Genomic DNA, 57671 nt, shown 5'->3' with positions numbered 1-57671 from the left:
GTGAGCTGCTTCACCGAGAGCGGCAGCGTGGCTCGCGAGTTCGGGCGTCGCATCCAGGTCGGCATGGTCGGCATCAACGTGCCGATCCCGGTGCCCATGGCCTGGCACGGCTTCGGTGGCTGGAAGCGCTCGCTGTTCGGCGACACCCACGCCTATGGTGAGGAGGGCGTGCGCTTCTACACCAAGCAGAAGTCGATCATGCAGCGCTGGTCCGACTCCATCAATGCCGGCTCCGAGTTCGCCATGCCGACGCATAAATGATCAGGCCGGCGGGGAGCGTTCGTCATGACTGAACAAGCATTCGACTACATCATCGTGGGCGCCGGCACGGCCGGCTGCCTGCTCGCCAACCGCTTGAGCGCCGACCCGGCCAACCGGGTGCTGCTGATCGAGGCGGGGGGCCGCGACAACTACCACTGGATTCACATCCCGGTGGGTTACCTGTACTGCATCGACAATCCGCGCACCGACTGGTGCTTTCGCACCGAGGCTGATCCTGGCCTCAACGGGCGGTCACTGATCTATCCTCGCGGCAAGACGCTGGGCGGCTGTTCCAGCATCAACGGCATGCTCTATATACGCGGCCAGTCGCGCGACTACGACCGTTGGGCCGAGGCCACCGGCGACGACGCCTGGCGCTGGGAGAACTGCCTGCCCGCCTTCATGAAGCACGAGGACCATCATCGCCTGGATGCCGGCGGCGATGCCGACGGCGCTCACCGCGACTACCATGGCCACGGTGGTGAGTGGCGGGTAGAGAAGCAGCGCCTCAAGTGGCAAGTGCTTGACGACTTCGCCACTGCCGCGGTGGAGGCCGGCATTCCACGGACCCGCGACTTCAACCGTGGCGACAACGAGGGAGTCGACTACTTCGAGGTCAACCAGCGCTCGGGCTGGCGCTGGAACACCTCCAAGGCCTTCCTGCGCGGCGCCGAGAAGCGCGATAACCTGACCCTCTGGCACTCCACCCAGGTGCTGGGGCTCGTATTTGAAGGAAAGGGCGAGACCGCCCAGGGCGGCCAGCCACGCTGCTCCGGCGTGCGCATCGAGCGCGGCGGGAAAGCGATGACGGTGCAGGCCGGTCGCGAGGTGATCCTCTCCGCCGGGGCCATCGGCTCACCGCAGCTGCTGCAGCTCTCCGGGATCGGCCCGGCCGACCTGCTGCGCGAGCACGACATTCCGGTGGTCCATGAGCTGCCGGGGGTGGGCGAGAACCTCCAGGACCACCTTCAGATCCGCTCGGTGTATCGGGTCAAGGGCGCCAAGACCCTCAACACCATGGCCAACTCGCTGGTCGGCAAGGCGGGCATCGGGCTCGAGTACCTGCTCAAGCGCTCCGGCCCCATGAGCATGGCGCCCTCGCAGCTGTGCGCCTTCACGCGCAGCTCCGATGAATACCGGCACCCCAATATCGAGTACCACGTTCAACCGCTCAGTCTTCCCGCCTTCGGCCAGCCGTTGGATGACTTTCCGGCGATCACGGCGAGCGTATGCAATCTCAACCCGACCAGCCGCGGCACGGTGCGCATCAAGAGCGCCGACCCGCGCCAGGCGCCGGCGATCGCCACCAACTATCTGAGCACCCCCGAGGATCGCAAGGTGGCGGCGGACTCGCTGCGGGTCACGCGGCGCATCGCCGAGCAGCCGGCTTTCGCCAAATATTCTCCCGAGGAGGTCAAGCCGGGCCTGGAATATCAGAGCGACGATGACCTGGCGCGACTGGCGGGGGACATCGGCACCACTATCTTCCATCCGGTAGGCACCACCAAGATGGGCCGCGATGACGACCCCATGGCGGTGGTCGACGCTCGCCTGCGGGTGCGCGGGGTGGCGGGGTTGCGCGTGGTGGATGCGGGTGTGATGCCCACCATCACCAGCGGCAACACTAACTCGCCGACGTTGATGATCGCCGAGAAGGCCGCGGGCTGGATCCTCGAGAATCGCTGAACCTGCCGCCAGCTTCTTGCAGAGCATGCAGGAGAGAGAGTGGAGCAGGGCGAGTATGGCCTTCTGCCATGCCGCCGCGCCGGCCCGGGCGCAGCGGCAGGTAGGCAGCGGCTTGGTGTCTGGGAGACCGGAGGCAATATTCCTGTCATCTACTGCAAATAGTGTTTGACCTGCGTGCGGCATCGGCGCACTATTCGCGCAGTAGGTTAGCAACTGGAACATCGCAAGTGGTCATCGAAAGCTCATGGCGTCGATCTCCCGGTGAAAGTTTCTTGTTTTACCCACTGCAATTCGGGTATTTCCCGGCACTATCTAACGCTATTCGAGGAATTCGATAATGGCTACTGGCACCGTCAAGTGGTTCAACGACACCAAAGGCTTCGGCTTCATTTCTCCGGACGACAACGGTGACGACCTGTTCGCTCACTTCTCCGAGATCAAGGCTGAAGGCTTCAAGTCCCTGCAGGACGGTCAGAAGGTTTCCTTCGACGTCACCCAGGGCAAGAAAGGCCTCCAGGCTTCCAACATCCAGGTCATCGGCTGAACGTCGACCGACCTTGATGTGACTGCCTTACGGCAGTAAGGAAAGGCCCGCGAAAGCGGGCCTTTCTCGTTTTTGTAGCCTTCGGCCTTATTGTTCCAATAAGGTATAAATAGATTTCTAAAAATAACTTTTTAGAATAACCGGCGGCGGTCACAATGGGCTTTTCCCGATTGTTACCGGATCTCTCCATGTCGCTGGATGCCTGGCTCTCTCTCGCCGTCGTCATCGCCGTCTTCCCCTTGATGGCCTTCTCGCGTCTGGGCCCCGACATCGTACTGCTCGGTGCGGTGATCCTGCTGCTGACCCTGGGCGTCATCGAGCCCGGCCAGGCCCTGGCAGGCTTCTCCAGCACGGGCCTGTTCACCGTGGCCTTCATGTATGTGCTGGTCACGAGTATCCGCGAAACCGGGGGGATCGATCTGATCATCCGCCATGTGCTGGGGCGTCCCCGCAGCGAGGGGCGGGCGCTGGTTCGGTTGCTGCTGCCGGTGGCTTCGTTGAGCGGCTTTCTCAACAATACCCCCGTGGTGGCGACCTTTATTCCGGCCGTGCTGAGCTGGAGCCGGCGCGTCTCGGTACCGGCGCATCGTCTGCTGATGCCGCTCAGCTTTGCTTCTATCCTGGGGGGCACCATCACCCTGTTCGGTACCAGTACCAATCTGGTCGTGCATGGCCTGCTGATCGATCGTGACCCTGGCCTGGCCATGGGGCTGTTCGATATCGCCTGGGTGGGCGTGCCGGTAGCGCTGGTAGGGCTGGCCTATCTGGTCCTGCTGGGGCCGCGGCTGCTGCCCGCAAGGCGCGGGGCGGAGGCGGCCTTCGAGAATCCCCGCGAGTTCACCATCGAAATGGAGGTGGATCCCGGCGGCCCGCTGGTCGATCGCACGGTTGAGGAGGCCGGACTACGTCACCTCCAGGAGTTGTTCCTGGTGGAGATCGAGCGCGAGGGCAACATCGTCAGCGTGGTGGGACCCGGTGAGCAACTCAAGGGCGGCGACCGGCTGGTATTTGCCGGCACCAGCGAGGGGGCGGTGGAACTGCAGCAGATTCGTGGCCTGGTGCCGACCCGGCAGGGCGAGTCGAGCCTCGAGAAGGACTTCAAGGAGCGCCGCCTGGTGGAGGCGGTGGTCTCCGACCAGTGCCAGTTCATTGGCCGGCGGATTCGCGACGGCCACTTCCGAACCCTCTATGGTGCCGCCGTGCTGGCGGTCTGCCGAGGCGGCGAGCGGGTCGCCGGCAACCTTGGCCAGATCCGCCTGCAGCCCGCGGATGTGCTGCTGCTGGAGGCGCGTCCGCCCTTCATCGAGCGTCACCGCCAGTCGCGCGACTTCCTGCTGATCAGCAAGGTCAATGGCTCGGCCCGCCCGATCCACGAGAAGGCCGGGCTGGCCTGGTCGATCATGGCGGGGGTGGTGCTGCTGGCGACCCTGGGCGTGACCAGCATGATGAATGCCGCCATGCTGGGCGCAGCGCTGGCGCTGGCCACCGGCTGCTGCTCGGTCGGGGCGGCCAAGCGCGGGCTGGACACCCAGGTGCTGCTGACCATTGCCGCCTCCTTCGGGCTCGGGGCGGCACTGGAGAGCTCGGGGGCGGCTGCCGCCCTGGCCGACCTGGCCCTCGGCCTGGCGGGTGGTAACCCCTGGCTGTTGCTTGGCACGGTCTACGTGCTGGTGACCCTGCTGACCTCCCTGGTCACCAACAACGCGGCGGCAGTGATCACCTTTCCGGTGGTCTTGGCCAGTGCCGAGAGCCTTGGCGTGAGCCCCATGCCCTATGTGGTGGTGGTGATGTTCGCCGCCTCGGCCAGCTTTCTGACGCCCATTGGCTACCAGACCAACCTGATGGTCTTCGGCCCCGGAGGCTACCGCTTCAGTGACTTCCTGCGCCTCGGCGGGCTCTTGAACCTGCTGACCGCCGTGGTGGCGGTGACCCTGATCCCGCTGATCTGGCCCTTCTGAGCTCGCTCGCCGCCGGCCGTTGTTTGCGGTAGGGTGTCGACTTTTGAGCCACCCACCAAGCGCGGCCCTGGAGACCACCCCCCATGAAGCATCCCGGCGAACTGATCATCGAACCACGCAGCGGCAGACCCGCCGATGCTTGCGTTTTCATCCTCCATGGCCTGGGTGCCGACGGCAGCGATTTCGAACCCTTGGTGCCGGCCCTGCCCCTGCCCAACGATGATGCGGTGCGTTTCATCCTGCCCCACGCACCGCGGCTGCCGGTGACCATCAATGGCGGGATGGTCATGCCGGCCTGGTATGATATCAAGGAGATGAGTCTTGACCGGCAGGTCGACGAGCAGCAGCTCAGGGCCTCCGCCGAGCGTATTCAAGGCCTTGTACAGGGGCAGATCGACCAAGGTATCGACAGCCGTCGGATCATCCTGGCCGGTTTCTCCCAGGGTGGCGCGGTGGCCTACCAGGCGGCCCTCACCTTCGAGGCGCCGCTGGGCGGTCTGCTGGCCCTCTCGACCTACTTCGCCACGGCCGACGGCATCGAGCTCGCCGATGCCAACCGTGGCTTGCCCATCGAGGTGCATCACGGCAGCTTCGATCCCGTCGTGCCGGAGGAGCTGGGTAGATCCGCCTACGAGAGGCTCCTCGAGCTCGGCTATCCGGCCAACTACCGGCGCTATCCCATGGCCCATGCGGTCTGCCCCCAGCAGGTCGGAGATATCAGCAAGTGGCTCACCGAGCGCCTTGCCCACTGAGCCTGCCACGACAGTCAGCGCCTTCCCGGTCTCGGACTTGCGCGCCTGCTGTCGTAGTGCGCGTCCTCCTTTCCTGCTGCTCGCTAGCCTGGCGCTGCTCAACCTCGGTCTCTGGATGTCCAGCTGAGGGCTCTGGCTGGCGGCCTGAGGCTTCGTCGAAGGTCGCCTCGACAGCGTCGAGAGGGCGGGGCAGGATGGCATGTCGTTATTCCGCATGCCGTCAGGATCGAGATCATGAGTATTTCTCCCTTCGCCAACTTGCCCGATGCGCGAGGCTACTTCGGTCGCTTTGGCGGCCAGCATATCCCTGCCGAGCTCAAGGCGGTGATGGACGAGATCGACGCCGCTTACGAGGTGATTCGCGTTCGCGAGGATTTCCAGCAGGAACTGACCTGCCTGTTTGCCGATTACGTCGGGCGGCCCAGCCCAATCTTCCATGCCCGTCGCCTCTCCGAACGATTGGGCGGTGCCCAGATCCACCTCAAGCGTGAGGATCTGAATCATACCGGCGCCCACAAGATCAACCATTGCCTGGGGGAGGCGTTGCTCGCCAAGTTCATGGGCAAGACCAAGGTGATCGCCGAGACCGGTGCCGGTCAGCATGGCGTGGCCCTGGCCACCGCCTGCGCCCTGGTGGGCATACCCTGCGAGATCCACATGGGCCAGGTGGACATCGAGAAGGAGCATCCCAACGTCACCAAGATGAAGATTCTCGGCTGCACGCTGGTGCCGGTCACCCGTGGCACGGCCACCCTCAAGGACGCCGTGGATAGCGCCTTCGAGGAGTACCTCAAGGACCCGCAGCACTTCATCTATGCCATCGGCTCGGTGGTGGGGCCGCATCCCTTCCCGAAGATGGTACGTGACTTCCAGTCGATCATCGGCCGCGAGGCTCGCGAGCAGTTCCTCGAGCGCCACGCTCGGCTGCCCGACCATGTCACCGCCTGTGTGGGCGGCGGGTCGAATGCCATCGGCATGTTCACCGCCTTCCTCGACGACCCTGAGGTTCACCTGGTGGGGGTGGAACCGGCCGGGGAGGGGCTCGATACCCCGCGTCACTCCGCGACCCTGACGCTGGGCAAGCCCGGCGAGATCCACGGCATGGCCTGCTATGTGCTGGAGGACGAGGCGGGCAACCCCATGCCGGTTCACTCCATCGCCTCTGGCCTCGATTATCCAGGCGTCGGGCCTCAGCATAGCTACCTCAAGGAGCAGGGCCGAGTAGACTATCAGAGTGCCAGCGATGACGAGTGCCTGGACGCCTTCCTGACGCTGTCGCGCGTCGAAGGCATCATTCCGGCGCTGGAAAGCGCCCACGCCGTGGCCTGGGCCATGCGCGAGGCGCCCAACCTGCCGGCCGACCAGCATATTCTGGTCAATCTTTCCGGCCGTGGTGACAAGGATTCCGACTACGTGGCGGACCGGCTGAAACTCTAGCGGACGTCGGCAATGCTGCATGTGCCGCCGACGCCCTTCCGAAACCCAGGCGGGAAGCCCCCAAGGTGCGGTACATGGCGCGGATCAGGGACAGGTGGCGAAGATGGCGACTGCGCAGGAGCCATCAGCAACCGCTTGCCGATGCACTGTGGGACGGCTTCCCTGGCGTTGCCATGCTCACCGATGCGTACGGGGTGATTCTGAGCGTCAACCCGGGCGTCGAGCCGCATAGCGGTTATCCGCCCAAGGCCCTGATCGGCCGCCGCATCACCTGCCTGGACGTGGACCCGCTGCACGGCAACATTCGCCTTGCCGTGGCGCATTGCGTTGAGCGCCTTCGACCCTGGCGAGGCGTGTTGCTGTGCCGCCGGGCCGATGGCCGGCTGATCCACCAGGATGGTGTCTTCCAGCCGCTTGGCACCGGGCGGGACGAGCCGCTTCGGCTGCTGGTGACGCTCCACGACGTCACGGATCTGTGTCAGCAGGCGCAGTACGATCATGCCCTGCTGCAGCGCTTCCAGGGAACCCTCGCGCAGCTTCCCGGGGTCGTCTTCCAGCTTCGCGAGGATGTCCGTGGCGAGCTCGACTTTCTCTATCTCAGCGATGGCATGGGAGTGCTTGCTGGCCTGTCACCGTCCTTGGTGATGCAGCGCGCCGACGCGTTGCTGGAGCGGATGCATGCCGAGGACCGGGCGGCCCTGACCACGTCGCTTGCCCAGTCGTCGGTAAGCCTGGAACCGTGGATTCTGGAGTTTCGCGTCGAGACATTCGATGGTCTGCGTTGGTTCGAGGGCCGGGCACGCCCCTCGCGCCGCCGTGACGGTTCCACCCTGTGGGACGGCTTGATGCTGGATATCACCGCGCGCAAGCAGGAAGAGCAGCGCACCCAACAGCTGGTCAGCACCGACATGCTGACCGGGGCGCTCAATCGCCGAGCCTTCTTTGACTTCGGCGAGGCGCTTCGTGCTCGTGCCGCCCGCCAGGGCTACGCGGTGCCCCTGGCGATGCTCGACCTCGACCACTTCAAGCGCCTCAACGATACCTACGGCCATGCCGTCGGTGACCTGGCCCTTCAGGCCTTCGCCGCGACCTGTCGCGACTGCTTGCGCCCCTATGACCTGTTCGCTCGCATCGGTGGCGAGGAATTTGTCGTCATGCTGGTGGATACCCCGCTCGACGAGGCCTGGGGCGTGCTCGATCGTCTGCGCACGACGGTGGAGGCGATCGAGCTCGAGATGGCGGATACCACGCTGCGCATCACGGTGAGCCTGGGTCTGGCCGTATTGCCGCCGGAGGGAAGCTTGGACCTGGCGTTGTCCCAGGCCGACCAGGCGCTTTACCGCGCCAAGCATGAGGGGCGTAATCGTCTTGCCGGCGCACCGAACGTTCCCCGAGTCCGCCGCGATGCTCGACCGTAAGGGGGTGGCTGGAGAATTAAAGGCAATATCGGCAGGATAGGAGTGGTCCATTACACAAGATGAGGAGCACTGCCATGTCACTTTCAGAAGACTTTCGCCTGCCGGTGGCCTGTCCGAGCTGCGGTAGCCACCTGATGCGTGTCTCGCAGGTCAAGAATCCCGATGACCAGGTGCACTGCGCCTCCTGTCATCGCTATATCTGCCTTTGGCACGAGGCCCAGACGGTTTTGCAGAAGGGGCCCGGCAGCGAGAGCGAGGCGCTGATCGAGAAGGCGGTTAACCGCGGCGACCACTGAGTCGGCGGTGTCGCTGCTGGGCGAGCTGGTGGCCGCCGGCCTGCTGGTGATCCTGGCGACGGCCTGTCTCTTCGACCGACACCTGTTCCGTGCCTGCCTGGCCTTTCTTGCCTTTGCGCTGCTGATGGCGCTGGCCTGGTGGCGTCTCGAGGCGCCTTGGCTGGCGCTTGCCGAGATCGTGCTGGGCGCGCTGCTGACCGGCATGGCCCTGTTTCATGCGCTGGGCCGTCTGGGGGAGGGATGTCGCCTGCCCCCGCGCGACCATCAGGCGCGACCCCGCCATCAGTCGCCGGTTCGCTGGCTGGCCGCCCTCGTCTGGTTGGCATTGGCCGGCCTGGCGGTGTGGGAGCTTTCGGGAAATAGTCCGCTCGTGGCCTCTGGCGAGGTGTCGCGCCGGCCGCTGCTGGCCAGCGGGTTGGCCATCATGGCCCTGGGGCTGTGGGCCTTCGCCCATCATCTTCACCTGCTAAGACGCCTGCTGGCCTTCAACGTGCTGGGCTCGGGCGTCTTTCTGCTGCTGGCCGGCCTGGCCGGCCCGGTCGTCGAGGTTCAGGGGCTGATCCTGGTGGGGCTGGTGGTGGCTCTGGTCGGTTCGGTGCTCGGTGCCGCACTGCTGGGCCGGCTCTACGCCCTGGATGGCCGGGTGACGCTAGGCGCTGATAGGGACGCGGCACCATGAGCGTGTCATCAGCCGCGTCGCTATCCACCGAGGTGGTGGTGCTGTGGCTGACGCTGCTGGTCCCGGCGCTGCTGGGTGCGCTGGCGGGGTGCTTTCCACCGCGGCGGATGCTGCCGGTGCTGCTGATCGGAGCACCGCTGGTACTGGCGACCCTCTGGCTGCTGCATCGCGTCTCGGTCAGTGGCGAGTTTCAAGGCACGTGGTCTCCTGGTGGCCTGCTGCTCCACTGGCGCCTGAATGGCCTTGCGGGACTGTTGCTGCTGTTGACGCAACTGCTGCTGTTGGCCAGTGCGAGCTACGCGGTCGGCCATCGGCAGACCTTCGCGGTAGCCGAGCGCGCCTATGCCGGGTTCTGGCCGTTGCTGGGTGGGCTGGCGGTGGCCCTTGGCCTGATCTGGGTGGCCGACGACCTGCTGACCCTCTACGCGGCGCTGGAGCTGATGGGGCTTTGCGCCGTGGGCATGATGCTGCTGCCCGGCAAGCAGGAGGCGCTGGTGGCGGGCATGCGCTATCTGCTCTATGCCCTGGTGGGTTCGTTGGCCTGGCTGCTGGGTGTGGCGCTGCTGCTGGGCGCATCCGGGCGGCTGGATATGGCCGGCCTGGCGGCCAACGCCGCGCCGGGGCCGGTGACCGGCATTGCCATGGCGTTGCTGGCGGCCGGTCTGCTGCTCAAGGCGGCGGTCTTCCCGCTGCATGGCTGGCTGGTGCCGGTGCATGTTAGTGCCTGGGCGCCGGTGAGTGCCCTGCATGGCGCCCTGGTGGTCAAGGCCTCCTTCTTCATCCTGATGCAACTCTGGCAGCGCCTGGTGGCGGATGCGGTGGCGGCGGCCTGGCTGCTCGGGCTGCTGGGCAGCCTGGCGGTACTCTGGGGTGGGCTGCAGGCCTGGCGGGCCGATGCCCTCAAGCAGATGGTGGCCTGGTCCACGGTGGGGCAGCTGGGTTACTTGATGCTGGCTTTCCCGCTGCTGGCCGGCACCTCGGCGGCGGTCGCAAGCCTGGCGTGGCAGGCCACCTGGCTGCAGCTGGCTGGGCATGCCCTGGCCAAAGCGGCCATGTTCATGGCGGCCGGCAACCTGGTGCTGGCTACCGGCGAGCGTCATCTCAGCGGCCTGGCAGGAATCAGCCGGCAGTTGCCGCTTTCGCTGATGACCTTCGGCATCGCCGCTGTGACCTTGATGGGGCTTCCGCCGAGTGCCGGCTTTACCGCCAAGTGGCTACTACTGCAGGCGGCGATCCTCGCCGGACAGTGGCTGTGGGTCGCTGTGCTGGTGGCCGGGACCCTGTTGACCGCCGCTTACGTGTTCCGGGTCTTCCGCTTCGCCTTCGCCGAGGACGCGCCCCACCACGATGTCCGAGTGTTGCCCGCTGGCCTGGACCTCATCGCGCTGCTGTTGGCCCTGTCGGCTCTGGCGCTGGGGCTCGGGGCCGAGTGGCCGCTGGCCCTGCTGCGCGAGGGCGGGCGACCATGAACGGCGGACTGCTGCTGGCGGCCCTGGGTACTTCGCTGCTCGCCGCGGTGGTCATCTTCCTGCTGCCGGAGCGCGCCTTCCGGGCGCGCACGGGGGTTAACCTCGGCGCGGCCGTGATCAAGCTTAGCCTTGTCGCCTGGATGGTCTGGGGGCTGAGGCTGGGCCACGAGTATGCCGTGGCGTTTCCGGTACTGGAGGGGCTCCCCTTCGTGCTGCGTGCCGACGCCCTGGGGATCATGTTCGCGGGACTCTCCTCGCTGCTGTGGCTGTTCACCACCGTCTATGCCATCGGCTACCTGGAGGACTCCCCCAACCGTAAGCGTTTCTTCGGCTTCTTCAGCCTCTGCGTGGCCAGCACTCTGGGCATCAGTCTGGCCGGTAACCTCTTCACCTTCCTGATCTTCTACGAGTTGCTGACCCTCTCGACCTATCCCCTGGTGGTGCATCGGGGAACCGCGAAGGCGCTGGCCGCGGGCAAGGTCTACCTGCGCTTTACGCTGACCGCCGGGCTGGTGTTGATGATCGGCATGGTGGCGCTATATGCCCTGGCCGGGGATATCCGCTTCGGCCAGCGGGAGATCCTTGCCGGCCTGGAGCCCGAATACCAGCCGCTGCTGGTGGGCCTGTTCTGGCTGCTGGTCGCTGGTTTTGGCGTCAAGGCGGCGCTGGTTCCGCTACACGGCTGGCTGCCACGGGCCATGGTGGCGCCGGCGCCGGTCAGCGCCCTGCTGCATGCGGTGGCGGTGGTCAAGGCCGGGGCCTTCGGCATCGTGCGGCTGGTCTATGACATCTATGGCATTGAACTAAGTGCCGAACTGGGAGTGTTGCACGGCCTGGTGGCGGTGGCGGCGGTGACCATTGTGTTCGGTTCGCTGCGTGCCCTGGCCCAGCAGGAGCTCAAGCCGCGGCTGGCCTACTCCACGGTGAGCCAGGTCGCCTACATCGTGCTGGGTGTCGGCCTGTTCGGGCCGCTGGGGACCATCGCCGCGCTCTCGCACCTGCTGCACCAGGGGCTGATGAAGGTCACCCTGTTCTTCTGCGCCGGCAACTATGCCGAGGAGCTCGGCATCCACCGCATCGACGAACTCGACGGTGCCGGGCGGCGCATGCCACTGACCAGCCTGGCCTTCACGGTCGGAGCGCTGGGCATGATCGGTGTGCCACCGGTGGTGGGATTTCTGAGCAAGTGGTACCTGGGGATCGGGGCGATCCAGGCCGGCATGCCGTGGGTGATCGCGGTGCTGGTCACCAGCAGCCTGCTCAACGCCGCCTATTTCCTGCCGATCCTCGGTCGGCTGTGGTTCCGTCCCGGGCCCGATCACGGCGTGGGAGCGTGGCCCGGAGAGCGCCGTCTGGGTCGGTTCGAGACCCATGCCTGGTTGCTGGTGCCGACGATGGCCACGGCACTGTTCAGCCTGATGGCCGGGATGTTGGCAGGCATGCCCTTCAGCCCGCTGGAGTGGGCGACCCAGGTGACCAACGCGGAGTACCTGCGATGAGCGAGGGGCTTCTCTCCCTGGCGCTACCGGCCGCGCTGCTATGGCCGCTGCTGCTGATGCTGCGGGTGCCGCTGCTGGCCGCTCTGGCCGATCGGCGACGCCCCGCGCTGCAGATCGATGGGCTCTGGTGCAGCGCGCCGCTGCCCGCCCTGGGAATGGCACTGGTCCTCGACGAGGGTGCGCTGGCGCTGGACTGGTGGTTGCTTGGCGGACACTGGGTGTTGGAGGGTGCGCGGGGTCAGCTGCTGATCGTCACGGCATTGCTATGGCTGCTGGCGGGCGCCTATGCCAGGGGCTACATGGCCGGCGAGCAGGCCAGGGCGGTGGCTGGCGACCGTGCGGCGACCTCCCGGCTCACGCGCTTTGCGCTGCTCTGGCCGCTGACGCTTTCCGGCAACCTGCTGCTGCTGGTGGCCGAGGACATCGCCAGCTTCTATCTGGGCTTCGCGGTGATGACTTTCGCCGCCTATGGCCTGGTGGTGAACTCGGCGACACGCGATGCCCATACCGGGGGACGGGCCTACCTGGTAATGGCGGTACTGGGCGAGGGGCTGATCCTGGCCGGGCTGCTATGGGGGGCGGGTAGTGCCGAGACCACCACGCTGGGAGGACTGCGCGAGGGGATGCTCGAGGCGACAGGTGGGGCCTGGATAGGCCTGCTGCTGTGGCTCGGTTTCGGGGTCAAGGCAGGCGTCATCGGCCTGCATATCTGGTTGCCGCTGGCCCACCCGGTCGCACCGACACCGGCCAGCGCGGTGCTCAGCGGGGCCATGATCAAGGCGGGCCTGGTCGGCTGGCTTGCGACCCTGCCGCTGGGCGAGGCGGGCGCCGGCGAGGCCTTCGTCTGGCTGGGACGGGCCATGCTGGTGGCCGGCCTGGCGGCCGCCATCGGGGCCGCGCTTTACGGGGTCTGCCAACGTCACCCCAAGACGGTGCTCGCCTATTCCAGCGTCAGCCAGATGGGCTTGATCACGGCCCTGGTGGCCATGGGCCTGGTCGCTCCCGCGCTCTGGCCCGCGCTGTCGGTCGCGGTGGTGCTGTTCGCCGCCCACCATGGCCTGACCAAGGGAGGACTGTTCCTCGGGGTCGGCATCGGCGAGCACCCGCCCCGGCTGCCGGCCTGGCTGCTCTGGCTTCTGCTGGCACTGCCGGCGCTGTCGCTTACCGGGGCCCTGGCGTCGGGGCTGGTCAGCAAGTGGGCCGTCAAGTCGGTGCTCTACGAGGGCGGCTATTCGGCCGTGGTGACCTGGCTTTCCCTGGCGGCGGTGGGGACCACCGCACTGATGGCCCGTACCCTCTGGTGCCAGTGGCAGAGTGAGCGCCAGGCACGCACGGAGGGCCTCGAACCGCTGCTCTCGCCCATGCCGCTGGCTTGGCTGGGGACCCTGTTGGCTGCCTTGACCCTGCCCTGGTGGCTGGACGAAGCGCTGATTATCCATGGCTGGCCACCGCTGACCGACCGCCTTGGGCTGCTGTGGCCACTGGGCCTGGGGCTGACGGCCTCGATGGTTGCCTGGTTGGTGAGCCGTCATCGGCCGCTGCGGCTTGCCCCGCGACTGCCGCCCGGTGATCTCTGGTGGCTACTGGTAAGGGCTGCGCAGTGGCTGCATGCGCGGGGGCAGGTGAGCCTCGCCCGGCTGGCCACGGCGCAGGGACGCTGGGTGGCCTGGTGGGTAGCGCGCGAGCACAAGGCCATGCGGATGTTGGATGGAATGATTCACGTTGAGAGCTGGCTGCGCCGCCATGCGGCAGTGCTGATGATGGGAGTGGCCGCGGGGCTGGCTCTGCTGATGCTGATGTCCAACTGAACCAGCCGCGCGCCTTAACGCCTTCTCGGTGCGCTGGCGCTTACCGGACTTACAGAACCGAGACACCGCCAGGAGGCCTTTGGCCTCCGATCGCGCAGGCGAGCTGTGCTCCTACACTCGCCCTTAACCATTCACCAGCGCGAAGCGCGCTCGCCTCTTAAAGCAGCTCCTCGCCGGCCAGCGCCAGGCGCGAGCGCTCCACGCTCTTGAGGGTCACGTGACCGCCATGGGGCCAGTCGCGGAAGTGCTGGACCACCGCCGCCATGCCGCAGGTGTTGGCGGTCAGGTAGGGGGTGTCGATCTGGCCGACGTTGCCCAGGCAGACAATCTTGGTATTGCGTCCGGCCCGGGTGATCAGTGACTTGAGCTGCTTGGGGTTGAAGTTCTGCGCCTCGTCGATGATCAGGAAGGTGTCATTCAGGGTGCGCCCGCGCATGAAGCCCGGGGCGCGTATCTGCACCCGCGAGCCGAGCAGCTGGCGCGTGGCATCCTGGTTCCAGGCGCTGCTGCCGTCGTGCTCGTCGCGCAGCAGGTTGTCCATGTTGTCGTGGAAGGCCCCCATCCAGGGCGACATCTTCTCCTCTTCGGTGCCCGGCAGGAAGCCGATGTCCTCGCTCATGGTGATCGGTGCCCGGGTGAAGACGATGCGCTCGAAGCGCTTGCTGTCCAGGGTCTGCTGGAAGGCCGCGGCCAGGGTCATGAAGGTCTTGCCAGTGCCCGCGCTGCCGGCGATGGTCACCAGGTCGATGTCATCGTCCATCAGCAGGTTGAGGGTAAAGTTCTGGCGGCTGTCATGGGCGTGCACGCCCCAGACACTGGTGCCGTGACGGTAGTTGGTAAGCAGCTCGAGGTGGGCATGCTTGGGGCCTGCCTCGCGCACGATGGCCTCGAAGCTGGCGCCGTTGTCGCTGTCGGACACCAGCATGCCGAGATGCCATTCGCGGGGAATGTCGCCGGCCAGACGGTAGATGACCCGATGATCCTGGCGCTCGACCTTGACGTCCACCGCCAGGCTGTCCCAGAGTCCGCTGCCGTCCTGGCCGGCCTCGGGGTAGACGCGCGCGCCATCCAGCATGGCATCGCTGTCGTCGAAGGCGCGATCAGTGAGGTAATCCTCCACCGGCACGCCCAGCGCAGCGGCCTTGACCCGCAGGTTGATGTCCTTGGTCACCAGGATCACCGAGGCGTCCGGTCGCTCGTCGCGCAGCCGGCAGGCTTCGGCCAACAGGCGGTTGTCGGGGCTTTCCTCCAGCGGGTCCAGGGGCTTGAGGTCGGTGTAGCAGAGCAGGCGCAGGCGGCCTTCCGGGCCGACGAGCCGAGGGATGGGAATGCCGTCGCGGATCTGCTCGAGGTCGACGTTGGCGGTGAGGTCGGACAGGGTGCGGCTGACCTGGCGGGCGGTGCGGGCGATCTCGCGAATGCCGTTCTTGTGCTTGTCGAGCTCCTCGAGCACGGTCATCGGGATGACCACTTCGTGCTCGTCGAACTGGTAGAGGGCGGCAGGGTCATGGATCAGGACATTGGTGTCCAGCACGTAGAGACGGGTGGCCTTCTTGTCGATGCGTACCATCGGCGCAGTTCTCCTTGTCGTCATAGTGTCGACACTGCCGGCGCACGATGTCAGCGTTATGACAGGTGCCCATGGTGTCGTCCCGCTCGATACGACGTTCACCTCCTTTGCTGTGGCCCTGCCTGGTTGGAAACCTCTCGAATGGCAAAGTGCCATCCTGTCTCGAGCATGACCGGTGCCGGGTTATGCTGCCATGCCATATCTCGGCCTGTCGTCAACGCTGCCTCAGCGAGTCTGCTCGATCTCCTGGAAGATGCGTTCCACGTCCAGGGTAGAGCGCTCTCCCAGGTCGTCGAAGTGCTCCATGAGCCAGGCCTCGGTAGTCGCGCGCCCCAGGTCATGCAGGTGACAGAGAAAAGCCCACTCGGCATTGAGCTTGCTGGAAACGGAGAGGTGCGCCAGCGGCTCGTCGCCGCTAAGGTGATGAAGCCTGGCGTTTCGGTAGCAGCCAATATCGATATCATGCTCGCCGAGCAGTTTCTGGAGGATCACCACCGAGCGTACCTCCTTGATCAAGGCGCTATTGAAGGTGATCTCGTTGAGTCGGTTGAGGATGTCCGCGGCGCTGGTGGGGACCTCCTGGCGATACATGGGGGTGATCTGCACCAGCAGAATGTCCCCGGCCGTGCAGTCGTGCAGCAGGGGCGTCAGCGAAGGGTTACCCATGTAGCCGCCGTCCCAGTAGGCCTCGCCGTCGATCTCCACCGCCTGAAAGACGGTGGGCAGGCACGCCGAGGCCATTACCGCATCGAGGCTCATCTCTTCGCGGGAGAAGATCCGCTGCTTGCCGCTGCGCACGTTGGTGGCGGTAACGAAGAGCTTGAGGTTCTCGCAGGCCCGGACCCGCGCGAAGTCGACGCGTTCGGCGACGATGTTGCGCAGCGGATTGAAGTTGAAGGGATTGAAATGGTACGGCGATACCAGACGGCTCATCAGATCCAGGGCGATGTAGCCCGGCGAATGGTCGAGGCTCCAGTTCCCCGTCAGCATGTCCAGCGGTGTGCGGCGCACGGGACTCGCCATCCCTGCCCGACTGACGGCACGCCAGAAATCACGGAGCGCCACGCGAGCGGTGGCTTCGTCGCCGCGGGTCAGGGCATCGGCCATTACCACGCCGTTCATGGCGCCGGCGCTGGTCCCGCTGATGCCCTCGATCTCGATGCGCTCGTCCTCGAGCAATCGGTCCATTACGCCCCAGGTGAAGGCGCCATGGGCGCCGCCACCCTGCAGGGCCAGGTCGATCCGTCGTTTTTCGCTCATTTACGCTCCTTGGCTCGGGCAGCCTGGCCAGGCCGCCGCTGCAGTGCATCAATGCCAGCATAGCGGTCGAGTATGAGAACGACCATCGTCGAGGTGCCCGCTCGCCCGCTGGCTGGAGTGGGGCCCCCCGCTGGCGCGACGCGCCCGGGGGCGAGTCGCCTTGCCGCAGGCGCCACGCTTGGAGCGCTCCAACGGCCTGCGTTATGTTGGCAGACTATCGCCATGGATCCCTGCATTGGATAGGAGGTGCGGCATGAGCGAATCGGATCTAGGCACGCTAGATGCGCAACGCCTGGCGGCGCTTTTTGGATCACGCGACGCCTCGCCGCTGGAGGCCACACGCGCCGCCCTCGAACGCATCGAGCGCTTCAATGACACGGTGAATGCCTATGTCCACGTGGACCATGCGGGCGCTGAAGCGGCGGCGATGGCCTCGGCGCGGCGCTGGGGTCAAGGCAAGCCACTGAGCGCCATCGACGGGGTTCCCGTGTCGCTGAAGGACCTTACCGAGGTCGCCGGTATGCCGTGCCGCTCGGGGTCGCTGACGGTATCGGACACCCCTTGCGAGCGAGACGCCCCGCCGGCGCGGTTTTTGCGCGAGGCGGGCGCGGTCATTCTGGGCAAGACCAACACCTCCGAATTCGGCTGGAAAGCGGTCACCGATAATCGGGTGTTCGGCGCCACTCTTAACCCCTGGGATACGCGATTGACGCCGGGAGGATCTTCCGGCGGTGCCGCCGTGGCGGCGGCGCTTAACATGGGCGTGCTTCATCAGGGCGGCGATTCCGGCGGGTCCATCCGGATTCCCGCGGCCTTCACCGGTGTCTTTGGCTTCAAGCCCAGCTTCGGCTGGACCCCGCAGTGGCCACCGGCCACGGAGCCGACCCTGTCACACCTGGGGCCCCTGACCCGAACCGTGCGTGATGCCGTGAGCATGCTCAATGTGATAGGCCGTTATGACTATCGCGACCCCTATGCGTTGCGGGGTCAGCCGGAGGACTGGGGGCAAGATCTCGACCGGGGGTTGCACGGTCTGCGCATCGCCTATTCGCCTGCCCTGGGATATGCACAGGTCGATTGGCAAGTCGCCCACCGGGTCGCCGAGGCGGCGCGAAAACTGGAATCGCTGGGCGCCGAGGTGGTGGAAATCCACCCTGGCTTCAGCTCCCCCCTGGATACCTTCAAGAAGCTCTGGTTCACCGCCTCGCTGGAAAAGTGGTCGCAGCTCGACGACACGTTGCGGGCCAAGCTGGACCCCGGGCTGGTGGCCAATGCGCGAGAGGCCGAGCATTGGAGCGCATTGGAACTCTTTCGGGCGTTGCAGGAGCGCGCATGTCTTACCGAGGGCCTCGAGCACTTCAACCAGCGGTATCATCTGCTGATGACGCCGACCGTGCCGATCTCGCCGTTCGAGGCCAATCATCAGGTTCCTCCCGGAAGCGGCATGACGGACTGGGAAGAGTGGGCACCGTTTTCCTATCCTTTCAACCTCAGCCAGCAACCCGCGGCCTCTGTGCCCTGTGGTTTCACCGATGACGGTCTGCCGGTAGGCTTTCAACTCGCCGGCGGCAGGCATGATGACGCGCGGGTATTGCGCGTCTGTCATGCCTTCATGGAGGCATATCCGGCCCGCTTTCCCAGCATACCGGACCCCTCCCAGCAGGCCTGAGGAACTGCACCAGACCACATCTGCTGAGCATCGCAAGAGTCGACAATCAACATGATTATTCGTACCCGCGAAGACGCTGAAAGCAATGCCGTCCACGAGGAGTAATTCATCAGTCGTCGCTATACGCTTCGCGCCGACAAGATGGGCCACTCCGTGAACGAGACGTACATAAGGCCGGGACAGCAACTGCACATGTGTTATCGCCACCATGTGGAGACAGTGATCTGCCTGGCAGGCGAGGGTAGCATTGAGGACCTGACCGAGGGAGGCCGGTATACACTGACGCCGGGCGTGCTCTATGCCATGGACCAGCACCAGGAACATATCCTCAGCAGCGTCGGGGGGATGACCTTGCTGTGTGTCTTCACGCCGGCCCTGGTAGGCCCCGAAGATCATGACGAGCAGGGAAGCTACCCCCTTTATGACGATGATGGGTCCATCCTCAAATGCTAGTTGCGGTCTTTCGCCCAAGGCCGGAAGGCGCATGGTTGACACTGCGGAGTTTCCCGGGGTGATGTCGGCCGGGATGTCCGGCCGATATCACCACCCTTTCATCCTCGGACCGGCCGCCTGTTGCGCAGCTTCACGCCCACGTCCTCCAGGCACTGGACCACTCATACTCGAGGCTGCCGCCCATGGTATACACCTTGGCCTTGAGTTCCTCGCCGATGACCCGCCTATCCTCCGCGGCGATACCCATACGTTAGGTCAGGCTCACCTCAACGCTCTCGTACCACATCAAGCTGCGCTGTAGGTCGTGCAGTGCTCACGAACCAGACCGTGCTGCCGACGGAGCCGCGACGGGTTCTGTATCCGCATCATCCTGCTGCTGCGTCAGGCCGGGTCGGTGGTTCGCCTTCTACGACGCAGCGGCAAGGACCTATTCGGTGGCACGGGAAGGAAGCTGGTCGCGCCGCTCCCCGACGGGCCTGGGCTCGCAGTGGTCCTATGTGAACCGCTCAACGCGCTTGGGAGAACAGCGAGCCCGATTTGAGCCACACTGGACCGCCGGCAGGAGACCCTATGGTCTACCAGATCATCTTTGGCCTCGAGACGTTGAGGGTCTCGTCACTGGACGGCAGGTTTCTGGCCAGTCGGCCAATCATCGGATGAGTTTGTTTCGATACTTGACTGTAACGCCGGCGAGTCACTTCACGAGCTGTCGTTAGTCGCTTGTTTCTGAAGAGAATGCACTGTAGTTCAGGCTTTCTTGTCGATGCGGTGTTTCATGAATGAATCACTAACCATTCAGTTACAAAACGACATGACGATGTCTCTACCCTATGGTAAGTATCCGGCTTTTATAAATTTCCCTCTTTTACAGTCGATTACATCCAGTGGTTTCTCAACTGGCATGGATCGTGCTCATGGGTTGGTGACTGCGAGCAGGATGCGTCATTCAAGGGTCCCGAATAAATCCTTAGGACGATGGCGCGAGTTCGCAGGCTGCAGCAGACACAACAAATGGAGACATGATCATGAAAAAGTATCTCGTAATTGCGGGTACCCCGCTGCTGGCCCTCGTGATGGCTATCTCGACGGCGCATGCCAACCCGAGTGTTGGTGCAGCTGATAACGTTAATCAGAATGTGACGTCAAATGCCAATGCCACCGGAGGTAACAGCGGCCAGGCAAATGGCGGAGCCGGATTCGGGCTTGGGCTTGCCGGTGGAGGTACCGGTGGCAGTGCCAATGGCGGAGATGATGACTCTGATGACTTCTTCGGTGGCGGAGGTGGTGCCGGTGGTACCGGTGGCGCCGGCACCGGTGGTTATGCTACTGGGAGTGGCATGGGTGGTACCGGAGGCTCAACCGGCCGTGGCGGTGACGCCTGGGCCATGAGCGAGTCCTACAACACCTCTACCAGTGTGGTTTCCATTCAGGAGCTCAACTCCACCGTCAATGGGGCCGGCATCCGCATCAACGGCGCACAGGGTGCTGCTGGTGCTAGTGGTGGCACCGGAGGTAGCTCCATTGCCGCTAACGTCGGCATTGGTGTCGGCGGTAATGGCGGCACCGGAAACGGTGGCAATGGTGGTGGTGCTGGTGCCTCAACCGGTACCGATGCATCAGGTGGCAATGCTGGTGGCACTGGCATGGGACTTGGTCTTGGCCTGGGTTCCGGCGAGGGTGGTGACGCTGGTGCAGCCGCTGGCTCCAGCTCGGGTGCCATTGCGGATAATGACGATGCCGGTGACGGTGGCTTCCTGGCCTCTGGCGGTTCGCAGGATGCTGCCTCCGATTCAGGTGCTGGCGCTACCGCAACTTCCGGTACCGGTGGAGCAGGGAACGGTTCAGGCAGTGCCTCTGGCACTGGTAGTGGCACGGCCACGGCAGGAGCCGGTGGTGCCGGTGGTGATGCTGGCGCTGTGGCCGGGAACGGCGGAAATGGCAATGGCGGTGGCGGTGGCGGTGGCAGTGCAACCACCGGTGACGCCTATGCCTACGCCGGCAATGGTGGTGCAGGCGGCAACGGTGGCAATGGTGGCGCTGCCAGCCTGGCGACCGGGGCGGCCAACGTGTCCGTCGCGGCCGGGGTGTTCGGTGGCATCAACAACATGAACGTGTCCACCGGCCTCTACAACTCCCAGGTGTCCGGCACCAACGTCGCGGCTCACAGCAACGTGAGCATCGGCACCAACTGATAGGGAGCGCTCTGACGCGCTCGCGTGAGCCGGGAGCTGGTGGGGGCAACTCCACTGGCTCCCTTGGTGAACTGTCCTATGGACAAGATACCGGGAGTAAGGCCATGAAGGTGTCATTAGTCAGTTCAACTCTTTCTACATTATCTCACCGACAATTAAAGTTGATGGCTCTCGCTCTCTCCTTGGTGCTGCTGACCCTCGGTACGCCACAGAGCCAGGCAGAGAATCGCCACTCGCCCCAGGCGGAAGGTTTTGCCGCGATGGAAGGAATGGACCCGGAAGAGATGGGCAAGGCGCGAGCCAGGGAGGGAGATGCGATCGTCAACCTCACCACGGTAAAAAGCGTCCAGAACCTTAAGGCCTCGGTAACGGATACCTCCTTCGATATCGGTGGCGACATGGTCTCCGGGAACATCAGCTTTGCCCCCGATGCGTTGGGAAGCTATAGCGGTACGGGAATCTTCAGCGCCGTGACCGGCAACGGGAATTCCATCAACAATGCGGTGGGCATCAGTGTCTTTATCGCCAACTGAGCCCCGATGGGGTTCGGATATATGATTTTCCAGCCAAGGGAAGACTTGCCATGAAACTGACCAGGCAACTCTGCTGTGGCATGGCATCACTCGTTCTCATGGGGAGTATTGGGGTTGCCCATGCCGGCCAGGTGGCCATTGCCAATCGTTTCGGCAGCTTTCAGGTCGAGGCCAAGAGCCTGCAGGAGAAGGGCTGGGACAGGGTGATTCGCCAACAGTACGACTTCAGCTGTGGCTCCGCGTCCGTCGCGACCCTGCTGACCTTCCACTATCAGAGGGAGACCAGCGAGGCAGAGGTCTTCGAGAGCATGATCCGTGCTGGAGATGCGGAGCAGATCCAGCGACATGGTTTTTCCATGCTGGACATGAAGCGATACCTGGATGCCCAGGGGCTAAATGCCGACGGATTCAGGATCAGCCTGGATGACTTCATCCGAATCGGGGTGCCAGCCATTACCATGGTGGACACCGGGGGCTACAAGCATTTCGTCGTCGTCAAGGGTATCGATGACGACAATATCCTGGTGGGTGATCCCGCGGCAGGCACCCAGGTGGTGCCGAGGGAGCATTTCGAGTCCCTTTGGAACGGTACGGTACTGGGGGCACGCGAGGAGATCGAGATTGCCCGTAACCACTTCAACCATGAGCAGGATTGGGCCGTGCGCCCGGATTCACCGCTGGCGAGAGGCGTGAACCGCTCCAGCATCGGTGCCAGCCTGCTGACCCTGCCCGCCAGGAATGAGATGGGCCGGTGATGAGGAGATCTGAAGATGCCATCCCCAGCGAGAAGAATGCGAAGGCAAGGCGGGGCGCGATGGGTCGGCGCTATGCTGGTATTGGTAGCGGCCGGAACCCAAGCGTCCTCCATGTCAGAATACGATGCGCCGATCGATGGCCAATGGACTCAGTACGTTAATACTCAGGTACCGACGGAGCTCTACCCGCAGGTGCCTTTTCCGTCTTCGACGACGGGTGACTTCCATCGTGGAACCGTTATCGCCGAGGCCGAACTCGGTCAGATGCGGGCGGGCTTCAATATCGGTGGGCTCGACGTGGATTTCGGCGCCAGGCTGCAGACGATGATCGACAACAGTATCGAGCTGGTGTCGGTGGTGAACTTCACAAAGGCGGGGACGGATATCGTCTCCCAGACATTCCGTGATCCCTCCATGTCAGCCAGCCAGGTGGGGCCCGGTACCGGGTTTTCCGTGACCGACATGACCCCCGGCGGAGTCGATCTCTCGGGTCTGGCGGAGTTCTCCGGCGTGACCCTGAGCGATACCAAGGGTTTCACGGCGGCCCTGCACAACATCACGCGCAACGCCATCGTCAGTGGTGTGGTGAGCAACGCCTCCGGGCGAGATATCCAGCAGCGGATCGATATCGACATTCGGCTCAACAATGTCGGGGCACTGAGGGCAGCCAAGCAGCGAGCCGCTATTGTTGACTCCCTCTCGGGTATCCTGCGCTGATATGCATTAGTGCCAAGCTCGTATCGATAAACGAGAGACACCTTTGGACTGGAAGAGGGCATGGTTAAAGACATGAGCAATAAGGCGCGACGGCTGCCGAATCGGCAGCCGTCTTGGTTTATGGGATTGGTTTAGAATAGGGCTTGGTTAGAAGACATTCATGCCGATGGGCATGCGAAGGGTCAGGGTCGTATCAGGGGCATCCTCGGTGATGCCGAGCTCCAGGCCCAGGTTGACGGAGACATCCGGGTTCATCTGGTAGGACCAGCCAAGCAGCAGGGAGCCGACGTTCAAGGTCTGAGAATCGACTTCTGTAGTGCTGCCCGTAGTGTTGTTGACGTATTCGGTCTTGGTCTTCCCGATGAAGTCGTTCTTGTAGCCCAGCGTGAAAGAGGTCTTCGGATTGATCGAATAGGCCATGCCGAAGCTCAATCTCACGGCATCCCCGGGATCCACATCTCGGATGAAAAGATCTTCATCATCCTGCGTAACTTGCTGGTTGACGTCATCCTCCAGGTGGAAGACATAGCCCAGGTTGGCAAAGTAGACGGCCGGGGCGGAGGGGAGCAGCATGGTGATGCTGGGCTCGATGGAGTGGAAGCCGGTGCCGGTAGACAGTTCCAGTGGCGTACCGGCGCTGTTGCGGCGGATATCGAAGGGCCCTTCGCCGGTGGTGCTCTTGTAGCGCAGGTTGCCGATGAAGTAGGGCATGCCATCCAGGCCACGGTTGAACTGGTAGTGAGCGGCCAGTTCGATATCGCCCAGCGCATCGTTGGATAACTCGCGATCCAGGGTGAAGTCGGGGTCGACTTCAGAGACCGTGACCCGGTTCGACTCGTCTCGATAGACATAGGGCACCTTCATCTCGAGTTCCAGGCGATCGGTAAAGCCCAGCCGGCCGGTCAGCGAGGCCGTATAGTTGTCTCGGTCGACATCCTGTGCCGTGAACACCCCGATCAGCAGGGTGCTCAATACCTCCACGCCCTCGAACGTCATGCGGTTGATGCTCTCGTGGGAGTACTGGAACTCCGGCTCCAGTACCAGCCTGCCCTTGGGCGTCAGCACCCCGCCATATTCCGCCATGGCCTGGACGTCCGGCTGGTCCTCCTGCTGCTCGGGCTCCTGGCCGACCGGCTGGATCTGCGCATCCTGTGCCGACTGCTGGGCCAGAACGGGCGTGCAGCCGATTATCGATAGCATACCGGTCGTGTAGAGGATGTTCTTGGCTCGTGAGCTCATGGTTCCCTTCCTGTTCTTCTTGCTTGAGTAGTGCCTCATCCGCCCCGGAGAGGCATGTACCTGTTCAACCTCCTGATATGAATGGGGCTGATCAGTAGACCGCTACGCGCCCCATCCATCATGTTGAGGTTAGTTGAACGAATCCGGATGTCGATGGATCAACCGTCTTTCCATTAACCGAACCTCCGTTCTTGTCGATGCTGTGCTTCTCGAGGAGTCGGTACAGGGTGACTCGTGAAACACCCAGCTCCCGTGCTGCGTGCAGCACCTTGTGCTTGTTGCGTGCTAGGGCGGCTCTGATGGCGTCCGACTCTGCCATGTCGCGGACCTGCTGCAGGGTATCGGCGTCACGGGAAAGGGTTTGGCGTCGTTCCAGCCCCATGTCGGAGGGCGTGATGAGCCGGTGTTCGCACATGACCATGGAACGCCGGACCCGATTGACCAGTTCGCGTATGTTCCCCGGCCAGGGGTGCTGCCGCATGACCACCGCACAGTCTCGGCTGAACCCACTAACCCGAGTTGGCTTTTCCGAAGAGAACTTCTGGAAGAAGAAGCGGGCGAGCGGCTCGATGTCTTCCGGGTGTTCCCTGAGCGCCGGTGTCCTGACTTGAAGCACATTGATCCGGTGATAGAGATCCTCGCGGAACTCTCCCCTTTCCACTGCCCTCTCGAGATCGACGTGGGTGGCGGCCAGGACTCTGACATCGACGGGAATCTCCTGGAGTCCACCAACGCGAAACACCTTGAGGTTTTCCAGGAAGCGAAGCAGATTGACCTGCATGTCCAGGGGTAGATCTCCGATCTCGTCGAGAAAAAGCGTGCCTCCCTGTGAGCTCTCTATGATGCCAATCTTGCGTTGGTTTGCGCTGGTGAAGGCCCCTTTCTCATGGCCGAAGAGTTCGGACTGAATGAGACCGGAAGGCAGAGCCCCACAATTGACGACATTGAACGGGCCATGGCATCGGGATGAATGGGCATGGATAGCACGGGCCGTGAGTTCTTTCCCGGTTCCGGATTCCCCGGTAATCAGCACGGGAGCCTCGGCAGCGGCCACCTTGTAGATGGTTCGGTAGAGCTGTTGCATGATCGGGCTCTCGCCGACCATGTGGTAGCTGTCGTCCGGACAGAAAAGCGTCGAGATGGAGTGATCTTCATGGAGACTCGCCATGCCCAGTGCGCTACCCAGCAGTATATCGAGTCTTCTCACATCGATAGGGCGGGCCTGATAAGCATAGCAGGCGTTGTAGATCAGGTCGCGAGCCTTGTCGTGCTGCAATACATTATGTTCGAGGATTGCCACCCACTGGACCTGCGACAAGCCGGGCCTGGTGTCAACTTCCAGGGGAAGCGACCCCCCCGACGAATCGATGGCGGCCAATCCGACTCGGCAGGCCTCCCTGTTCAATAACTCAAACGCTTCCTGCGCATTATCGGCATGGTGGATCGACCAACCATAACTTGAAAGCTGTTTAAGCGTATCCTGAAAAGAGGTTGTGTTCCCTACTGTCATGAGTTGCCTGGATGGCTCCATCATCTCGTTCCCTCGTGGTTGCGGGCAACCATTGCTGATGGTGATCAGGCCTTGCGAAAGGCGAGTCTTAGCCACGGGGCTTGGGCCCACGTGTCTGGTGTTCTGGTGTACCCCACTGGCAGCAGTCCATCTACTGGCCCCTAGCCCGCGAGCACCAAGGCATCGTGGCGTTGGGAGCGACGCGATAAGTGTTGGTCGGCCCTGAGCGATTGTAAAGTGATGTTACAGAACCGGTGGATGCCTCATGGAGAGTATGAGCCTTCTCAGCTTTTCCGGAAAAATTTCGATTAAACAGAGGGCTGCATTCTTTTTCCAGTGGCTCGGGGGGAAGGAGGGGCTGACAGGCTACCAGGAAAATGGTACTCGAACGTCAGGACCTGGCTGCCGTAACGGGCGGGGAGCAGCCAGGCCATGAGACAGGTGGCAGGGGGAATCTAGCCAAGCCTGTCGAGGATCGTCTCGGCACTGCTCTTGTCCACCACGCCCTTCTCGGTATCGACGCCGAGATACTCCACCACGCCGTCATAGGCGATCAAGGCATAGCGGTGGCTGCGGATGCCCATGCCGCCGGCCGTGGCATCCTTGTCCATGCCGATGGCACGGGTAAAGTCGGCGTTGCCGTCGGCCAGCATGGTGATGGCCTCGGCATTCTGGTTCTTCTGCCAGGCATCCATCACGAAGGCATCATTCACCGCGATGCAGGCGAGCTCATCGACGTCTTTGGCCAGGATGTCATCGGCATGTACCACGAAGCCGGGCATATGGGTATTCGAGCAGCCGGGGGTGAAGGCACCGGGCACCGCGAAAAGTACCACGCGTTTATCGGCGAAGAAGTCACCGGTGGAAAGGTCCTGTGGCCCATCGGGGCCATTGGTCTTAAGGGTAATGTCCGGAATCTTGTCACCGATCGAGAGCGTCATGGCGTAGCCTCTGGTTGGGGGGAAGCGTTATTGGTGTGTTGAACGGTGGGTCATTCCAGCGGCGGCGTGGGGCGAACCAGGATCTCGTTGACGTCCACATGCGCTGGCTGCCCCAGCGCATAGGTCACCGCGCTGGCGATATCGCGATCTTCCAGAGCGTGCTCCGGGGGTTCGTCGAAGAAAGGGGTATCGACCATCCCGGGCTCGATGAGGGTGACCCGGATGCCGCTGCCCCGTAATTCCTCGCGCAGGTTATAGCCGATCCCGCTGACCGCCCACTTGGTGGCGCCGTACATGGAGCCGGGAATGGTGGCACGACCGGCGGCCGACCCGGTCAGCAGGACATGGCCACGGCTGCGGCGCAGCGCCGGCAGGGTGGCCTGCAGGGTCAAGCCAACCCCGTAGATATTGGTCAGGATCATGTCTCGCCAGGCCTCGTGGTCGCCGCCACTGAAGCCTCCCGGTGAGCCGCCACGTCCTGCATTGGCAAAGACGGCATCGATGCGACCGAAGCGCTCCATGGCCTGCTCGACCATGGCCTGAAGGTCCTCCATGGCGGTTACGTCACAGCCCATGGCGAGCACGTTCTCCGGGCCCAACTCCTCGGCCAGGGCCGTCAGCTTCTCTCGGGAGCGGGCAGCCAGTACCAGCTTATAACCCTCCCGCGAGGCGGCCCGGGCGGTGGCCGCGCCAATCCCGCTCGACGCCCCGGTAATAACTAATACACGATGCTGCATCGTCCTCTCCTGTGCCAGTCCCCCATGGACGTTCAGCATGGCCAGTCCGAGAGGTGGCTGCAATCCTGGCGCTCAACGTAGCGCCACTGCTTCGACATGGCCCGCCCGCTGGCGCACGGCCAGCGTGGTGCCAGAGGCGGCCACAGGACGCCGATCAGTTGAGTGCCAGTTGCGCCTCGTTGCGATCGCAATGGAAGAAGTTCGAGTTCGCCAGCCACTCGGGATCGGGATAGTAGGTAAAGAGGTATTGGTCATCCTTGATGGTGTCGATCAGCGGCGCCGCGACTTCCTGGCGAACCGCCGGGCAGCCATGGCTGCGGCCGAGGCGCCCGGTCTGCTCGATGAACGCCTCGCTGACATAATCGGCCCCATGAATGACGATGGCGCGCTGGTAGGCCAGGTCATTGACGCCGGGCTCGAGGCCCTCGAGACGGAGCGAGTAGCCATTGCGCCCCTGGTAGCTGTTCATGGTGCGAAACAGGCCGATGCTTGACTGGTGGCTTTCCGGGATATTGGAGAAACGCTCGGCCAAGGCATTGCCGGAGCCCTGGCCGTGGGAGACCAGTTCCTCGAAAAGTAGCTGGTCGCGCTGCAGGTCGAAGACCCAGAGACGCGGTTCTGTCGAAGGCAGCGAAAAATCGATCACCGCCAGGCGTTCGGCATGAGGGTCAGCGCAGGAGAGCGCACGCGCCGCTAGGCGCAGCACCCGGGGGGCGGCGTCTGGCGCCAGTCGCGTCAGGCTCTGCTCGAGAGAGCTCTGGGGCAAGGGCTTCGGTGCGTAGGCCTGGGCCAGGAAGTCATTGCCGGCGAGAGCGACGGAGGCGCTCGACAGCAACACACTGCACAGGGCCATGCCGCGAAGCCATCGATTCATGAAGGGGGTCGGCATTCGGGAAACCTATTATGTGGCATGCTAGAGGGTGTCGTTGATCACTCCCGACGGCGGGAGGCATCACGAGCCAGGCAAAACGGGGCCAGTCTACCTGCGACGTCACGTCGGGCACTATTATGGCCAAGGGAGACACGATGACCAGACCCCATTCTCAACGCAGGAGCCGGTATTCATGACATCAGCCAAAGGATTGACGCCACTGCTCCTCGCCGTGGTGATGATGCTTTCGATGAGCGCCTGGGCCAGCGCCGAAGAACGCGAGGCTGCCGTGGTCGGTGCGCTGGCCGAGCGCCTGGCCGAGGAGAAAGGGAACCTGCGGGATTTCTATGCCGCGCGCGAGTGGCGACCCGCCTGGCAGAAGGCCGAGAGCGTCAGCGGGCTCGTCGAGGCCTTGCGCGGTCTGGACGACGATGGCCTGAACCCTCGTGACTACCGGTCGGACACGCTGATGGCGGAATACCGCCGGACGCGGGCCGAGGGGAAAACCCCGGCGGAGCGGGCCAACTCCGACATTCAGACAAGCCGTATCTTGCTGACGGCGCTGCGTCATCTCCAGCGCGGCAAGGTGGATCCCCACCGCATCGACGCGGACTGGGAGGTACCCATCGATGCGCCCCCACTGGACCTGGGCGCCGTGTCGCGAGCGGTGGATGCCCAGCGCTTCGAACAGGCCTTTGCCCTGGCGCGCCCCTCGGCGGCTCCCTATGAGCGCCTGCGCGCGGGGCTGGCGCGTTATCGCCATATCGAGCGCCAGGGAGGCTGGCCGAGGCTGCCGTCCCGTGAACAGTCGTTGCAGCCGGGCGACGTTCATGACGATGTGTTGCTGCTGCGTCAGCGTCTGGCGATTATCGGCGAACTCGAGGTGATGGTGGCCGGTCTCTTTGCCGGGCCAGACTCGAGCGCTCCGCAGCCGCGGCGATACGATGAGGCGCTGGTCGAGGCCGTAAAGCGGTTCCAGCGTCTGCATCTGCTCGAGGAGGACGGCATTGTCGGCCCCAGGACCCGCGAGGCCCTGAATGTGCCGGTGGGCGAGCGCATCGCTCAGATCCGGGTCAACCTGGAGCGCGCTCGCTGGCTGCTCCATGGGCTACCTGACGCCTTCGTGCTAGTGGACATCGCCGGCTACCGGATCAGCTACTTTCGTCCCGATGGCGAGGTGTGGCGGTCACGCATCGTGGTCGGGCAGCCCTATCGTCGGACACCCTCGCTGCGTTCCGAGATCACGCACCTGACCGTCAATCCGACCTGGACGATACCGCCCACTATCCGCCGCGAAGACATGCTGCCCAAAATTCGCCGTGACCTGGGCTATCTGGCGCGCAACAACATCCGCGTGTTGAGCCCTTCCGGGCGTGAGCTCGACCCCGGGACAATCGACTGGAGCTCGCCGGGCAACGTGGTGCTGCGCCAGGATGCCGGGCCGGACAATCCCCTGGGCCGCGTGGTGATTCGCTTCCCCAACGATCATCTGGTCTATCTGCACGATACCCCGGCGCAGCAGCTCTTCTCGCGTCAACAGCGCGCCTTCAGTTCCGGCTGCATCCGCGTTCAGAACGTCATGGAACTGGTGCAGCTGCTGCTCGACGATACCAACACTCCGCGCGACATCCGTGATCTGGTGGCCACGGGGAAAACGCGCAATGTTCCCCTCGAGCGCCATGTGCCGGTGGTCCTGCACTACTGGACCGCGCATGCCACAGAGGCGGGCGAGCTCTCCTTTCGCCCCGATATCTATGAGCGCGATGACGCGCTACTCAAGGCACTGGATCGCCCTTTGAGCTGGTAGCGGGAGAGCTGCCTTGGCCGGGCGATGGGGCGTTCTGGGTTATCGATAGCCCTTGGCCTGAAGGCGGAAGAGACGCGCATAGCGGCCATTGGCGGCTATCAGGCTCTGGTGGTCGCCCTGCTCGAGAATCTCGCCGCCATCGATCACCAGGATCCACTCGGCGGCGCGTACCGTCGAGAAGCGGTGCGAGATCAGGATGGTCATGCGGTCGCGGCTGTGCTCGCGGAAGTCGGCATACACGGCTGCTTCAGCCGCGGCGTCCATGGCCGCGGTGGGCTCGTCGAGTACCAGAATGTCGGCGTCCTCGCGCATGTAGGCCCGAGAGAGGGCGATCTTCTGCCACTGGCCACCAGAGAGCTCCTGGCCGCCCTTGAACCAGCGCCCCAGCTGGGTGTGGTAGCCGCCGGGCATGTCGGCGATGAAGTCATCGGCCAGGCCGCGACGAGCGGCTTCCTGCCAGCGGGCCTCGTCGGTGAAAGCCGCGACGTCCCCGGCGCCCAGGTTCTCGCCGACCTTCATCTGGTAGCGCACGAAGTCCTGGAAGATCACCCCGATACGTCGTCTCAGGGCCTGAACCTCCCAGTCCCTCAGGTCGCTGCCGTCGAGCAGGATACGCCCCGCGGTGGGCTCGTAGAGACGTGTCAACAACTTGATCAGGGTGGTCTTGCCGGAGCCGTTGGCCCCCACCAGGGCCAGGCTTCCGCCGGGGCGCAGGTGCAGCGAGATGCCCGAGAGGGCCGGCGACTCGGCCCCGGGGTAGGTGAAGCCCACACCCTCGAAACGGATGCCGTCGCCGGGACACTCTCCCTTGGTCAAGGTGCCGCGTTCGGCGGGTACCGGCTGCTCCAGGTACTCGTAGAGGTTCGAGAGGTAGAGGTTGTCCTCGTACATGCCGCCGATCGCCGTGAGGCTCGCCGAGAGTGACGACTGCCCCTGCTTGAAGACCATCAGGTACATGGTCATCTCGCCCAAGGTCAGTCGTCCGGTCACGGTCTCCACCACGACCCAGGCGTAGGCGGCATAGAAGGCCAGGGTGCCCAGCAGCCCGAGCAGAAAGCCCCAGCTCTCGCGACGGATGGTCAGGCGGCGATCTTCGCCGTAGAGGGTGTCGAAGATGGTCCGGTAACGCTCCAGCAGCAGCGGCTCCAGGCCGAACAGCTTGACCTCCTTGATACTGTCTTCTCGGGCCAGCACCGTCTCCAGGTACATCTGCATGCGAGTCTGTGGCGAGCGCCAACGGAACAGCCGAAAGGCGTCCCCCGAGAACTTGGCCTCCGAGACGAACACCGGCAGGGCGCCGATCACCAGCACCAGCAGCGCCCAGGGCGAGAACTGCACCAGCAGCACCCCGAAGCTGGCCAGCGAGATGGCGTTCTGGGCCAGGCCGAAGGTCTTGTTGACCAGGCCCAGCGGCCGCACCGAGGCCTCGCGGCGGGCCCGGGTCAGCTTGTCGTAGAACTCCGAATCCTCGAACTGGGCAAGCGTCAGGGTGCCGGCCTTCTCGAGGATCATCACGTTGACCTTCTGGCCGAGCAGGGCGCGCAGCAGCGATTGCTGAGCGGAGAGGCCACGCTGGGCCAGGGCGATGGTGGCGATCACGCCCGCCTCGGCCACCACGTAACGCAGCACGCCCCACCAGTCGACTTCGCCGGTCTCGCCATGCCGGGCCATGGCCGCCACCACCGAGTCGACGATCAGTTGGCCGATCCAGGCGGCCACCGCGGGCAGCACCCCGGCGACCAACGTGCAGAGCGCCAGCCCCAGGGTCAGGGGGCGGGAGGTCTGCCAGACCAGCGCTAGGGCACGGTGGCTGTAGCGGAAGACGCCAAGGAAGCTGGCCAGGCGGTCGTCGGGCGGCGCGGCCGGTTGAGAGTGGGTATGGGGTGAGGACACGCCGAGAGTCTCCGATCCTGGGGACGTTAGTGTACCTTGGCCGGACACTCCGGCGGTCGGCACGGCATCCCTGAACGACTGCGCCCCGCTCGAGGGCGGGGCGCGGAAAGGTGGTGGCGGCGGGGCTTAGCCCTCGTCGTCGGTCGTGGCCACCTCGCCGGTGCTGGCGACCACGGTGCCGGTCTCGCCGCTCTGCAGGGCGGCCAGCACGGGTTCTGCCTGGCGCTGGAAGGCGACCAGCCGCTCGCCCTGGAGGCTCTGGTTCTCGGGCAGCGCCACCTTCATGGCATTCACCTGGCTGTTGTTGACCAGGACCTCGTAGTGCAGGTGCGGCCCGGTGCTGCGCCCGGTGTTGCCGGACAGCGCAATGCGCTCGCCCATGGCGACGCGCTGGCCATTGCTGACCATCGGCTTGGAGAGGTGCAGATAGCGGGTCTTGTAGCCGTTGTCGTGGCGGATCACCACATAGCGGCCGGCTGCCGGATGGTTGCCGACCTTCTCCACGCGGCCATTGGCGGGGGCCTGGACGGCAGTGCCGATCGGCATGGCGAAATCGGTGCCCTTGTGAGGGCTGATGCGGCCGGTGACCGGGTGCTTGCGGCGCGGGTTGAAGTGCGAGCTCAGCCGGTAGCGACCCTCGAAGGGGTAGCGGTTGAAGGCCGGGTCGAGGCTCTTGCCGTCCGGGGTGTAGAAGCGGTTGTCCTCCGTGTTGCGCACCAGGGTGAGGTCCATGCGCTCGCCTTCGTACTGTACCGCCAGCACCCGCGGGTCGAGGCTCTCGCCGTCGATGATGTCGGACTCCACCAGCACCTGAAAGCGATCGCCGCGACGGGTGTCGCGGCGGAAGTCGAGTTTCTTTTCCAGAACTCGTGAGAGCTCCGAGACCTCGGCGCTGGTCAGGCCGGTGGCCTTGGCCGAGCGTGCGAAGCTGCCGCTGATGCTGCCGGCGAAGAGGCGCTGGGTGGCTTCGCCGGCGCGTTCGATGGTGGCGACCTCGAAGCTGTCATCCTGGCGCTCGACCAGGAAGCCGTCCCGGGCGTTCTTCATCAGTCGCAGGGAGAGCAGATGCCCTGATTCGTCGAGCTGGTACTCGAAACGATTGCCCTGCCGCCAGTGGGTCAGCAGCCGAGGTTCGGGCAGGCGCTCCAGCAGGTTCATCACCTCGCGGTATCCCATGCCGAAGTGGTTCTGCGCCATGATCGCGAAGGTATCCCCCGCCTGGACCTCGTAGGTATTCCATTCCGGAACGAAAGGTTCGTTGGCAACGATCTCCTCCTCCAGCTGGATCGGCCCTTCGTCGAACAGTGCCAGATCGTCCTCGGAGACATCCTCGTAGGAGGTGGCATCTGCTACCAGGCCGCCGTCGTGATCGAGCATGCCGGCGGCGATGGTGCCGATGACCACGGCCATGTGCACGACGCCATCATCGAGGGTGGCGCCGTGGTCTGCCAGCAGTTCGTTGTCGTTGCTGGAAGCTTGCTCACGCTGGGCAGGCAGGGCGAGCGTTTCGGGAATCGCGGATTCAGCACGGCCGGCATTGGCCGGAGTGACGAAGTCGATGTCAACGATCTCCGAGGCTTTGAGCTCGGAGAGCGGGATATGCTGTCGAGTGGCGTCGAGCGCCCGCGTTGCCATCTCGATGGCGTCGGCGACGGGGGTGCGCTCGGTGTGCAGCGAAGGGAGGCCTGGGCTGGCATCGGCGTCGAGAGGGACAAGAATGGTGTCCAGCGTCTGGCTGTCGCGCTGAACATCTTCGTAAGAGGTGACGATTTTTTGTGCGCCCAGCACGGTGACCATGGTGGCAACAGGTAACAACAACAACTTATGGGTGCGGGGCAGCGAATGGAGAATTCGCATCATGGTTAATGGCCGTAACAGATGAAAAGGAAATAAATTAAAGGCATCCGAACCTTAACCCATGATGTATGGGATGCCTAGTCTGTACGGACATACATGACATTGTCGCTCTACGTCTGCTTGCCTGAGATAGGGCGTCGGACGAGAGCGCAAACACTGTTTTTTTAAGTAAACATTGGACACCTCGAGCCGGGGAATTTCAACCCCGACGCGAGGGGCCGGCGTTCAATCGGTGAAGGTGCCGGCACGATAGTCCCGCAGTGCCTGCTCCAGTTCGGCGTGCTCGTTCATCACGAAGGGACCGTAGTGGGCAATCGGCTCGCCATGGGGTTCACCGCTCAGCAGCAGCGCCTGGGCGCCCTCGTGGCTGGTCAGCACAAGCCGCTCGCCGCTGCCGAGGCGCGCGAGTCGGCCCTGAGGCACCGGGGTGCCGGCAATCTCCAGGCTGCCCGTGAAGACATAGACCAGCAGCGTGCTGGCCTTGGTGGCAAGTGCAAGCTCGCCGCCGGCCGCCAGTCGGGCATGGGCCACCGCGCCTCGGCCGGCCAGGGCCTCCAGCGGGCCTGACACGCTGTCGCCGTCGCTATTTTCCCAGCGCCCGCCCAGGGCAACGAGGCTGGCATCATGGCCGCCGAGCGTGGGCATCTCCGCGGCGCGCACGTCGCGATAGGTGGCCTCGCTCAGCTTGTCCCGGGCCGCCAGATTCAGCCACAGCTGAAAGGCGTGGAGCCCCTGATGGTCGGTCAGCGGCATCTCCGAGTGGATGATGCCCCGGCCGGTATGCATCCACTGGGCGTCGCCTGACTGGATGGTGCTTGAGTGGCCCAGGTGGTCTTCGTGGGTCAGGCCGCCATGGATCACATAGGTCAGGGTCTGGATGCCGCGATGGGGGTGCGGCGGGAAGCCGCCGACGTAGTCATCCGGCCGGTCGGAGCCCAGCTCGTCGAGCATCAGGAAGGGGTCGAGCCCGCCGCCGAAGTCATGAATGCGCTGAATCCTGACGCCGTCGCCATCCTGGCTCGGCTGGCTGGTCACCAGCTGGTCGACTTCTCGGGTGATGGCGGGGATTGTCATGGGGCTGTCTCCCGTTGTGCAAGGTTTGACTGGCATTTTAGGTCGGATTTTTCGAAGATTAAGCGCAACGTTTCGCTCTATAGATTCGAGGAATTCGAAATGTCCCGTGTCACCCTGGCCCAATGGCAGATGCTGGCGGCGGTGGTCGACCATGGCGGCTTCGCCCGTGCCGCCGAGGCGATCCACAAGAGCCCTTCGACCCTGAACCATGCCGTGCACAAGCTTGAGGAGCAGCTCGGTGTGGCGGTGATGGAGCCGGTGGGGCGGCAGGTGCGTCTGACCGAGGCCGGTGAGCTACTGCTGCGCCGCGCACGCCAGCTGCTCGAGAGTGCCGCCTCGCTGGAGGATGTGGCAGGGCGCTTGGCCGAGGGGCTTGAGGCGGAGGTGGTGCTGGCCGTTGACCAGATCTTCCCCCCCGATGCCCTTGCCCGAGCGCTGGAGACCTTCTCGGCGGCCTATCCCCATGTGCGCGTGCAACTCCACGAGACGGTGCTCAATGGCGGTATCGAGATGCTATACGACGGCAGCGCCGACCTGGTGGTGTCGGGCATCTCGGCCCAGGGGTTCCTGGGCGAGCCGCTGGTCCGGGTGCACTTCGTGGCGGTGGCCCATCCCGAGCACCCGCTGCATTGCCTGGGGCGTCCGCTCGACCTGCGCGACCTGGAACAGCACCGCCAGCTCGTCGTGCGCGATTCGGCCCGACGTCAGTCCATGGATGCCGGCTGGCTGAAGGCAGAGCAGCGCTGGACGGTGAGCCACCTGCAGACCTCCATCGACATGCTCCAGCGCGGCCTGGGCTTTGCCTGGATTCCCGAGACACGTCTTCGCCAGGCATTGGCCGAGGGGCGCCTCGCGCGGCTGCCGCTGGCCGCCGGCGGTAGCCGCGAATACCCGGTGCAGCTGATCCACCGCGACCGGGACCGGGCCGGTCCGGCGACTCATGCCCTGGCCGAGGCCCTGAAGGTGGCCGTGATGGCCTGTCCCGAGCAGGCACCATTCGAAACTGTCGAATGATGGAGCGCAAAACCTGCGCTTGAGCGTCGATGGTTTCGCCTTAAGCTGGGGTTGTCCTCGTTATCGAGCACTCGCTCATCGACATGTTAGGAGACAATCATGGGGCTTCTGATCGACGGCATCTGGCACGACCAGTGGTACGACACCGACAAGCACGGCGGTGAATTCGTGCGAGAATCCGCCAAGCTGCGCGACTGGATCACGCCGGACGGCCAGCCCGGGCCTGATGGCCAGCCGGGGCTGGCCGCCGAGACGGGCCGCTACCATCTGTATGTGTCGTTGGCCTGTCCCTGGGCGCATCGCGTGCTGATCATGCGTCGGCTCAAGGGGCTCGATTCAGCCATCGGGGTTTCCCACGTCAGCCCGCTGATGCTCGACCAGGGCTGGACCTATCGTGAGGACGAGGGCTCCAGCGGTGACCCGATCAACGGGGTGGACTTTCATCACCAGCTCTACACCCTGACCCATCCCCACTACACCGGGCGCGTTACCGTGCCGGCGCTGTGGGACAAGCAATCGGGGCGCATCGTCAACAATGAGTCCGCGGATCTGCTGAGAATGTTGAACGGTGCCTTCGACGGGCTGACCGGCAACCACCTGGACCTCTATCCCGAGGATCTGCGCGAGACCATCGATGCCGTCAACGCCGACGTCTATGACCACATCAACAATGGTGTCTACAAGTCCGGCTTCGCCACCGAGCAGTCGGTCTACGAGAAGCATGTGGTCGCGCTGTTCGAGGCGCTCGACCGCATGGAGGCGCGCCTGGCGGAGCACCGCTACCTGGCAGGCGAATGGTTCACCGAAGCCGACATCCGGCTGTTCACCACCCTGATTCGCTTCGATGCCGTCTACCACGGCCACTTCAAGTGCAATCTGCGGCGTATCGAGGACTACCCGAATCTCGCGAACTATCTCCGCGAGCTCTATCAGTGGCCGGGTATTGCCGAGACGGTGGACTTCGATCACATCAAGCGCCACTACTACGCCAGCCACGCCACCATCAACCCCACCGGCATCGTGCCCTACGGTCCGCTGCTCGAGCTGAATCGCCCCCATGACCGCGAGCGCCTGTCGGGCCAGGGGATCCGGGAGAAGGGATAAGCGTCCTGTGGGAGCCCGCGAGCCGTCGCGAAGCGGCGGCTCGGCCGAGCGTACCCATCGCTTTGCGAGCAAAGCTCTTACGACAACCTGCCCAGTGGCTCCGCATGCTTGGTGAGACAAGCTTGTTCGGTGGCTCCGCCCCCTTGTGGGAGCGCTGCTGGCAGCGCGATCCGCCGCGCAGCGGCGGCTTCAGCGGCGGGATTTCTTTGCCAGCCAGCGATCCAGCGCATTGGCGAATTCGCGGCGGTCGCCGTCGGAGTAGCCGCTGGGGCCGCCGGTGTGTTCGCCGCTGGCTCTTAAGGTCTCCATGAAGTCTCTCATCTGTACCCGGGCGCGAATGTTGTTGGCATCCAGCGTCTCGCCGCGGGTCGTCATGACCCTGGCGCCGCGCTCGATAGCCTCCAGGGCCAGCGGCAGGTCGGAGGTGATCAGCAGGTCGCCTGCCTGGATGCGCTCGACGATTTCGTTGTCGGCGGCGTCGAAGCCTTGGCTCACCGCCAGGCCCTTGACCCACCGCGATGGCGGCAGCGGCACCGCATGGTTGGCCACGAACCAGGTCGGCGTGGCGGTTCGTTCGGCGGCGCGCACGATGATTTCGCGCGCTGCCTTGGGGCAGGCATCGGCATCGACCCACAGATTCGGCATGCAGCACTCCGGCAGGGCAGGGAACAGAAAAAGGCTGGTCAGTGGCAGTCGACGATGGTAGCATGCGCGCTCCTCGCATGTGTTGACCCCACCATCATGACGACGCCACGCTGCCTCAGGCAGGTGGGCGCCGAAACGCCGGGCTCAGTGACCCAAGAACTGACCCCGCACGCGTTCGAATTGTGTAGATGGAGCGCCACCGAGATCACGCCACCCGGGCGAGATCGGCGCAAACGGTCGCCACAGCGGTTCATGGGCCATCTCCGATGGCATGGATCGAATGCCAGGTGCGACCGGCGTCCCCGACTCCGATTTTTCATCTGCCCCTCCGTTGGACGGAACGCAGATGCCTGAGCGTGTTGCACGCGTCAGGGACGCCACTGAATTTCTGCCGGCCCCGTCGGCCTACCAAGGTGTGATTAATGACCTCGACTTCTGTCGCCTCGCCGAGCTTCGGTGATCTGGACCTGCTGCCTGCCGTTCTCTCTGCCGTGGAATCCCAGGGCTACGAGACCCCGTCACCGATCCAGGCACAGACCATCCCTGCGCTGCTGGAAGGGCGTGACATGCTGGGTCAGGCCCAGACCGGCACCGGCAAGACCGCGGCCTTCGCCCTGCCGCTGCTGTCTCGCCTCGAACTGTCGCGTCGCGAGACCCAGGTGCTGGTGCTGGCGCCGACCCGCGAGCTGGCCCAGCAGGTGGCCGTCTCCTTCAGCAAGTATGGCCAGAACCTCAAGGGGTTCGAGGTCGCCACCCTGTGCGGCGGCCAGGAGTACCGCGAGCAGCTCTCCGCGCTGCGGCGTGGCGCCCAGGTGGTGGTGGGCACCCCGGGCCGGGTCATCGATCACCTGGATCGCGGTAGCCTCAAGCTCGACGGCCTCTCCGCGCTGGTGCTCGACGAGGCCGACGAGATGCTGCGCATGGGCTTCATCGATGACGTCAAGCGCGTGGTCGCCGATACCCCGAAGGACGCCCAGCGGGTGTTCTTCTCCGCGACCCTGCCGGTCGAGATCGAGCGTATCGTCAATCGCTACTTGGTCGACCCGGTCAAGGTGGCCATCGAGGCCAAGGTCGGCACGGCCGCCAGCATCGACCAGCGCATGGTGCGAGTCGACGGCGGGGCCAAGCAGGAGGCGCTGGCGCGACTCCTCGAGGTCGAACCGGTCGACGGAGCCATCGTCTTCGTGCGTACCCGGGCCGCCTGCACCACCCTGATGGAGCAGCTCTCCGCGCGTGGCATGAGCGTGGCCAGCCTCTCCGGTGACCTGGACCAGAGCCTGCGCGAGCGCACCATCACGCGCCTCAAGCGCGGCAAGGTCGACGTGCTGATCGCCACCGACGTCGCTGCCCGCGGCCTCGATGTGCCGCGTATCACGCACGTCATCAATTATGACCTGCCCCAGGATGCCGAGGCCTACACCCACCGCATCGGCCGTACCGGCCGTGCCGGGCGCACCGGTATCGCGATCACCTTCGTTGGCTTCCGCGAGGGCCGCAAGGTGGGCTGGCTCGAGCAGGCCACCGGCCAGAAGATGAGCGAGATGGCCGTGCCCGATGAGGCCGCCATCCGCGCCCACCGCGACGAGATGTTCCATCAGCGCGTGGTCGCCGCCCTGACGGCCGGTGCCGATGAGCAGCGTGCGCTGGTCGAGCGGATGGTCGAGGAGGGTCACGACCCCATCGAGCTGGCCTGTGCCTTTGCGCGCATGGCACGTGCCGACGAGGCGCCCATCGGTCGTGTGCAGGCTCCGCGTGCCGAGCGCAACAACGACCGCAACGCGCGTGACGCCAAGCCGACGAAGCGTCGCGACAGCGCACCGCGTGAGGGCATGACCCGCTATCGCGTTGCCGTGGGTCATCAGGATGGCGTCAAGCCCGGCCAGCTGGTCGGCGCACTCGCCAACGAGGGTGGTATCGAAGGGAGCCGTATCGGCCGGATCGACATCCGCACCGCCTTCTCGGTGGTCGAGCTGCCGAGTTCGCTGCCGGAGAGCATCCTGACCAAGATGGCCCGCGCCCGCGTTGCCGGACGTCCGCTGGAGATCAGCGAGGACAAGGGGGCGCCCGAGCGTGCTCCGCGTCGTCGTCAGGACGGTGACGCGCCGATTCGTCGTCGCACCAGCGCCTGATGCCGAGCGGGCCTGAGCCCGGTCCCGGTACATGAAAGGCTCCCGCACCCTATGGTGCGGGAGCCTTTTTTGTATGGGTCGTTGACTGCAGCCTCAGGACAGAGACGCTACCGCCTGCTGGCTGGCTGCGAGAAGGGCAAAGCGCGTGAGCAGGCCGGTGGCCTCAGGCGTACCGCCAACGTCGGCGATCAAGCGCTCCGCCGCCTCACCCTGATCTCGCAGGGCGTCTCGCTGATGGCCGAGATAGGCACGCATCACGGCCTCGGTGAACTCGGGGTGGAACTGCACGCTCCACTGGCGAGGACCGTGGCGCAGAGCCTGATGCGGGTCGTGACCATTGGTGGCCAGCACGCAGGCCCCGGCCGGCGCCCTGATGACCGTCTGGGCATGACTGAGGTGCGCGCGGAAGGTCCCCGGCAGGCTACCCAGCAGCGGATCCTGCTGGCCCGCTTCGGTCAGGGTGACCTCGCGGGTGCCGGATTCCCGTCCGGCCGGATGGAAGTCGCTGGCGCCGCCGAAGGCCGAGGCCATCAGCTGGTGACCGTAGCAGACGCCGAGCATGGCGATGTTGCGATCACGCGCCTCGACCAGCCATGGCTTGAGGGCCTCGCTCCAGGGCTCGGCATGGCTGACCATGGCGTGCGAGCCGGTGATCAGCAGGCCGTCGACGTCGTCCAGCCTTGGCAGGGCCGTGGCGCGCGTTGCATCAAAGACCCGCACCGAGGGCGCGGTCGGCGAGCCCGCCAGCACCTGCTGGAAAAGGGTCTCGAAGTCGCCATGGTCACGGGCTATATCGGGATAGCTGTCTCCGGTCTTGACGATCAGCAGGCGGGACATGGGGGCTCCAGGCGGGAATGGCAGGCAGCCTTATTCTACGGTCGGCGCAGTCGCTCGCCCAGTGCCGCCATGAAGGCTGCGCCCGCCTCGAGCTGCTCGATATCGATGTACTCGTCGGGCTGGTGGGCCTGGCTGATGCTCCCCGGGCCACAGATCACCGTGGGCAGGCCCTCGCGCTGGAACTGGCCGGCCTCGGTGGCGTAGGCCACGGCGCCTGCGGGGCGTTCGTCGAGCAGGTCTCGACACAGCGCCAGCACCTCGGCGTTGTTGTCGTCGGCCAGCGCCGGCACCGTGGTGTTCAGCGCCTCGGTAGCGATGGTGGCGTCCGGCGCGCGCGTGCGCATCTCGGCTTGCAGCTCGGCCGCGGTGTCGTCGACCCGCGCGAGCAGCTCCTCGAAGCGATCCGACGGCAGGTGGCGAATTTCCCACTCGAAGGTGCACTCTCGGGCCATGATGTTGATGGCCGTGCCGCCCTGGATCTTGCCGACGTGCAGGCTCGAGTGCACCACGTTGAAGGCCTCGTCCACGCGCCCCTCGGCCTTGAGTTCGGCCATCACGTCCTCGATGCGTGTTACCAGGCGCGCGGCAACGTGAATCGCCGAGACCCCCTGGTTGACCTGGCTGGAGTGGGCGGCACGGCCGGTGACGGTGGTGCGCAGGTTGGTGGCTCCCTTGTGGGCCACCACCGGGTGCATCATGGTCGGTTCGCCGACGATCACCGCGGCCGGACGAGGATGGTCGGCCAGCAGTCGCTCGATCATCCGCGGGGCGCCGATGCAGCCCACCTCCTCGTCATAGGAGAACGCCAGCCAGAGGGGTGTCGCCAGCTCCTGGGTCGTCCAGCGGGGCACTTCCGCCAGGGCGCAGGCGATAAAGCCCTTCATGTCGCAGGTCCCGCGGCCATAGAGCCGGCCGTCGCCTTTATCGACCAGGGTGAACGGATCGGTGGACCAGGGTTGACCATCGACCGGCACCACATCGGTATGGCCGGAGAGCACCACGCCGCCGGCCACGTCGGGGCCGATGCGTGCCAGTAGGTTGGCCTTGCGGCCGTCGTCGCTCTCCACGCGCCAGTGCGTTACGCCGTGCTCGTCGAGCCAATCCTCGACCCACTCGATCAGGGCCAGGTTGGAATCCCGCGAGACGGTGGCGAAGCTCACCAGGCGGTCGAGTATCTCGGCGGCGGTCATGATCAGGCTCCCTGTGTGGCAGTGTCCGCCAAGCCTAACATGGCGGGTCACGCGGCTCTCGGTGGAGCAGTGCGCATTTTCTGACAACCACGCTGGACCCCTGTCAGCCACGATGGTCATATGGGCGACGCGTTTGGAAGATTTTTTCCCTTCAGGCAGGCAGGACCCCATGACACATCGGCAATGGATAGCGCAGTGCATCGAGCTTGCCCTCGATAATGCGGCACGTGGCCAGGCGCCCTTTGCCGCGCTGGTGGTACGGGACGGCACCGTGATAGGGCAGGGCGTGAACGATGTGAAAGCCACCGAGGACCTGGCCGGGCATGCCGAGGTCCGTGCGCTGCAGGATGCCGCCCGGCACTCGGGCTCGCGGCGCTTGGCAGGATGTGTGCTCTATACCAGCTGCGAGCCTTGTCCCATGTGCCTGGGGGCGATCTACTGGAGCGGCCTCGACGAGGTCTACTACGGGCTTTCCGTCGCGGAACAGGCAGAATTCGATGATCTGCCCGAGCGCCAGTACGCCGAATTCAGGCGCCCGGCTCGGGAGCGCCGTGTTCAGATGGCGCAGGCCACGCCCGACGGCATGGATCCTCGGCGTCCTTTCCTGGCGGATTGATCCGCAGGGTGTCAAGAAGCAGCCAGAGGATGGCCCGCCGCGGTCAATCGCTTGGCCAGTGTGGCGATATGCGCCGGGCCTACCTCGCAGCAGCCGCCCACGAGGGTCGCGCCCTGCTCGACCCAGCGCAGCGCATGCTCGGCGTAGCCGTCAGGATCGAGATCCTTTCGCGTCGTCAGCGTATCCACGGTGCCGCCGGGCGACAGCTCGGCCGCCGACGTGAAGGCGTTGGCATAGCCGCCGAACGGCACGCCAAGGCCTGCCAACTCCCCTATGGCGGTAGTCACTGCCTCAGGTACCGAACAGTTGACCAATACCCCCTCGGCGCCTGAGGCCACGACCTCCTGGGCCGCCGCGGCCAGCGGCTCGCCGGAGCGAAGGCGCGTTCCATCGCGGTCATCTACCGTGAAGGCCACCCACACCGGGCGCTGACTCTCGACTGCCGCGAGTGTCGCAGCACGCGCCTCACGGGTCAGGGTCATGGTTTCGCACAGGAAAAGGTCGACCCCGCCGGTCTGGACCGCCACCAAGCGGCGGTAGTCGCGCAGGCAGGTGGCGTCGTCCGGTACGCTATCGGGGTGATAACTCGCGACCAGCGGGGGCAGACAGCCCGCGATGCGTATCGCCTGACCGCTTTCATCACGCGCCTTGCGAGCGGCGCTCAGTGCCGCGGCATGCAGCGGCTCGAACATGTCCGGATCGCCGTCGCGCGCCAGGCGCTGCGGGGTCGCGCTGTAGTTGTTGACCGTGATGACCCGAGCACCGGCCTCGATGAAGTCGCGGTGGGCCGCGGTCACCAGATGCGGTTCGTCCAACATGACCTGAGCGGACCAAAGCGGCGTGGCAGGGCGCCGGCTGCGCCGCCTGAGCTCCTGGCCCATCCCTCCGTCCAGGAGGACTACGTGGTGTTCTTTCGAGGTCATCAGACCGCTGTCCTCTTCGGGGTTGACGAGGCTGCTTCGCTAACCGCAGCGCGCGACGGGGACACTAGCCGGTAATGACGATCCGCTCAAGGCAGTGCTTTCCACAGCCGTACGCCATATGGACGCTAACGGGGCGGATTGGCCTATCATGACCGCACAGATCGCTATCGGGAGAGAGGCTCATGCGTCAACTGTTCTTGATGCGCCACGCCAAGGCGAAACGCGGAGATAAAGAGGTAGCCGATCACGACCGGCCACTGCGCAAGCGAGGCAGGCGCCAGGCGGCGGCCATGGCCGAGGCACTGCAGCATTGGAAGGCGGTGGAGGGCGAGGTTCACGTCAGTGGTGCGGTGCGCACGCGTCAGACACTCGACGAGGTAGCCAAGCGGCTTCCCGAGCGTTCCCTGAGCGAGCGAGCCTTCGTCGACGAGGCGCTTTACACCTTCGATGCCCATGCCCTGCTGGCCTGGCTGCAGGGGCTGCCCGAGACGACCGACAGGGTCCTGCTGATCGGTCACAACCCGGCCTTGCTGGAGCTGGCCCATTGGCTCTGTCCTGACACGCCAAGCAAGCTGCCCACCGGCGGCCTGCTGCATCTTTCGCTGCCCGATACGCCTTGGCACGCCCTGGAGCAACACGCCGCCGAGGACGTGCATAGCCTGACACCGCAGCAGGCCAACCACGCGCTCTTCAAGCGCGCTGCGCCGTCGGCTCCTGATCTTGGAAAGGCCGGCCTGAAGCGGCGCATCCGCGAGCGGCTGGCTCACCAGTACCGCATGGTGCGCGCCCTGGAGCCCGGGGTCATGGCCGGTATCGACCCCGAGTTCCTGCACCAGTATCGCGTCAACCTGCGCCGCAGTCGGGCGATCGGCGAGTCCGTGCGGGCGGCCATCAAGGTGCCCGGCTTGAAGAAACGCTTGAAGCATCTCAAGCGGCGGGCTCAGGCGACCAGCGATCTGCGCGACCTCGATGTCTTCCTGGAAAGCCTGAATGAGGCTCCGCCGCCGCTGATATCGCGTTCTCGTCAGGCCCTGGAGCGCTGGCTGCGGGCCCGCCGTGAGGAGGAGCACGCCGCACTGCGCCAACAGCTTGTTCAATCCACTTACGCCGAGGAGATGCAGGACTGGCGAGACTTCCTCGGCTCCCGGCACTTCAAGAAAGCGCTGGCCGGCCTATCCGCCAAGCGCATCGAGACGGTACTGGCCGAGCGCATCGACCGCCACGACCAGACGCAGGCAGCGCTTTCCCCCGATAGCGATGATGAAACGCTACATGATCTGCGCAAGGCCGTGAAACGCATCCGCTACCTGGCCGAGCTGGAGCCCAAGCGCCACCGTGATTTTCTCTCGGGTCTGAAGCATCGCCAGCGTTTGCTGGGCGACTTTCAGGATCTGTGCTCCCGTCAGGTCTGGATCGAGGCCTTTGCCGCCAGCTCCGCTAACGCTCCCAGGCGTAAGCAGGAGTGCGATGACTGGCGTGCTGCCCTGGAGGTACAGAAAAAAGCCATGCGCGAAGAGGTGATAGCCCTGACACCGCTAGCAGACCTCTACCACGCCTCTCTCAAACGCTGAACCGCCTCGACGCGGCCTTCGGCTGGCAATGGCCGAAGGCCGCACCATAGCCTCCTGATCTCGTGCATCCGGAACGGTATCGGCTCACGGTGGACAAGCTATTGACGGTGAAGCGTGAGAAAATTGGCAAGCTTTTGGGCACCTCGGTAATCTTGTCGCCATCTTGTCAGGCGTTTCTTCTTCCTTATCCCCAAGGAAAATCGGTCTTTTAACCAGGGAGCATGGGGCGTTGTCATCACTAGGAAAGCCGTATCACGTGCATTGGTTGACGGGCCAGCTGCGCGAATATAGCAGCGAGTCAGTGTACCGCAGGTCCATCCAGGAGAGGGTGCGGTTCGAAACCTGCATTTCCGTGATCGTGGCAGCCTCGATCTTTGGCATGTTTTCTATCACGGACTACCATCTGCTTGGCACGACCCGAGAGTACTATCTGTTGGTCGCCATGCGTTTCGTGGTCGTAAGCCTCTGCTTTCTGCTTGCCTTTGTTATCGTACGCTGGGGAAGCTATACCCGGCATGCCTGGCTGCACGCCTTGCCGCTATGGATACTCGCGACCGGTATCATCCTGATCGTTCCCTTGCGTCCCGAGAGCCTCTCCAGCCAGGTGACAGCCGCCGTGGTGGCCACCATGGCATTCTATCTCCTGATCCCGAATCTGCTGACGGTGGTGACGCTTGCCAGCCTCTATCTGAGCATTGGCTTTCTGACCTCTGCAGTGCTGTTTGCCGACATTGATTCTGTGGCGACGCTTCGTATAGCGCTGTTGCTGATCATGGCCAATATCGTGGGCTTCTTTGCCTTGTGGCGCCTGGAGGGCCTACAGCGTAAGCAATTTGTGCTGCTTCACGAGGAGCGAGATCAAAATCGCCAGCTGCTCAAGGAAATAGCGCACCGAAAAGCCCTGGAGGAGCAGTTACGTATGGTCGCCGAGCGGGACGCGCTGACGGGGCTTAATACTCGCGGTCATTTCATGAAGCGGGCTCAGGGTTTACTGCAACGCTCTCAACATGAAAAGGTGCCGTTCAGCCTTTTCATGATCGATGTGGATCATTTCAAGAGCATCAATGATACCTGGGGCCACAGTCACGGCGATTGGGTTCTGAGCAAGATCGCGGAGGTCTGTGCCCAAGCCCTCCGCCCCACGGATGTGATAGGGCGCTTCGGCGGCGAGGAGTTTGTGGTGGCCCTGCCGAACACCAGCGCAGAAGATGCTCAAATCGTCGCAGAGCGCTTGAAGAAGAGAGTCGCCGAGCTGCCGTTGAAGGAAGGAATGAGCGAGCGACGCCTGAGCGTCACTATTGGTGTCGCGGTAGCGCACACTGAAACGGCCGACCTCGAATCCTTGATCAAGCGAGCGGACCAGACGCTCTACGTCGGCAAGCGTGACGGCAGGAACCGGGTCGTGATGTGTCGCGAGAGGATGGAAGAAGAATGAGTGGCCCCGCCCTGACAGACGCGTTGACGGCTCATCAGGTCAGGCGAGACCTGACTCAGGTGACTCGTTGATGATGCACCCTAGCCGCATACCTGCGAATGGAACCACGTCAGGATATGCTGGAACGTTCAGTGGCCTCGTGATTCGGGTTCAAGTGATGCGCGCGGGCTTCATGGCTATGCTGAGGAAAAGCGTAGCGTACTATCCTCAATAACCTTGGGAGATCATCATGTTGGAGTTCATCAGTCCGCCGGCAGAACACGTTGTGGCGATGCGGGTCGGCGGCGTCGTCACGGCTCAGGAATTGCAGCAGGCCATCGACGCCATTGAGGCCGCCAAGCGCCACCATCCCAGGGTCAGCCTGCTGGCAGAGCTCGACGGCCTGCGCTTGATGACGTTTCCAGCGCTGCTCAAGGACGTTGGCTATGGCCTGACTCAGATCGGCGACCTCGAGCACTACCACCGCGCCGCCGTGGTCACCGACAAGGAGTGGATCAAGCATATCGCCCAACTGGAGGATCGCCTCTTCAAGGCGGTGGAGATTCGAACCTTCCCCAGCCACGACCATTCCGCCGCCATGGAGTGGGTCTGCGAGCTGCCCAGGGGCGACCACGAGAACCCCGAAGACGACGGCTACCATGGTGCCTGACTGTCCTGGCCATCATCGGAAAAGCGGGAGGTTCAGCCTCAGCCCGGGCCGTGTTTAAGCTTCCCGTTACTTGACCGTGATCTTGTTGTCGACTGTATCCACCTTGTCATGCTCACGCGCTATGGCCTCAGCCCGACTGCGCTGCTCTGACGTCTCGACGAAACCGCCCAGGGTGACGCGACCGCCTTCCAGTTCCACGTCGATGGCCGCGCCGGCCAGGTCCGGTGCTTCGAGGAGGCGGGCCTTGATCTGCACCGCCTTCAGCGAATCCTGCTGGGCAACCCGGGCCGATTCATTGATCGGAGCACCGGCACAGCCGACCAGCAGCCCTGCCACGAGAACGCCCGGCATCGCCAGGGTGCCAAGCCAAGGGTGTCGATGCCTCATTCGATATTCCCCTCATCGATTGCCTCGCGGGAACGGCTGATCAACCCCTGGCAATAGTCCCTGTCGATGCCCGTACCCACATCGACCAGCGGCAAGAGCGCGGCGATGGGGCCGGCAACCGCGGCGAGAGTTGCGCTGGCACCGGTGCGTATCGCGAGGCGTTCGCCATGCACCGCGGTGTCGATGTCATCGAAGGTGCCACCCATGTGAAGGGGAGACCGTCCGACAAGCAGGCTGGGGTCCTTGGGATGGGGAATGATGCTGATATCCAGGCGCTCCGTATTCAGATCCACCTGACCGCCGATGGTGAAGGTGGTGTCGTTCGTGTCCACCAGGAAGGTATCCAGTTCGGTAACGCCATTTCGCGCCTGGAGATCGGCATAGGCACAATCGATGGGAATGGCGTCACGGTCGCGCACCCAGCTCAGAAACGTCTGGCCGGCATCGAGCCCGGCCAGTTCGACGAGTAACGCCTCCAGCCTTCCGCCCGTCATCAGCAGCACCACGCCGCCATCGCTGGATGCCAGCAGCTCCGCGATGGAGGCGCCTTCTACCCATAGCTTGCCGCGCCCGCCGATGATGCCGACACTCTCATCGCCCAGTTCCCAGTGACGCAAGGCGTCGTTGAGATCCACTCCCTGTACCTCTACCTGCAGGGTGCCGCTGGGCGGTTGGGTGCCGGCATCCAGGTCGAGGATGAGGTCAACGCTGCCTTCACCAACCCCGAAGCCGACGGGCTCGAACTGACCGCGCCCCTCCTCGAGAAGAAAATCGATGACCACGTTGCTCAAGGGAACATCTCCTGCCCGCACGGACTGCCCTCGAAAGCTCACGTCTGCCGAGACGGCCTGCCAGGCATCGCTGATGATGGGGTCGTCGGGCAGGAGGAAGCGATCGTCGGGCCTCTCACCTTCGTTCGTTGCCGGTGTTGCCCCGGCGAGGATCCCCAGATCCTTGATATCCAGATGACGAGAGGTCAGCTCTCCAGCAAGGTGAGGTGGCCTGACGCCGCCGTCGAGTGCCAGCCAGCCATTGAGATCGCTGTCGCCCACCATCCCTTCCATCTCGGTGAGGCGCCAGCGCTGGTTATCCAGTGCCAGGTTTCCCGACACCGCATAGGCGGGAAGCTGCGGCAAGGGCACGCCCAGCAAGCGGTTCAAGCGTTGCGGGTTCGGCCCCTCCAGGGCCAGCTCCAGATCCAGCCCTGCCAGTGCCAGCGGTCGACGCAAGGTACCTTGCAACCGGAGCCGGGTGTCAACGACCGTCGCCTCGAGATCCACGGCATAGGGACGGTCCGGGTCCCGGGCATCGAGCAAGGGATCGCCCTGCAGTGATAGTGAGGCCGGGGCTCCATCGTAGCGACCCTCGCCGTTCAGCTGAAACGCCTGCTCGCCTTCATCGAGACCTCGCGTTTCCAGCGACAGCATCAGCTCGGTCCCGGCTTGCGGGTCGCTGAAGCGAAGCTCGGAGGGCTCGAGCGTCAGCTGACCGATAAACGGCAACAGCAGATCATCGCGCCTCTCGGCGGCTAGCGTTTCGCGCATTTCCAGGTGCAGGTTTCCGGATACCCTGCCCAGTCGGTCCTCGATGGGCGTGAAGGTATCGGTGAGCTGGGAAAGCGCAATCTGGTCGAGATTGACATCCAGCCGCCCGGACGCCGGCTGTGCGTTCGCGTCCAGGGCAAGGCTGCCGGCCAGTGAGCCTTCGCCAATACGAAACCGCAGGGGATCGGCCAGAAATCTGCCCTCTTCCAGGTCGGCGTTCAGCGCTGGGTCACGCAGTTCGAGTCCGTTGGGCAAGACCAGGGCTTGCGCTTCCAGATCGAACTGCCCATCGACGCCTCGCAATGGCGCCAGGAGGGCGTTGCCCCGGTTATCCTCGTTCGCTTCGACGGTGGCGGGGATGATGCGGGCAAGATCTATACGTCCGGCTTCCAGGTCAGCGTTCACCCGGGGACGTTCGGCGTTATGGAATTCGACACGGCCGCTGATACGGGTCGACGCTATCTCGCCGTCGAGACCGGTGGCGGACCATTGTGCGTTATCGCGACGCAAGCGGCCGGCGAGACGAAATTCAGGCAAGGGCGGCAGAATCGGGCCAATCCAGGCTTCCAACGCGCGGCCGCTGTCGGCGTCCAGCATTACTTCGCCTTCAAGGGTGCCGGGTTGCAGGAGCGAGTCCAGTCGGGTGTCGACGCGAGCGTGCAACCCCTCCGATGTGGCCTCGGCCTCGAGCCGGTAGTCGTGTTGCCAGGCCCCCGTCTCGAGGTTGACCAAGTCAGTGAGCGGGTCACCCCGGAGCGCCATCTCTAGCGGTTTGTCGGTCAGGGTTCCGCTCAGGCCGAGGAACAGTCCGGGTGGCTCTCCCTCACCACGGGTTTCGAGTGTCGCCTCGAGATCGCTGCCGGCCGTCTCGTTGCGATACGAGAATCGGCTGTTCGCGATACGCAGGTTGGCAAGCAGGGTCTCGCGTTCGAAGGTCGGGCGTTGCTCGATAGGCTGAAGTTCGAAAGCGAGTTCGGCATCCAGCCTATCGTCGGGGCCCAGCGGGATATCCAGCGTGTCCTGGCTCAGGTTCTGCAGGGTGAGACGCGCCTCCGCCGCCAGCGTGTCAGGGCGGCTCGTCAAGCTGGCCTCGGCCTCGACATGGCTGTCGGCAATCGCAAAGCTCACCGAATCGAGGCTAAGCGTATGCTCGGCGAGCGTGATCCGGGAGTGAATATCTTCGACAACTCCCTGCTCCAGCGTCAGGCGCTCCACCGACAGGTCCAGCTCGCCCCGCAGCGCCGGTAGCACGGGCAGCGATATTTCCGTCGTTTCTTGTCCGGATTCGGGCAAGGCCGCGCGCAAGGCGGCGACATCGAGTGTTGGGGCTTGCAACTGGCCGTTCAGCGTCGGTGCATCGCCGCCGGTAGTCATTTGCAGCTCGCCGGTCACGTGGCTTCCGCCCGCTTCGCTATCGATATCGCTGAATTGCCATTCGCTGCCTTGGCGCTCGAGACGCGACGCGATATCAAGACGCTCCAACCCGATCGGGGGCAAGCCCCACCGTGACAGCCAGTCGGCGAGCCCCCGGACGCTGAGCTCGCCATCTGCCTGGAAGCGCGTCAGTGCTGGCGCCTCGGGAACCTCGAAGGTTGCCAATAGCCGGCTCTCGTCGGCGCTCAACGAGAACTCGCCGGCGAAGGCCTGGGCCTCATCCATGAAGGCCCCGAGGGAATCGGTTTCTGCCTGCAGCGCAAAGGGTTGCTCCTGAAATGTCAGGGCCGCCTGGCTATGCAGGGTGTCATCGTCCGCTTGCATCTCCAGAGAGCGAAGGGTCAGCTCGAGCGGGGTGTCGCTCTCGGCGGGGAGATAGCGTATCTCGGACTCGGATACCGAAAGATGGCGAATACGCAAAGGCGACGCTGTCGCGCCTTCGGAAGGGGGCTCGCCCCCTTGGGACGGCGGCGATGCTGCCTTGTCGACGAACAGCCAGTTGCCTGGCGCCTCGGGGCGTTGTTCCAGGTTCAGCGTCAGGCCTTCGATCGCGATGCCCTCCAGTACGAGCTCCCCGCGGACCAGGTCACCGAGCGATGGCGAGACACTGACACGCTGGGCCGTGAACATCCGAGGCGAGGTGGCCCATGACGGATTATCGAGTTCGACGTCGTGAAGGGATAACCGTGGAGTCGGGAAAAGGTCCACTGTCACGGCGCCGTGAATCGCCGCCGAGCGGCCGGTCGTCGTCTCGATTTGATCGGTGATCACCGGCTTCAGGAAGTTCCAGGGCATCAGCGCCACTGCGGCGACACCAAGTACCACGACGATGAGCGGTACGAGCCACCACCTATGCCGGTGCCGGGAAGATGCATGTGCCATGTGCCTGCCGTCCTGTGTCGATTACCTTGAGTGTATCAGCGCGTTGCGCTCAACGAGCTCGACCGCAGCATCTTCTACGGCGGCGATGAGCAGGGCTACACCGACTACCCTTATCCTCGATAACGGCCTCGACCTCGTCTGAGCCGACGCCAACCCCCTGAAAGCCACAAGCTCGGCTCGATTGCCGGGCTTGTGGCGTAATGGAGAGGCGCTGTCGTGTTCACGTCGTCGACATATCGCCGGGACATGTTCAAGAAACGCGATTCTTTCGACACGTCTGGCCGACATGTCGACGGCATCGACATGACGGCCACTGCGGAGAGTTGGGGATGTAAAGTAGTGTAGGCCTTATGGTGATTTGGCCCGCTTTCGAGCGGAGTTGGATTTCCAATGGGGCGCGGACGCACAGGCCACCACCTGGACATCATCGCAGTCGGAGAGAGGAGGAGACGTGATGGCGGCTCAGAAACGGCAGGTCGATAGCACGGCACTGGCGGTGACATGATGCAAGAGGATGAGAGGGAGCTTCTTTCCGATCGGCAGCTGGCCATGCTCGCCGGCGAGGCTGCCTTCGGTCGCGGATTGGAGTATTACCACGCGGGCATGGTGGTCGGCTGGAATCGGAAGGGGGCCACCATCACCGCCGACGTGGAGGGCAGCGAGCGCTATCGCGTGGTGCTAAAGCTGAGCAAGCGAGGCCTCGAAGGCGGCTGCAATTGCCCGGCCTCAGAGGGCATCGACTTCTGCAAGCACTGCGTGGCGACGGCCCTCGCGTACCGGGCAGAGCAGGCCGAGCAGACGCGGCTGACGGAGGGCGATGCCACGGACCGGATTCGCGCCTATCTGCAGCAGATGGACAAGGCCTCCCTCGTCGAGTCGCTCGAATCCCTGATCGACAGTGACCCGGTGCTGCGTCAACAGTGGTCGCTGCGGGCCGATGCGGTGCTTGGCGTGTTGGACCACAAGGCGCTGAAGAAGCGCATTACCGCGGCGTTCCCCGTCAACCGCGATCTCTACCGCTACGGGCAGGTGAGTGCCTACTTCGCCAGGGCGGAGGCCGTCGTCGAACAGCTCGCCGAGCAGGCGCCGCAGCTTCCCGCGGAGCAGTGCTTGAAGCTGGTGGACTATGCCCTCTCACGCCTGGGCCGGGCGCTGGAGACCATCGATGACTCCGGTGGCTTTCGCTTCCACTGCGAGGCGACGCTGCAGACGCTGCATGTCCAGACCGTGACGCGGCTCGACTGGTCGCCCGACAGGCTGGCGGCGTATCTCTTCGAGAAGGCATTCGGTGACGAAGACCTCTACCCGGAGATTCCCGGGGCCTATGTCCAGGCGTTGGGTGAGGCGGGATTGGCGGCCTATCACGACCACCTGCAGCAGGCCTGGGACGCCTTGCCGGCGCTGCCGGCCGGAGCGGGCTGGTCGGAGGAGTATCCTTACCTTCGCCTGCGCCGCCCCCTGTTCGAGCGTGCCGAGGCCGCCAGCGACCTGCCGGCGATGCTGGCGCTCTACCAGAAGACCGCCAGCAAGGAGCGCGACTGCCTGGATGCCGCCGAGTTGTGCATCGAACATGGGGCCTGGGACGAGTTGGAGACGTGGCTGGCGCGAGCGAAACGGGCGATGTCCAAGCAGCATCCCCTCCAGCAGGTTGAACGGCAGCGCCTCGAGGTGTGCCTGCTGCTGCACCGCGGTGACGTGGAGGCGGCGGCGACACTGCAGTGGGACATCTACCAGCAGACGCAGCATCTTGAGGACTATCGCCGGCTGGTGTCGATGGCAGACGAGCATGGACTGGCCATCGATTACCGCCAGCGTGCTCGTGACTGGCTGGTGGCCCGGCTCGACAAGACGCCCCCGTCACCCTTTGCTTTCGCTCCCCGCGCGGAAAACAGCCTGCTGGAAATCGAGCTGTTCGAGGGGCGCCTGGGCGAGGCCCAGGCGCTGTGCGCCGAGCGGGCCGTGGCCCCCGAGCTGCTGCACCTTCTGGCGAAGACGCTGAAGGACCCCGACGAAAGCCAGCCGCTGTACCTGCGCCTGGTGCGCCATAGCGTTTGCCAGACTAACAACCGGGCCTATCGCGAGGGCATCGCCCTGCTGCAGGAGCTGAAGGGCTCGCTTGCCACCCCGGCACAGCAAGCCGCGTTCGAGCAGGTGCTGACCCAGCTGCGCACGGAGTTCAAGCAGAAGCGCAATTTCATCAAGTGGCTGAACGAGGCCTTCCCGACCTGACTGATGCCTGAGCTTACCCCCTGCGACCTTTGCATGGCTGGCCCTCAGGCTGCTTTGGTGTCAGGCTGACGGGTAACGAAACGTTGCAAAGCGTCAGCGATGGCCCGCCAGCCGGGCCGATATGCAGGGACAAGCCCATGATCCTTAAGGAAAAGGATGTCTCTCCTAACGGGGTTGGCCGCGACGGCGACGAGCGTGCCTTCTACGGCCACAAGCAGGAACAGGACGTCGCCTTCCAGCTGCGCCGCGAGTTCGGCGAGCACAAGCAGATTCACGTCATCAACGACCTGCGCCTCGAACACCGTGGCGAAAGAGCCCAGATCGATCATCTGATCCTCCATCCCTACGGCTTCATCGTCATCGAGTCCAAGAGCATCGTCGGTGAGGTCACGGTCAATGCCGCAGGCGAGTGGTCGCGCAGTTACCAGGGCAACTGGATGGGTATCCCGTCACCGATCCGCCAGGCGGAGCTGCAGAAGATGGTGCTGCGTCGTCTATTAAGCGCCAATGTTGAGAAGATCATCAGCAAGCTACTGGGCATTCAGGGGGGAGTAGGAGGGCGTGACTGGCAGGTGCTTTGTGCCGTCTCCAGCACCGCCATCCTGCATCGCGACAAGATGCCGAAGAAAGTTGCCGTTCGAGTAGTGAAGACCGAGTTCCTGGCCGAGAAGGTCAAGGAAATCGTCGGCAATATCGCTATCGCTTTCATCAAGGCCAAGCCCTCGTTTTCCAAGCGGGAGCTTGCCAATATCGGCAGCTTCCTGCTTGAGCATACCGCCCAGTTGAGCACCACTTCGGGCAGCAGCGACAGTGCAACCGCCACACCGGAACCGGCCGCCCCCGTTGCCGAGTCTGCGTCTCGCTACTCGGCTTCGCCGACGCCGGATGTTGCTTCGTTTGAGACCGAGCTCACCGCACAGCGCCAGAGCCTGCTGGCCTGCAAGCAGTGCGGCGAAGCCAACAGCCTTACCGGCATGTACGGCCAGTACGGCTACTATGTGAAGTGCGGCGTCTGCAGCACCAACACATCAATGAAACAGCCGTGTCCCGCCTGCGGCTGGAAGAGCGTGCGCGTGTCCAAGGATGGCCCAGAGTACACCGGCGCCTGCCGGAATTGCGAGCATACATTTCTAGTCTTTCGGCAGGAATAAGGGAGGGCATTGATATGTCACCTATCGACCCAAAGCGGTCATACCGGCAGAGGCTGTGGGCTAGTTCATCAATATTGTATGGCTTGACGAAGCAACGACTAAAAAATTGATCAATTGGATCTGATATGAAAGAAATACTGGATAAATTTACCCAAGCGCAGGAAAGTTTGGTAACTCAGCAATCTGATTTTTCACTTTCTGCTATAGCGGAAATGGTTAGATTCGAATCTATAGACATTGCCCCGCACTATCAGAGACGTGATCGTTGGCATGTAGAAAAACAGTCTGCTTTGATTGAGTCATTTCTGCTCAACATACCAGTACCACCTGTCTACCTTTCTGAAGATGAGTATGGAACCTATACGGTTATTGACGGTAAGCAGCGCATAACATCCATCTATGAGTTTTTATCAGGAAAATTCAGGTTAAAAGATCTTAAGGAGGTGCCAGAGTTAAATGGCTACTCTTTCGAAGATCTTCCTGGCCAGATAAAGCGAGCTCTTTCTATAAGACCATTTATGCGTGTAATTACTCTGCTTAAGCAATCAGATCCTGAGTTGAAATATGAGGTATTTTTAAGGCTTAATACGGGTGGGGAAAAATTGAAGGCTCAGGAGATTAGAAATGTAGCTTTCGCCGGGCCACTAAATGATCTTCTCTTCGAGTTATCTGAAAACGAATTTCTGAAGACTAAGCTAAAAATTACCTCATTAAAATCAGCCCCGTACCGGAATATGGATGATTTGGAGCTAGTTCTAAGATTTTTCACTATTCATAGTAGGTGGGGAAATTTTGGAAAAAAAATCTCGGTAGCTATGGACGATTTCATGGCAGAAAATCAATCCCGTGAGGTTGGGGGTCTAAGAGACCTGTTCTATTACTCAATTCAAGGGTGTCAGCGTATCTGGGGAGACTATGCATTTCAAAAGCCTCTGAATAACGGTTGGCGGGAACAGCTAATCGTACCTCTATTTGATGCTCAAATGGTGGCGGTATCACTCATAGACGAGGCTCGAATTCGTAGGTTAGAAGCAGCTAAAGACATTGTTATCGAAGCTACTCGTAGTATGTATGAGACCGATCCAGAGTTTCTTAAGGCGGTGACGCAAGCTACAGGTGACTCCTTGGCAATTAGGAATAGGGTAGCCAAGCTAAGACATATGCTTGAAACTGTTGAGGTTTGATATGCCGTCAGCCAAAACAGACTTTATAGATCGTATTAGATGCTTGGACTCTTCAATTGAAACAGAGGCTGTTCAGAATAAAGCGTTAACAGAGAGAGAGCATAATGCCATAGCTAGAATGCTGAGAAATGGGCTTGCTGTAGTGAGCTTCGCATCGTTAGAGGATTATATTAAAAAAAGATCCTCGGAGGCAATGGCTGAAATTAGCCGCTGCACAATTTTGTTTACTGAACTGCCTGAAAAGTTACAAAAAGCTGCAACATACGAGGTCTTATCCGCGCTAAATTATCAACTAGGATTATTAGACAAAGACGATAAACCGGCATATGTCCAGGAACATGCGCTAAAGATCGCTTCTACTGCGACGCCAAATTTTGAATTATCTGCTCATACATTCGGATACTCTCAAGCTAATATTAGCAATACGGTTGTTGGGAGTATTCTGAAAAGCTTTAATGTAGAAGACCCTTGGCGACAAATGTCACTAATGTCATCTGATTTGGGGTTAACTGCTGCATTGTCACTTTCTGAAATATTTGGAAGTGCATCGTTAAGGAGGCATAGAGCTGCGCATGTTGCTGGTGCAGATACTCCACCTACCGATATTAAACAGTTTGTTAAGGAAGCATTTGCGATAGCTATAACTTTTGATGCATTGCTTTCTAAAGCAATTCAAAAGCTGATTGAAAACGATGATGACTTTGTGCGTAATGGTCAAAAGGTGGATGCCTCTTCGGTAAAATTTCGAACTATTAAGTTTGTCGACGGTAGGTGGAAAGAATACATAGGCAATAGCAGGCGCGCATTCAGAACTTCAAATGAATTAGATGTGTTACAGCGTGAAGCTCGACGAAGAGCGCATATGTCAAAAGAAGTGATAGTTGAGTTTGATGAGCAGGGACTTGTCAACTGGTGGGAATGTCGATGAAGGCGTCGTATAATAAGCGGATATTGTCGGATCGATTTTCCGCCACGTGAAAGGATTGAATAATTGAAGAATAATTACGTCCTGATCGATTACGAGAATGTTCAGCCGAAGAGCTTAGCGGTTCTCAGTGGCCACGAATTTAAGGTCATCGTCTTCGTTGGTGCAAATCAGGTAAAGATCCCGTTCGAACTTGCTTCGGCTCTTCAAGCCCTTGGAAGCAACGCAGAGTATGTGAAAATTGGAGGCAATGGGCCGAATGCACTCGATTTCCATATCGCTTTTTACGTCGGTCAACTGGCGGAGAAAGATCCGAATGCGTACTTTCACATTATTTCGAAAGATACGGGATTCGATTCCCTGATTAAGCATCTCAAGGGGAGAAAGATATTCGCTCAGCGCGAGAAGGAACTCGCCGAGATACCGTTGTTACGAATTTCTAATGCAACGTCAATAGGTGAAAAACTCGAAGCAATTGTGAAAAGCCTAGCTGCGCGGGGGCATTCAAGGCCTCGCAAAGTCAAGACACTTGCGAATACCATCAATGCGCTATTCTTTAAGAAGCTCGAAGAGAGTGAGCTTGTGGAAATAATCGAGCAGATGAAGAAGCAAAGAATGATTGTCGTCGAGAATGAAAGTATCAGTTACAAGCCGCCTATTAGCCATCATTAACAAGGCCATTCACCCCTCGCTAGTATCCTGCACGGCTGATTGTTGGCGTAAAATCAGAACTATCTAAAAGACCGCTTCTGGCCGATAGCTGACACTCGTATGCAGAAAAAGCGGCTCGCTGACGACGTGCTTTCCCTCGTCAACGAGCCGATTTTCCAGCCTTACTCACTGACTAGGTTTTGTCCGAAAAGTCGAATCTGCTAATGTCGTCGATGCCGAAGCAGTATAGGTGACCCATGGCAGGACGCTACGAGATCTCCGACAA

Annotated in this window: 47 protein-coding genes (1 of these 47 running past the window's edge); 31 read left to right on the top strand and 16 right to left on the bottom strand. The window is 63.2% G+C overall.

Annotated features, from left to right (window positions below; translation table 11 throughout):
• The 12 genes from FHR95_RS08795 to FHR95_RS08740 all read left to right on the top strand — a co-directional run.
• Positions 1-261, top strand: the 3' portion of a protein-coding gene (locus FHR95_RS08795) for a CoA-acylating methylmalonate-semialdehyde dehydrogenase (RefSeq protein WP_183314131.1). The gene continues 1251 nt to the left of window position 1, outside the view; only the last 261 of its 1512 coding nucleotides appear in the window; the start codon falls outside the window, past its left edge; the stop codon is at positions 259-261.
• Between the two features lie 24 nt (positions 262-285).
• Positions 286-1947 (top strand): GMC family oxidoreductase, encoded by a 1662-nt coding sequence (locus FHR95_RS08790; protein ID WP_183314130.1) that lies wholly within the window; start codon positions 286-288, stop codon positions 1945-1947.
• Positions 1948-2284: 337 nt separating this feature from the next.
• The gene (locus tag FHR95_RS08785; protein WP_040185674.1) at positions 2285-2491 is read left to right on the top strand and encodes a cold-shock protein; all 207 of its coding nucleotides are present in this window, start codon (positions 2285-2287) and stop codon (positions 2489-2491) included.
• A gap of 188 nt (positions 2492-2679) precedes the next feature.
• Positions 2680-4449, top strand: coding sequence for an SLC13 family permease (locus FHR95_RS08780; protein WP_183314129.1), 1770 nt, complete (start codon positions 2680-2682; stop codon positions 4447-4449).
• A gap of 83 nt (positions 4450-4532) precedes the next feature.
• Complete coding sequence (locus FHR95_RS08775; RefSeq protein ID WP_183314128.1) at positions 4533-5201, top strand: alpha/beta hydrolase; 669 nt, start codon at positions 4533-4535, stop codon at positions 5199-5201.
• 234 nt (positions 5202-5435) lie between these two features.
• A complete protein-coding gene (gene trpB, locus FHR95_RS08770) occupies positions 5436-6638 on the top strand; it encodes a tryptophan synthase subunit beta (protein WP_183314127.1) in 1203 nt (400 codons plus the stop codon).
• 74 nt (positions 6639-6712) lie between these two features.
• Positions 6713-8056, top strand: coding sequence for a sensor domain-containing diguanylate cyclase (locus FHR95_RS08765; RefSeq protein ID WP_343065199.1), 1344 nt, complete (start codon positions 6713-6715; stop codon positions 8054-8056).
• Between the two features lie 74 nt (positions 8057-8130).
• Positions 8131-8352 carry a hypothetical protein gene (locus FHR95_RS08760; protein WP_040185679.1) on the top strand — a complete coding sequence of 74 codons (222 nt, stop codon included), beginning with the start codon at positions 8131-8133 and terminating at the stop codon, positions 8350-8352.
• A gap of 7 nt (positions 8353-8359) precedes the next feature.
• A complete protein-coding gene (locus FHR95_RS08755) occupies positions 8360-9031 on the top strand; it encodes a hydrogenase subunit MbhD domain-containing protein (RefSeq protein WP_183314125.1) in 672 nt (223 codons plus the stop codon).
• Positions 9028-10500, top strand: coding sequence for a complex I subunit 5 family protein (locus FHR95_RS08750; RefSeq protein WP_183314124.1), 1473 nt, complete (start codon positions 9028-9030; stop codon positions 10498-10500). The genes FHR95_RS08755 and FHR95_RS08750 overlap by 4 nt, the downstream gene beginning before the upstream one ends.
• Complete coding sequence (locus FHR95_RS08745) at positions 10497-11999, top strand: complex I subunit 5 family protein (protein ID WP_183314123.1); 1503 nt, start codon at positions 10497-10499, stop codon at positions 11997-11999. The genes FHR95_RS08750 and FHR95_RS08745 overlap by 4 nt, the downstream gene beginning before the upstream one ends.
• Positions 11996-13807, top strand: a complete 1812-nt coding sequence (locus FHR95_RS08740) for a complex I subunit 5 family protein (RefSeq protein WP_183314122.1) — start codon at positions 11996-11998, stop codon at positions 13805-13807. Before FHR95_RS08745 ends, FHR95_RS08740 begins: the two co-directional genes overlap by 4 nt.
• A 157-nt stretch (positions 13808-13964) precedes the next feature.
• Here FHR95_RS08740 and FHR95_RS08735 read toward each other — a convergent pair whose 3' ends face one another.
• On the bottom strand, positions 13965-15377 hold the full coding sequence (locus FHR95_RS08735; RefSeq protein ID WP_183314121.1) for a PhoH family protein: 1413 nt from the start codon (positions 15375-15377) through the stop codon (positions 13965-13967).
• A gap of 225 nt (positions 15378-15602) precedes the next feature.
• The gene (locus tag FHR95_RS08730; RefSeq protein WP_040185685.1) at positions 15603-16637 is read right to left on the bottom strand and encodes a patatin-like phospholipase family protein; all 1035 of its coding nucleotides are present in this window, start codon (positions 16635-16637) and stop codon (positions 15603-15605) included.
• Between the two features lie 253 nt (positions 16638-16890).
• Here FHR95_RS08730 and FHR95_RS08725 point away from each other — a divergent pair, with 253 nt between their 5' ends.
• The 6 genes from FHR95_RS08725 to FHR95_RS08700 all read left to right on the top strand — a co-directional run bounded on the left by FHR95_RS08725 (position 16891) and on the right by FHR95_RS08700 (position 22956).
• Entirely contained in the window at positions 16891-18306 is a 1416-nt protein-coding gene (locus tag FHR95_RS08725; protein WP_183314245.1) for an amidase, read from the top strand.
• Between the two features lie 108 nt (positions 18307-18414).
• Positions 18415-18759 carry an ectoine synthase gene (locus FHR95_RS08720; protein WP_343065204.1) on the top strand — a complete coding sequence of 115 codons (345 nt, stop codon included), beginning with the start codon at positions 18415-18417 and terminating at the stop codon, positions 18757-18759.
• Positions 18760-19784: 1025 nt separating this feature from the next.
• Complete coding sequence (locus FHR95_RS08715; protein ID WP_183314120.1) at positions 19785-20951, top strand: hypothetical protein; 1167 nt, start codon at positions 19785-19787, stop codon at positions 20949-20951.
• Positions 20952-21055: 104 nt separating this feature from the next.
• Positions 21056-21484, top strand: coding sequence for a hypothetical protein (locus FHR95_RS08710; RefSeq protein WP_183314119.1), 429 nt, complete (start codon positions 21056-21058; stop codon positions 21482-21484).
• A 50-nt stretch (positions 21485-21534) separates the two neighbouring features.
• Positions 21535-22239 carry a C39 family peptidase gene (locus FHR95_RS08705; protein ID WP_246378478.1) on the top strand — a complete coding sequence of 235 codons (705 nt, stop codon included), beginning with the start codon at positions 21535-21537 and terminating at the stop codon, positions 22237-22239.
• A 111-nt stretch (positions 22240-22350) separates the two neighbouring features.
• On the top strand, positions 22351-22956 hold the full coding sequence (locus tag FHR95_RS08700) for a hypothetical protein (RefSeq protein ID WP_183314118.1): 606 nt from the start codon (positions 22351-22353) through the stop codon (positions 22954-22956).
• Positions 22957-23103: 147 nt separating this feature from the next.
• Here FHR95_RS08700 and FHR95_RS08695 read toward each other — a convergent pair whose 3' ends face one another.
• The 5 genes from FHR95_RS08695 to FHR95_RS08675 all read right to left on the bottom strand — a co-directional run bounded on the left by FHR95_RS08695 (position 23104) and on the right by FHR95_RS08675 (position 28257).
• Positions 23104-24195 carry a transporter gene (locus FHR95_RS08695; RefSeq protein ID WP_246378477.1) on the bottom strand — a complete coding sequence of 364 codons (1092 nt, stop codon included), beginning with the start codon at positions 24193-24195 and terminating at the stop codon, positions 23104-23106.
• 118 nt (positions 24196-24313) lie between these two features.
• Positions 24314-25729: a sigma-54 dependent transcriptional regulator gene (locus FHR95_RS08690; RefSeq protein ID WP_246378476.1), complete on the bottom strand. Its 1416-nt coding sequence runs from the start codon at positions 25727-25729 to the stop codon at positions 24314-24316.
• Positions 25730-26160: 431 nt separating this feature from the next.
• Positions 26161-26646 carry a peroxiredoxin gene (locus FHR95_RS08685; protein WP_183314117.1) on the bottom strand — a complete coding sequence of 162 codons (486 nt, stop codon included), beginning with the start codon at positions 26644-26646 and terminating at the stop codon, positions 26161-26163.
• 50 nt (positions 26647-26696) lie between these two features.
• Positions 26697-27383, bottom strand: coding sequence for an SDR family oxidoreductase (locus tag FHR95_RS08680; protein ID WP_183314116.1), 687 nt, complete (start codon positions 27381-27383; stop codon positions 26697-26699).
• Positions 27384-27537: 154 nt separating this feature from the next.
• A complete protein-coding gene (locus tag FHR95_RS08675; RefSeq protein WP_221199273.1) occupies positions 27538-28257 on the bottom strand; it encodes a murein L,D-transpeptidase catalytic domain family protein in 720 nt (239 codons plus the stop codon).
• A 190-nt stretch (positions 28258-28447) separates the two neighbouring features.
• On the opposite strand from FHR95_RS08675, the gene FHR95_RS08670 reads away from it, so the two are divergent.
• Positions 28448-30061 (top strand): L,D-transpeptidase family protein, encoded by a 1614-nt coding sequence (locus tag FHR95_RS08670; RefSeq protein WP_246378475.1) that lies wholly within the window; start codon positions 28448-28450, stop codon positions 30059-30061.
• Positions 30062-30100: 39 nt separating this feature from the next.
• Here the strand turns inward: FHR95_RS08670 and FHR95_RS08665 are convergent, their stop codons facing one another.
• The 3 genes from FHR95_RS08665 to FHR95_RS08655 all read right to left on the bottom strand — a co-directional run bounded on the left by FHR95_RS08665 (position 30101) and on the right by FHR95_RS08655 (position 34885).
• On the bottom strand, positions 30101-31954 hold the full coding sequence (locus tag FHR95_RS08665; protein WP_183314114.1) for an ATP-binding cassette domain-containing protein: 1854 nt from the start codon (positions 31952-31954) through the stop codon (positions 30101-30103).
• 126 nt (positions 31955-32080) lie between these two features.
• Positions 32081-33814, bottom strand: a complete 1734-nt coding sequence (locus tag FHR95_RS08660) for a peptidoglycan DD-metalloendopeptidase family protein (protein ID WP_183314113.1) — start codon at positions 33812-33814, stop codon at positions 32081-32083.
• Between the two features lie 222 nt (positions 33815-34036).
• Positions 34037-34885: a pirin family protein gene (locus tag FHR95_RS08655; RefSeq protein ID WP_183314112.1), complete on the bottom strand. Its 849-nt coding sequence runs from the start codon at positions 34883-34885 to the stop codon at positions 34037-34039.
• Positions 34886-34984: 99 nt separating this feature from the next.
• On the opposite strand from FHR95_RS08655, the gene FHR95_RS08650 reads away from it, so the two are divergent.
• Together FHR95_RS08650 and FHR95_RS08645 are read left to right on the top strand one after the other, a co-directional pair.
• The gene (locus FHR95_RS08650) at positions 34985-35899 is read left to right on the top strand and encodes a LysR family transcriptional regulator (RefSeq protein ID WP_040185696.1); all 915 of its coding nucleotides are present in this window, start codon (positions 34985-34987) and stop codon (positions 35897-35899) included.
• A 99-nt stretch (positions 35900-35998) separates the two neighbouring features.
• The gene (locus FHR95_RS08645; RefSeq protein ID WP_183314111.1) at positions 35999-37003 is read left to right on the top strand and encodes a glutathione S-transferase family protein; all 1005 of its coding nucleotides are present in this window, start codon (positions 35999-36001) and stop codon (positions 37001-37003) included.
• Between the two features lie 189 nt (positions 37004-37192).
• Here the strand turns inward: FHR95_RS08645 and FHR95_RS08640 are convergent, their stop codons facing one another.
• Positions 37193-37648, bottom strand: a complete 456-nt coding sequence (locus FHR95_RS08640) for a YaiI/YqxD family protein (protein ID WP_183314110.1) — start codon at positions 37646-37648, stop codon at positions 37193-37195.
• 422 nt (positions 37649-38070) lie between these two features.
• Between FHR95_RS08640 and FHR95_RS08635 the strand changes: the two genes are divergently transcribed.
• Positions 38071-39777 (top strand): DEAD/DEAH box helicase, encoded by a 1707-nt coding sequence (locus FHR95_RS08635; protein WP_040185700.1) that lies wholly within the window; start codon positions 38071-38073, stop codon positions 39775-39777.
• A 93-nt stretch (positions 39778-39870) separates the two neighbouring features.
• Here the strand turns inward: FHR95_RS08635 and FHR95_RS08630 are convergent, their stop codons facing one another.
• Positions 39871-40614: a glutamine amidotransferase gene (locus FHR95_RS08630; RefSeq protein WP_183314109.1), complete on the bottom strand. Its 744-nt coding sequence runs from the start codon at positions 40612-40614 to the stop codon at positions 39871-39873.
• A gap of 35 nt (positions 40615-40649) precedes the next feature.
• Positions 40650-41804 (bottom strand): acetylornithine deacetylase, encoded by a 1155-nt coding sequence (gene argE / locus FHR95_RS08625; protein WP_183314108.1) that lies wholly within the window; start codon positions 41802-41804, stop codon positions 40650-40652.
• Positions 41805-41973: 169 nt separating this feature from the next.
• Here argE and FHR95_RS08620 point away from each other — a divergent pair, with 169 nt between their 5' ends.
• The gene (locus tag FHR95_RS08620; protein WP_183314107.1) at positions 41974-42420 is read left to right on the top strand and encodes a nucleoside deaminase; all 447 of its coding nucleotides are present in this window, start codon (positions 41974-41976) and stop codon (positions 42418-42420) included.
• An 11-nt stretch (positions 42421-42431) separates the two neighbouring features.
• On the opposite strand, the gene FHR95_RS08615 is transcribed toward FHR95_RS08620, so the two are convergent.
• Positions 42432-43343 carry a homocysteine S-methyltransferase family protein gene (locus tag FHR95_RS08615; RefSeq protein WP_183314106.1) on the bottom strand — a complete coding sequence of 304 codons (912 nt, stop codon included), beginning with the start codon at positions 43341-43343 and terminating at the stop codon, positions 42432-42434.
• A gap of 182 nt (positions 43344-43525) precedes the next feature.
• Here FHR95_RS08615 and FHR95_RS08610 point away from each other — a divergent pair, with 182 nt between their 5' ends.
• The 3 genes from FHR95_RS08610 (at position 43526) to FHR95_RS08600 (ending at position 46998) form a co-directional block, all read left to right on the top strand.
• Entirely contained in the window at positions 43526-44914 is a 1389-nt protein-coding gene (locus tag FHR95_RS08610; RefSeq protein WP_183314105.1) for a CHAD domain-containing protein, read from the top strand.
• A 328-nt stretch (positions 44915-45242) separates the two neighbouring features.
• The gene (locus FHR95_RS08605) at positions 45243-46349 is read left to right on the top strand and encodes a diguanylate cyclase (protein WP_257125521.1); all 1107 of its coding nucleotides are present in this window, start codon (positions 45243-45245) and stop codon (positions 46347-46349) included.
• Positions 46350-46578: 229 nt separating this feature from the next.
• Positions 46579-46998, top strand: a complete 420-nt coding sequence (locus FHR95_RS08600; protein ID WP_052448714.1) for a SpoIIAA family protein — start codon at positions 46579-46581, stop codon at positions 46996-46998.
• A 66-nt stretch (positions 46999-47064) separates the two neighbouring features.
• On the opposite strand, the gene FHR95_RS08595 is transcribed toward FHR95_RS08600, so the two are convergent.
• On the bottom strand, positions 47065-47385 hold the full coding sequence (locus tag FHR95_RS08595) for a BON domain-containing protein (protein ID WP_183314104.1): 321 nt from the start codon (positions 47383-47385) through the stop codon (positions 47065-47067).
• On the bottom strand, positions 47382-51245 hold the full coding sequence (locus FHR95_RS08590; protein ID WP_183314103.1) for an AsmA family protein: 3864 nt from the start codon (positions 51243-51245) through the stop codon (positions 47382-47384). The genes FHR95_RS08595 and FHR95_RS08590 overlap by 4 nt, the downstream gene beginning before the upstream one ends.
• A 504-nt stretch (positions 51246-51749) precedes the next feature.
• Between FHR95_RS08590 and FHR95_RS08585 the strand changes: the two genes are divergently transcribed.
• From FHR95_RS08585 to FHR95_RS08565, 5 genes are all read left to right on the top strand, one after another.
• On the top strand, positions 51750-53474 hold the full coding sequence (locus FHR95_RS08585; RefSeq protein ID WP_183314102.1) for an SWIM zinc finger family protein: 1725 nt from the start codon (positions 51750-51752) through the stop codon (positions 53472-53474).
• 137 nt (positions 53475-53611) lie between these two features.
• Positions 53612-54625 carry a nuclease-related domain-containing protein gene (locus FHR95_RS08580; RefSeq protein ID WP_183314101.1) on the top strand — a complete coding sequence of 338 codons (1014 nt, stop codon included), beginning with the start codon at positions 53612-53614 and terminating at the stop codon, positions 54623-54625.
• A 125-nt stretch (positions 54626-54750) separates the two neighbouring features.
• Positions 54751-55809 carry a DUF262 domain-containing protein gene (locus FHR95_RS08575; protein ID WP_183314100.1) on the top strand — a complete coding sequence of 353 codons (1059 nt, stop codon included), beginning with the start codon at positions 54751-54753 and terminating at the stop codon, positions 55807-55809.
• Positions 55790-56737 (top strand): HEPN domain-containing protein, encoded by a 948-nt coding sequence (locus tag FHR95_RS08570; protein ID WP_221199272.1) that lies wholly within the window; start codon positions 55790-55792, stop codon positions 56735-56737. Before FHR95_RS08575 ends, FHR95_RS08570 begins: the two co-directional genes overlap by 20 nt.
• 63 nt (positions 56738-56800) lie before the next feature.
• Positions 56801-57406 carry a PIN domain-containing protein gene (locus tag FHR95_RS08565; protein ID WP_183314099.1) on the top strand — a complete coding sequence of 202 codons (606 nt, stop codon included), beginning with the start codon at positions 56801-56803 and terminating at the stop codon, positions 57404-57406.
• The last annotated feature ends 265 nt before the right edge of the window (positions 57407-57671 follow it).

Source organism: Halomonas fontilapidosi (assembly GCF_014192285.1).
GTDB classification, from domain to species: domain Bacteria; phylum Pseudomonadota; class Gammaproteobacteria; order Pseudomonadales; family Halomonadaceae; genus Halomonas; species Halomonas fontilapidosi.
The sequence above is the reverse complement of the archived record's forward strand: the minus strand, read 5'-3'. Positions and strand labels throughout refer to the sequence as shown.

Excerpts from the sequence above, each read along its gene's own strand:
- FHR95_RS08790 (WP_183314130.1), top strand. The coding sequence starts at position 286 with ATGACTGAACAAGCATTCGACTACATCATCGTGGGCGCCGGCACGGCC.
- FHR95_RS08580 (WP_183314101.1), top strand. The coding sequence starts at position 53,612 with ATGATCCTTAAGGAAAAGGATGTCTCTCCTAACGGGGTTGGCCGCGAC.
- FHR95_RS08635 (WP_040185700.1), top strand. The coding sequence starts at position 38,071 with ATGACCTCGACTTCTGTCGCCTCGCCGAGCTTCGGTGATCTGGACCTG.
- FHR95_RS08765 (WP_343065199.1), top strand. The coding sequence starts at position 6,713 with ATGGCGCGGATCAGGGACAGGTGGCGAAGATGGCGACTGCGCAGGAGC.
- FHR95_RS08730 (WP_040185685.1), bottom strand. The coding sequence starts at position 16,637 with ATGAGCGAAAAACGACGGATCGACCTGGCCCTGCAGGGTGGCGGCGCC.
- FHR95_RS08745 (WP_183314123.1), top strand. The coding sequence starts at position 10,497 with ATGAACGGCGGACTGCTGCTGGCGGCCCTGGGTACTTCGCTGCTCGCC.
- FHR95_RS08640 (WP_183314110.1), bottom strand. The coding sequence starts at position 37,648 with ATGCCGAATCTGTGGGTCGATGCCGATGCCTGCCCCAAGGCAGCGCGC.
- FHR95_RS08655 (WP_183314112.1), bottom strand. The coding sequence starts at position 34,885 with ATGACAATCCCCGCCATCACCCGAGAAGTCGACCAGCTGGTGACCAGC.
- FHR95_RS08705 (WP_246378478.1), top strand. The coding sequence starts at position 21,535 with ATGAAACTGACCAGGCAACTCTGCTGTGGCATGGCATCACTCGTTCTC.
- FHR95_RS08670 (WP_246378475.1), top strand. The coding sequence starts at position 28,448 with ATGACATCAGCCAAAGGATTGACGCCACTGCTCCTCGCCGTGGTGATG.
- FHR95_RS08715 (WP_183314120.1), top strand. The coding sequence starts at position 19,785 with ATGAAAAAGTATCTCGTAATTGCGGGTACCCCGCTGCTGGCCCTCGTG.
- FHR95_RS08615 (WP_183314106.1), bottom strand. The coding sequence starts at position 43,343 with ATGACCTCGAAAGAACACCACGTAGTCCTCCTGGACGGAGGGATGGGC.
- FHR95_RS08680 (WP_183314116.1), bottom strand. The coding sequence starts at position 27,383 with ATGCAGCATCGTGTATTAGTTATTACCGGGGCGTCGAGCGGGATTGGC.
- FHR95_RS08600 (WP_052448714.1), top strand. The coding sequence starts at position 46,579 with ATGTTGGAGTTCATCAGTCCGCCGGCAGAACACGTTGTGGCGATGCGG.
- FHR95_RS08735 (WP_183314121.1), bottom strand. The coding sequence starts at position 15,377 with ATGGTACGCATCGACAAGAAGGCCACCCGTCTCTACGTGCTGGACACC.
- FHR95_RS08590 (WP_183314103.1), bottom strand. The coding sequence starts at position 51,245 with ATGGCACATGCATCTTCCCGGCACCGGCATAGGTGGTGGCTCGTACCG.
- FHR95_RS08675 (WP_221199273.1), bottom strand. The coding sequence starts at position 28,257 with ATGAATCGATGGCTTCGCGGCATGGCCCTGTGCAGTGTGTTGCTGTCG.
- argE (WP_183314108.1), bottom strand. The coding sequence starts at position 41,804 with ATGACCGCCGCCGAGATACTCGACCGCCTGGTGAGCTTCGCCACCGTC.
- FHR95_RS08780 (WP_183314129.1), top strand. The coding sequence starts at position 2,680 with ATGTCGCTGGATGCCTGGCTCTCTCTCGCCGTCGTCATCGCCGTCTTC.
- FHR95_RS08585 (WP_183314102.1), top strand. The coding sequence starts at position 51,750 with ATGCAAGAGGATGAGAGGGAGCTTCTTTCCGATCGGCAGCTGGCCATG.
- FHR95_RS08650 (WP_040185696.1), top strand. The coding sequence starts at position 34,985 with ATGTCCCGTGTCACCCTGGCCCAATGGCAGATGCTGGCGGCGGTGGTC.
- FHR95_RS08725 (WP_183314245.1), top strand. The coding sequence starts at position 16,891 with ATGAGCGAATCGGATCTAGGCACGCTAGATGCGCAACGCCTGGCGGCG.
- FHR95_RS08695 (WP_246378477.1), bottom strand. The coding sequence starts at position 24,195 with ATGAGCTCACGAGCCAAGAACATCCTCTACACGACCGGTATGCTATCG.
- FHR95_RS08645 (WP_183314111.1), top strand. The coding sequence starts at position 35,999 with ATGGGGCTTCTGATCGACGGCATCTGGCACGACCAGTGGTACGACACC.
- FHR95_RS08785 (WP_040185674.1), top strand. The coding sequence starts at position 2,285 with ATGGCTACTGGCACCGTCAAGTGGTTCAACGACACCAAAGGCTTCGGC.
- FHR95_RS08775 (WP_183314128.1), top strand. The coding sequence starts at position 4,533 with ATGAAGCATCCCGGCGAACTGATCATCGAACCACGCAGCGGCAGACCC.
- FHR95_RS08610 (WP_183314105.1), top strand. The coding sequence starts at position 43,526 with ATGCGTCAACTGTTCTTGATGCGCCACGCCAAGGCGAAACGCGGAGAT.
- trpB (WP_183314127.1), top strand. The coding sequence starts at position 5,436 with ATGAGTATTTCTCCCTTCGCCAACTTGCCCGATGCGCGAGGCTACTTC.
- FHR95_RS08685 (WP_183314117.1), bottom strand. The coding sequence starts at position 26,646 with ATGACGCTCTCGATCGGTGACAAGATTCCGGACATTACCCTTAAGACC.
- FHR95_RS08700 (WP_183314118.1), top strand. The coding sequence starts at position 22,351 with ATGTCAGAATACGATGCGCCGATCGATGGCCAATGGACTCAGTACGTT.
- FHR95_RS08710 (WP_183314119.1), top strand. The coding sequence starts at position 21,056 with ATGAAGGTGTCATTAGTCAGTTCAACTCTTTCTACATTATCTCACCGA.
- FHR95_RS08740 (WP_183314122.1), top strand. The coding sequence starts at position 11,996 with ATGAGCGAGGGGCTTCTCTCCCTGGCGCTACCGGCCGCGCTGCTATGG.
- FHR95_RS08690 (WP_246378476.1), bottom strand. The coding sequence starts at position 25,729 with ATGATGGAGCCATCCAGGCAACTCATGACAGTAGGGAACACAACCTCT.
- FHR95_RS08760 (WP_040185679.1), top strand. The coding sequence starts at position 8,131 with ATGTCACTTTCAGAAGACTTTCGCCTGCCGGTGGCCTGTCCGAGCTGC.
- FHR95_RS08595 (WP_183314104.1), bottom strand. The coding sequence starts at position 47,385 with ATGAGGCATCGACACCCTTGGCTTGGCACCCTGGCGATGCCGGGCGTT.
- FHR95_RS08630 (WP_183314109.1), bottom strand. The coding sequence starts at position 40,614 with ATGTCCCGCCTGCTGATCGTCAAGACCGGAGACAGCTATCCCGATATA.
- FHR95_RS08660 (WP_183314113.1), bottom strand. The coding sequence starts at position 33,814 with ATGATGCGAATTCTCCATTCGCTGCCCCGCACCCATAAGTTGTTGTTG.
- FHR95_RS08750 (WP_183314124.1), top strand. The coding sequence starts at position 9,028 with ATGAGCGTGTCATCAGCCGCGTCGCTATCCACCGAGGTGGTGGTGCTG.
- FHR95_RS08620 (WP_183314107.1), top strand. The coding sequence starts at position 41,974 with ATGACACATCGGCAATGGATAGCGCAGTGCATCGAGCTTGCCCTCGAT.
- FHR95_RS08575 (WP_183314100.1), top strand. The coding sequence starts at position 54,751 with ATGAAAGAAATACTGGATAAATTTACCCAAGCGCAGGAAAGTTTGGTA.